We start from the raw sequence: 55,364 nt of genomic DNA on the forward strand, positions 1-55,364 counted from the left end.
CGATCTGGTTGATGTGCTTGGTCGACAGGCCGGTGCGCCGGGCCAGGTCGGCCTGCGGGATGCCAAGGGCGTCGAGCTGCTCCTTGAGGGTTTCGCCGGGTGGTCTGGCGGAGTCGGGGTCGTATGAGACGTACGGGGTGGGCGGCGGAGTCACGAGGGCCTCTCTGAGGTCGGCGAGGCTGAGGGGCGGCAGGGTGATCAGCGGCTGATGGTGATCGCGGTGATTATCAGGGCCCGTACGGAGTGCTCGTCCAGCATGCCGTCACGGTCCAGCGCGGGCGGCGCGTCGCGGGGGTGCACGAGAAGGTCGCCGTGAGCCCCGACGGAGATCAACCGAGCGAAGCGGTCGCCGGGCGGACCGGGGCGCAGACGGGCAGCCGCGAGATGGCGAAGGTCGGCCAGATGGGCGGCGGCGGCCATCTGGCCGAGACGTCTGTGCAGCGTGGCGGCGGCCTCCGGCCCGAAACGGGCCCTGCGCGCCGCGTCGCTGTTACAGACGCGGGCCAGCTCTGTGTCGTCGAAGACGATGTCCACCAGCAGCCCCAGAATCCACTTGCGTATACCTACTGGCTCCATGCTACTCTCTGGATCAAGAAGAGTTTACTTAACCTGTTGGGTGCATTCTTTTTTGGATCTTGTAGTGCGTTCCCGCAGGTCAATGGGATCTGTATCCCGGTAAGGAGGCGTCATATGACGGCCAAGCGCAGTACCTCCAGCAGTTCCGGCGGCAGTAAGCGTGGCCGCAGCGCGATCACGGGCCGCTTCGTGAAGCAGTCCACGGTGCGCCGCAACCCGGCCACGACTGTGAACGAGCAGGCCTCCGCGAAGGCCAAGAAGAAGTAGTTCCGAGCAGGGCAACAGCCCGCTGAAACCGATACCGGCCCGTCCCACGGGCCGGGAAGGAGGTGGCCGTCATGACGACGGACACGCAGCATAAGGACCCCGTACACAAGACGGTGACGGTCACCGTGGATGGTGAGTCGGTCGCGGGTGTGCCCAGGCGCACCACCCCGAACGAGATCCTCCGCCTGGCCGGCATCGACCCGGCCACGCACTACCTGGTCCGTATCAACGGCCGCCACCAGGAGCCGTTTAACGGCAAGGGCGACAAGGAGATCGCCGTGCACGAGCGCGAGACGTTCGTGTCGGTGTCGACCGGTCCGACCCAGACCTCGTGACCACGACCCTGCCGGAAGCCGGGCCTGCGGGCATGCTCGCAGGCCTGGCCGCAGCCGGCTACACCGTCCACCAGCGTGACCAGTTCGCCGTCTTCGACTACACGATCGAGGTCGGTCCGCGCGCCGGAGAGACCGTACGGATCGGCCTGGCGATGGTGCCGGACTGGCCCTTGTCCCCGCCGCCAGGCCCGCATGTCAGCCCGCGCCTGGGCCACCCGAAGGGCGCCGTACATCCCTCCCCGCTCGAAAGAGAGGGGGAGGCATGGGAGTACTGGAGCCGCCCGGCCGTCAACTGGGCGGCCGACCGGACCGTGCGGGGCTACCTGCGACACCTGCGCACCCTGTTCTCGCAACTGGAGCCACCGGCATGATCACCCGCTTGTCGATCGCCATGACCACCGACATCGCGTTGCGCTTCACGGAACATCTGCGCCGCGCGGACGGTCAAGAGGACTGCTGTTTCGTCCTCTGGCGGCCGAGCACCGGCTCCCGCCGGACCACCGCGCTGATCGTCGACCTCGTCCTGCCCGAGAACGGCGAGCGGATCGTGCACGGCACCGTGGACTTCACCAGCGCCTTCTTCCTGCGCGCCGCCGGCATCGCGACCGAACGCGGCTGCGGACTCGGGTTCATTCACGCCCACCCCCGAGGCCGCCGGTGGCAGCGCCTGAACGACATCGACCACACGGCCGAGGAGTCCTTTGCCGCCCAGACCCTGGCCATCACCGGCCTCCCACTGGTCGGTCTGACCTTTGCCGGCGCGGACGCCGGATACGGCGCCCGCGTCTGGCAGCAGCACGCGCCGCGCACCTACGTCCCCACCGAGGCAGAAAACGTCCGCGTCGTCGGCGGCCGCTTCGAGGTGACCTTCAACGACCGCCTCCTCCCCGTACCCAGGGCCACGAACCGGCAGGTGCGTACCGTCTCCGCGTGGGGGCAGGACGCCCAGAACGATCTGGCACGGCTCCATGTCGGAGTCGTCGGTACCGGCTCTGTCGGCATGCTCGTCGTCGAAGCGCTGGCCCGTACCGGCATCCAGCGTCTGAGCCTGTTCGACTTCGACACTGTCGAGGACGTCAATCTCGACCGGCTCCTGCACGCCACTCCCCGCGACGTCCGTCTCCTTCGGGCCAAGGCGGACATCGCCGCACGCGCGGCACGTCGGGCCGCCACCGCCGCCGAACTCCGGGTCACGCCGTACGAGACGAGCGTGGTGGAGCCGGACGGCTTCGCCGCCGCCACGGACTGCGACGTGCTCTTCTCCTGCGTAGACCGGCCCTGGCCCCGCGCCGCCCTCAACCTCCTTTCCTACGCCCACCTCATCCCCGTCGTGGACGGCGGCATCGCGGTCGATACCCGCGGCGGCCACATGAACGGCGCCGAATGGCGCGCCCACGTCGCCGCACCCGGTCGTGCCTGCATGGAATGCCTCGGCCAGTACGACCCCGCCCACGTTGCCGCGGAGCGCGACGGGCTGCTCGACGACCCCGTCTACATCAAGGGTCTGGCGGCCGACCATCCGCTGCGTCGGAAGGAGAACGTCTTCATCTTCTCCGCGAGCGCCGCGGCCGCGCAGCTCAACCAGTTCCTCACCATGACCACCGCACCGGGCGGTATCGCCGATACGGGTGCCCAGCTGTACCACCTGACGACCGGCACCATCGACCGCCGACTGGAGGGCTGCGCCCCCGGGTGCCCCTACGACGGCCATCTCCGCGCGCTCGGCGATCACACACCTGTGCTCGTCACCGGCCGGCACCATGCTGCCGAACAGGCACGCACCGTGCGCCGTCACGCTGTCCGCCGGTGGCCGGTGCGGCTTCAGCGAGCCCTGGACGACCTGTTGGCTTGGTACCGATGAGCATGCGACTTCTCAACGCTCGCCTTGGACTGCGGCATGGGCGGCGCGAGTGGACGTACAGCCGACCACCAGCTCAAGCTGATGCCTTGTGAATTCCGAGACGCCCCGGGCGACTTCGGTTCGTGCGCTTTCAGAGCTGGAGATGATCTCTCCTTCGACCTCACCATTCACAATTCAGCCGTGTCACCAGATCTGGGCCATCGTTTGCGGCCACCGCACCAGAAGGCCAGAGCTGTTCGTCATCGGGTGCTCCTACGGCGATCGACGATGCTGACCGGCCGAGGGCGACCCGGCAGAGGCTCCTTCCTGGGGCAGGGGGTGTCGTCCGCGAACATCGCGGCCAGACTCCGCGAAATGTCCTACGACGGCTTCCGCCGACCGCTGGACCTCCTCGACCTTGCCTGACCGGCGCTCACACAAGATCAAAAGACTTTGCAACAGCCCTGAGCGACGGGTTGTTCGTGCGGATTAGCGTACGTCGGGACAGGGGCCGCCCGATTCAGATCAGTTTCCGTCAGCCCCCTGACCTATTCCGTCAGTTCCGGAACGAACTTTCTGGACCAGGTCACGGCATTTTGTAATATTCTTGAAGAGGCTGGTCAGGTAATTGTTCGAATATGCCTCGTCGATACTCTTTGTGAGGGCCGTCAAGCTCTTTTCGGTCAGCATGGGAACGCGCTTCAGTGCCGATTTCCAGTCGTACTCGGGATCCTCGATCCGCTGCAGATCGAGTTCCCGGAAAACCAGGTGGAGAACCAGTCTATTCCCCTGGAGGCAGATGGAACGCGGGCGCCCGTCGAGTTGACCCTTCAATCGTGTCAGTGTGGCGTCGACTTCTCGCATTACTTCGACGCAGCGCCATACACGATATGGTCCCACGGTTGGATTGAAGAGTGTCCTGTATGGCTTCTCTGCGGACTCCCAGAGACTTCCCATCCTGCTCTTCGCCATCACCGCAAAACTGGGCTCCCTGTTCGCGCATGCCAGAGCTACTGTGGCGTCGACTACCGTGCAGCCATGTTCGGGGCTCGGAACTGGCTCGCCACGTTTGATCGAATAAGTCTTTTTGAGCGAGAGTACGAGCTCCGTGCACAGGCGGCCCTGTTCCGGGTCCAGTGAGACAAAATCTCGGGTCTCCACAGTGTTCTGTGTGTTTGTCGCCCTGGTCACCGCTGTCGCAAAACCCTCTGGGCAGCCTTCAAGACTAATGAAGCGCACCCACACCATGGCCTCGTTCAAGCTGGCTTCGCCCTTATGCGCCGCTTGATGGATGCTGGCCACTGTCTGGGCGCCATTAACGATACTCACACCTGTGAGTGAGAAATCCCCGAAAGTGCGACTGGCGGCACCCCGTGCGGTCTTCTTTACACTCTCACACAGGGCTGTCACGCCATTGTTGAAGTACCAGAAATGTTGCGGATCCTTGAGGATCGTATGAGTGACAGCCTCGTTGACGCTGGTATTACCTAAGGCTTTTCTAATGTTCTGTGAGAAGAGGCGGTCTCCGAAGTGTTCGTACCAATTTGCAACGCTTGCAGCGGTCACCACGCCGTAGTACGCCTCGTATGGCTCGCTTACCGTACCCCAGTTCTCCAGTTGGACGCTGAAGTCGATTCGTGAACCTCCCAATCCTTCGGATATGAAGGAATGGAAGTCGCTCAGCCCCAGGGTCTCCATGGATACGACTTGTTGTGACTCGTTCATTTCATCGAGCAGGTCGTTGAAAACGGCGGAGGAGGGTGCGGCCAATTCGGTTCGTCCGGTGGTTGCCACTACGAGGATGAAGGTCACGTTGACGTCGTCAAGTGCCTCTGTGATCTTGGCCTCTTGGGTGCGGAGCCGTGCGTTGAATCGGTCGAATTTCGTGTCCAGAAGATCTTTGAACCCTGCCGCAAAATTCCGGGAATCGCCCAATCCGAGGCTGCCGTCTCCCGAACCGTCCCACTTCGACTGGACAAGGATTACTCTGCGCTGAAGAGCGTCGATCGCGATGGCATCGATTCCGTTGTCGCCAGTTCCGTCGACCACTGTCGCTGCCGCCTCGGCTGCGGACAGGTCAGTGAACCTCTGTACGGCCAGAGCCGCTAAGGATCGGCTCAGGAAGGACTTTTCGCGGACCGAGTCGCTGGCTTGTGCGTAGTCACTCATGTCGATGTGGTCCGCGAAGCCAGTGTGCAGCGCTTCCTTTATGTGCCTGACCCACAGTCGTTTCATGCAGCCCCCTGCTTACCAGCGCTGGCAGACCTGCTCCACGTACAGAGGCCACCGTAGCCATCGCATAGGGTGACCAGGAAGAGGCGGAACGTGATCCGGCTGCATATGCCCGTAACTCTGTCCTGTGGTTGCCGCTCTGCCCGACTGCGCCCCGGCGGGCACCCCGTGACCAGCGCGGTGGGAAAAGATCACGTGATGCGTGGGAAAAGATCTTGTGCACGTATAGATCGCCACTGATCAGCCCATTCCGTCGGTTCCCCACAACAGAAGCCCCTCAGGTCTCGGACCTGAGGGGCTTCTTCGTGTCCGGTGCAGGCTTCGGTGATCCCCGTCTCGGGTGAGGACAATCACACGCTGTCGTCGTGCGGGTCGTGCGGGTCGTGCGGGTCGTGCGGGTCGGCCGGGTCGGGCGGGCGCGGCGGTCAGGCGGCGAGGCGCTCCGCCAGTTCCTTGGCCGCGCGGTCGGTTCCAACGCGCAAGGTCGGCTGCCTGACCCGGGCGCCCTTCCGATACTTGGGGCATTGGCGATGAGCTGGAGCGAGCCGGCGTCGTCGCACTCTTGCGGCGCTGGGATCTCCCCTAGTCCGAACTCACCGACCAGATCGAGACTGTCGGGAGCGCACGAGACGTACTTGGGAACGCGCTCGATGCCTCTGGTCAGGGCGCCCTCTTTGATACAGAACCTGCCACGGACCTGGAGTCTGTCGCCGCCGAGATCGCTGCCTGGGAGAGCGAGGGCATGCGGTTTGGTGACGATCCTGGACGACAACTATCCGCTCTGTCTGCGACTGGTCCACCAACGTCCGCCGTTCCTGTTCAGGCGTGGTATGTCCATGGGTGACGATCTTCGAGTTGCCGTTGTCGGTACCCGTACCCCCCACTCCAGAGGGCATCGCCCGCACCCGCGCGATCGCGGGAGGGCTGGCCGAGCGGGGCGCCACAGTGGTCAGCGGCCTCGCTGCCGGGATCGATACCGCCGCGCACGGAGCAACTCTCGCCGTCGCCTGCCGGACCGTCGCCGTCATCGGCACCGGCCTGCGGCGCTCCTACCCCGTGCAGAACGCCCGCCTGCAACAGGAGATTGCGGAGCGGGGGCTGTTGCTCTCCCAGTTCCGGCCGGACGCCTCGCCTTCAAAGGCATCCTTCCCCATGCGCAACGCTGTGATGGGCGGCTACAGCCTGGCGGCCGTCGTGGTCGAGGCTGCGTACCGCAGTGGGGCCCGCGTGCAGGCCCGCTTCGCCTTAGAGCAGGTCGACGGGTTTTCCTCATGCGTTTCTGCCGCGGTCCGCGAAGGCTGGCTCCCCACCTTCAGCAGCAGTACTTCCGCATGGGGCTCGCAGCCGTTCTGAGGCGCGGTACCTCCTCAACGCTCCGGGGCGGAAACGTCCTGCTCACCGATGACAGCTGGACCCCGGCAACCATGCCCAGTCCGCGGCTTCGGCTCTGAAAGCCGCCGGAGCGGGGAGCGTGGCCATCCTGGTGCTTGGGCGCCACCCCAACATCAGCTACGGCGACACCGCAGTACATGTCGAGCAGGCGCGACTCCGCCGGTTCGCCCAGGACGCGTGTGTGCTTCGGCCGTGGAGCCACGCCTGAGTCGTGTGGAGGGGCTCTGCCTGCGGCCACCGACACGCAGTTCGCCGAGTTGAACCGACGAAACGAATCACCTGGTCAGCGCACTACCTCTTGATCACTCAAGTCGGTGAACCCTCCAATCGGCCAGAAACATGATCGCGGCGACGGAGTTCTTTCGGCCGGAAGAGGTTCTCCGCCGGAAGGGGATTGTTCATGGTTGCGCTGTATCGACCCAGGCTTTTCACGGCTCTTGCTGCTGCGTGCGCTCTTGTGCTGACGAGTTCCTCGGTGGCGGAGGCCGGTGCTGTCGGGTCGACTCCCGTCCGGACCTTCGAGTACAGCGTTGGCGGCATGGAGGTGAAGGTTCCGACCGGATGCTTGTTCACACACATCATCCGAGGCGGCGGGAAGAAGATCACCTACCAGAACGCGGGTGTCGACTGCGCCTTCGTCGGCGCGCTGAGCAGCGGATTCTGTAACTGGCGGATCGACTTCACGTACGCCGACACCGAGAACAGGACCTATCGGACATCCCGAGGGCGGACGCACGACGAGTGCAAGATCGATCCGATGAGGAACAACTCCCCCCAGACGCTGCCTCGTTATGGAAAGGCGTGTGCGCATCTTTACGTCAATGGGGTGCGGCGTGTGAGTCAGTGTCATCACATCACGAAGTGAGCCGTTCATGACCGATCAACAGCAGGGGCGGGGACCATTGGGGGAGGCGCGACAGCAGTCGGCTGGGGTCGCAGCATTCGCGGCGGGTTTTGTACTGACACTCGCCTTCTTCGCCTTCTTTCCCGGGCTTCCGCACGTCATCGACTGGGGGGCGATCGGCATCGCCATCTTGGTGGGAGCTCTCACTCGATGGATCTGCCGGTCCTGGATGAGGAAGAGGAGCAATGAGGGCAAGTGAGTTCGGGCACAGGGATGCGGGCCGCCAAAAGGATCTCCGAGACCACCGAGAGCAGACGTCTTGTGCGCGCGTGCCACTCCGAGCCTTGCCGGACTTATAGGCCCTGATCGTCATGTTTAGTCGGTGCCCCACACAGAAGCCCCTCAGGTCTCGGACCTGAGGGGCTTCTTCGTGTCCGGGGCACGGCTTCGGTGATCCTCGTCTCGGGTGAGGACAATCACACGCTGTCGTCGTGCGGGTCGTGCGGGTCGGGTCGGGCGCGGCGGTCAGGCCGCGAGGCGCTCCGCCAGTTCCTTGGCCTTCGTGGCCGCGTCGCCGAGGGCTCGCTCGCGGGAGGCCTCGTAGAGCGGGATCAGGTCGGACATCGCCGGGTTCCGCGGGGCCATGGTCAGCTCCGGGACGATGAACTCCACCTCCATGGCGAGGGTGGTGAAGACCGCGCTCAGATAGTTCTGCACGTACTCGGAGCCCTCGCGCGGGGTGCCCGGGCCGTAGGCGCCGCCGCGGCTGGCGATCACGGTGACCGGGGTGCCCTTGACCTTCGCGTCCTCGGTGCCCGCGGTGCGGCCCATGAGGATCACGTTGTCCAGCCAGGCCTTCAGGGTCGAGGGGATCGTGAAGTTGTACATCGGGGCGCCGATCAGCACCGCGTCCGCCTGCTCCAGCTCCTCTATGAGCTTCACGCGCTCGGCGAAGGCCGCCGCCTGCTCGGGCGTGTGCGTGGCCGGGTCGGCGAAGCCGGCGGTGTGGGCGTCGGCGGTGATGTGCGCGACGGGGTTCGCGGAGAGGTCGCGGTGGATCACCGTGCCCTCCGGGTGCTGTTCCTTCCAGGACGTGAGGAAGGCGTCGGCGACGGCGCGGGAGGCGGAGGCGCCGGTGGGGAACACGGAGGAGTCGATGTGAAGGAGCGTGGCCATGGGGATCTCCGGGGGTCGGTGACTCTGTCTCAGTGACTGAGTTTTCGTACTCAACTATGGATAACACAGGTACTTACTTTTTTTCACCCCCATACAAGAGGGCAGTACCCTGAGGGCATGGCGGTCGAGCAGAGTCACGACATGGGTGAGTGCAGGAAGGTCGACGACGGCATCACCCGTGTCTTCCAACTGCTCGGCAAGCGCTGGACCGGGCCGATCGTGGCCGTCCTGATGGGGCAGCCCGTCCACTTCTCCGACCTGCGCCGGGCGATCCCGGGCATCAGCGAACGCATGCTCTCCGACCGGCTCACCGAACTCGGCGCCGCCGGGCTGCTCGTCCGCGAGGTCGACGAGGGACCGCCGCTGCGCGTCGCGTACCGGCTGACGGCGGCGGGCATGGCGCTGGAACCGGCACTTCGGGAACTCGCGGCGTGGGCCAAGACGCATCTGCCGGAGGGGTGGCAGTCGGGCCAGTGCTGACGCCGGCCCGGCGCGAGGCGTCTCGGGCACCGTCGGTTTTCCACAGCCGCCGAGTTGTCCACAGGGTCTGACGCGTTTTCGCCACCGGCTGTACGGTCGTCGCGAGTTGATGTTCGTGCGGGTGTACGGGGGAGGCGGTCGGGATGACCGAGGCAGGTATCGGTATGGGGCGCAGGCTGCCCGGGGTGCGGGGCTTCGCCACATGGCCCGTGGAGGGGTCGCCCAAAGAAGAGGGGAAGGCGCTGCGGGAGAGCGTCCCGCGCAGCGCGCACGCCGCTCTCGACCTGGACGGATCCCGCCCCGACGCGGTGACCGCGGTCGAGGAGTCCGGCCGCGGCCGGATCCCCGGGCTCACTCCGATACGGGTGGGCAGGATGGCCGCCACGCCCTTCGCGTTCCTGCGCGGTTCGGCCGGCCTCATGGCCTACGACCTCGCCCGCACCCCCATGACCCGGATCGGCGCCCAGATCTGCGGCGACGCCCACGCGGCCAACTTCGGCCTGTACGGCGACGCCCGCGGCGGCCTGGTCATCGACCTGAACGACTTCGACGAGACCGTGCGAGGCCCTTGGGAGTGGGACCTCAAGCGCCTTGCCGCCTCGCTGGTGCTCGCGGGCCGGGAGGCCGGTGCGGACGAGGACACCTGCCGTACGGCGGCACACGGCGCGGTGGGTTCCTACCGCCGCACCATGCGACTGCTGGCGAAGCTCCCGGTGCTGGACGCGTGGAACGCCATCGCGGACGAGGAGTTGGTCTCGCACGCCGACGCCCGGGACCTGCTCGGCACCCTGGAGCGGGTCTCCGAGAAGGCGCGGGGCAACACCAGCGGAAAGTTCGCGGCCAGGTCGACCGAGGCGGCAGAGGACGGCGGGCGCCGCTTCGTCGACGCCTCGCCGGTGCTGCGCCGGATCCCGGACGAGGAGGCCGCTGCGGTGGCCGCGGCCCTGGAGGAGTATCTGGACACGCTCTCCGAGGACCGCCTCCCGCTGCTCGCCCGGCACACGGTGCACGACGTCGCCTTCCGCGTCGTCGGCACGGGCAGCGTGGGCACCCGGTCGTACGTCGTGCTGCTCCTGGACCATCGCGGAGAACCGCTAGTCCTCCAGGTGAAGGAGGCCCGGCCCTCGGCCCTGGTGCCGCATCTGCTGACCGCCGGGTTCGACGCGCCGCCCGTCGCGCACGAGGGTCGGCGGGTAGTGCTCGGGCAGAAGCGGATGCAGGTCGTCAGCGACATCCTGCTGGGCTGGACGACGGTCGACGGACTGCCGTTCCAGGTACGGCAGTTCCGCAACCGCAAGGGCAGCGTCGACCCGGCCGCCCTCGCCGCCGACCAGATCGACGACTACGGCCGGATGACCGGCGCCCTCCTGGCCCGCGCCCACGCCCACAGCGCCGACCCGCGCCTGGTCGCCGGCTACTGCGGCAAGAAGGACGAGCTGGACGAGGCGATAGCCACGTTCGCCGTCGCCTACGCCGACCGCACCGAGGCGGACCACGCGGAGTTGGTGGGGGCGGTGCGGTCGGGTCGGATCGCGGCGGAGCTGGGGGTGTAGGCGGTGCGCGGGCGGCGGGGAGGGGTGCGGGGAGATGGGCGCACGGTCCGCCTCCACGCCTCCCCGGGCACCGGCGCAGCCGATGCCCCGTCGCCGGTCGGGCCGTGGCCTACGCTGGTCGGGTGACGACCCCGGAAGCTGAGCAGACCCAGTCCGCGCCCGTTGGTGAACCGGCGCCGGAGCAGACGGGTGCCGAGGTGCCGTCCGCCGGTGGAGCCGCGGCGGGCGACGGTTCCGTGAGCGAGGGCACCGGAGACGGCGCGGCGCCCCGGCCCGAGGAGCGGCTGGAGCGGGCCGTGCGCGCCGCCGAGCAGGCGTTGATCGAGTACGAGATCGCGGTGGACACCTTCCGCATCGAGGTCGAGAACTTCTCCCGGCTGCACCACCAGAAACTCGGCCCGATGTACTCCCGGCTCGACGAGCTGGACGCGCGGATCGCCGAGGCCATGGCCGCCCGCACCGGTGATCCCGAGGACATCCGCAGGGCGGACGAGGCCCGGGCGCGGGTGATGCCGATGCCCGCGGTCGAGGAGCTGTTCCACGGCTGGATGGACGGCGACGGCCTGTTCCCGGAGGCCGCGGCGATGCTCACTGACCAGCCGGTACGGCCCCCGCAGCGGGTGCGCCCCAGCGAGGAGGCCCGCAAGCTCTACCGCGAGCTGGCCCGCAAGGCCCACCCCGACCTGGCGCAGGACGACGACGAGCGCAAGCGCCGTGAGGAGTTCATCACCCGGGTCAACGCCGCCTACAGCCGCGGCGACGCCCCGCTGCTGCGCGAGCTGGGCGAGGAGTGGGCCGCGGGACCGGCCCCGGCGGAGCGCGGCCCGAGCCCCAGCGAGGAGCTGTACGCCCGCCTGGAGTGGCTCGCCCACCGCAAGGAACTCCTCACGCTCGTCGCCCGCGAACTGGAGGAGGGCGCCATCGGCTCCATGCTCCGGATCGCCCCGGACGACCCGGACCGTCTCCTCGACGAGATCGCCGAGCAGTTGCTCGCCCAGGTCGCCGAGCGGGAGGAGGAGCTGGCGACGCTGCTCGGACAGCCGCACGCTTCGGAAGGCCCGTCGGGTAGCGTCGGGCCATGAGTTTCGGAGCTGGTGTGCCCACGGTCGAGGTCGGAGACCTCAAGGACGGCGACTTCCTGCTGGACGTCCGCGAGGACGACGAGTGGCAGGCCGGTCACGCCACGGGGGCGCTGCACATCCCCATCAGTGAATTCGTGGCCCGGTACGGAGAGTTGACCGAGGCCGCGCCGCAGGACGGCCGGGTCCACGTGATCTGCCGCTCCGGCGGGCGCTCGGCCCAGGTCACGATGTATCTGGCCCAGCAGGGCATCGACGCGGTGAACGTGGACGGCGGCATGCAGGTGTGGGCGGCCGTCGGCCGACCCGTCGTCACGGACGAGGGCCAGCCGGGCTTCGTGCTGTAGCCGTAGCCGTCGGGGGGCATTGGGCGCCTAGCCCAGCGGATGGGCCGCCAGCAGGTCCCCGAGCGCTTCCTCGTGCGCCGCCGCCGGGCCGAGCGACAGTTCCAGGTGCTTGGCCCAGGCGTGGTACCGGTGCAGCGGATACTCGGTGTCGGCGCCGAAGCCTCCGTGCAGATGCTGCGCGGTCTGCACGACCCGTCGTACCCCCTCCGCGGCCCAGATCTTCGCCACGGCCAGGTCAGCGGCGGCCGGCAGCGCGCCCGGTGCGCCCGAGGCGATGCGCCAGGCGGCCTGCCACAGGGTGGCCTCCATCGCGCGCAGGTCGACATAGCGGTCGGCGGCCTGCACGGCGACGGCCTGGAAGGTCGCGACGGGGAACCCGAACTGCTCCCGCTTGCTGGTGTATTCGCCGGTCATGCGCAGCACGGCGGTGCCGAGTCCGAGGGCCAGCGCGCAGGTGCCGGCGGTAAGCAGATCGCGCAGCCACTCCCAGGCGCCCTCGGCGTCGATGACGTCGACCCTCGCGACCGGCACGGATTCCAGGCGCAGTTCGCCGAGCCGCTCGCCGGTGGTGGAGATCTGCTCGGCGAGTACGACGCCCTCCCGGTCGGGGGCGACCAGCGCGAGGACGGCCCGGTCGGCGTCCGTGTGTGCCGGTACGACGACCAGATCCGCGTTGTGCGCCCAGGGCACCGCCGTCTGCACCCCGTCCAGCACCCACCGGTCGCCGTCCCGCCGTGCGGTCACGGCGAGTTCGGCCGGGTCGTGGCCGGTACGACCGTGCGCCGCCACGGTCAGCACGAGGTCGCCGCGGCCGGCCCGGGTGAGCAGGGCGGACCTCAACTCCTCGCCGCCGTAGGCCTGTACGGTCGCGGCGGCCGCGCTGCTCTCCAGGAGCGGCACCCTGGCCAGCACCTTCGCCGATTCCCGCAGCACCAGGCACAGGGCGATGGCGTCCAGGCCCGCTCCGCCGTACGCCTCGTCGAGCAGCAGGCTCAGCAGGTCCGCGTCGGCGAGCCTGGCCCACAGTGCCCGGTCGAAGTCGTCGGCGACGGCGCCCGTGGTGTCCGCCGGACTGGGCACCCCGTCCGGTGCGACATCGGCGAACACCCCCGCCGCCGCTTCGGCCGCCGCCCGCTGCTCCTCGCTGAAGGTGAAGTCCACGGTCCCCTGCCCTCCCGCACGCACACCGGCCAACGGCCGGGCGTCCGACTGGATCTGACGGAGCGTCAAGATAGAACAGGTTCTAGAAGAAGGGAACGGTCGCACCTCCTGGGTGTGCGCGATGGGTATCCACTGTCCGGGCGCGGGCTGGCCGACCGATCGTTCGGTCTCGTTGTGTCATGGTGGGATGCGCCGAGGAGAGGTGTCAACGGCTGTGGATAACCTGCGGGCAGCCGCTGTGGACAACGTGTGTGGCCTGTGAGGCGGAGGACTGTGCCCGGGGCGTGCGCCTGAGTACCGTTCCGTGCGACACCGGGGCGTGGTAGGCGTGGAACGTCGCGGGGCCCTTCGGCCGGGCGGGAACGGTGGCCGGAAGACCGACGGGAATCGGAGACGGGGCGGAATGGACGCGAACGACGGAGGCTCGAACACCCCCGAGGGGGACTCGGACGCCCCTGAGCGCGAGCAGACGCCTGCCTCCTCCGCCGAGGGCCCGCGCCCGCCCGCCGCCCCCGAGGGGCCGCACGTGCCCGCCCAGCAGCCCTCGCCCGAGCCGCAGCCGCCGACCTCGTCGTACGACTCCCCGCACCCCGACGCCCGTATCGGAGTCGCCGCGCTGTCCCTGCGCTATCAGGTCGGCGCCGCGCTGGCGGTCGCGGTCGTCGCGGTCGCCGCGCTCGTCCATCTCGGGATGGTGTTCCTGCATGTCGCGCCGTCGAACACGGTGACGAAGCAGCACGGCACGGCGATCGACGAATGGATCTACCCGGAGTTCGAGCAGAACTGGAAGCTGTTCGCGCCGAACCCGTTGCAGCAGAACATCGAGGTCCAGGTCCGCGCGGACGTCCGTACCGCCGACGGCTCGACCCGTACGACCGGCTGGTACGACCTGTCGGCCGAGGACGGCGCGGCCATCGACGGCAATCCGCTGCCGAGCCACACCGAGCAGAACGAACTGCGCCGGGCCTGGGACTTCCTCACCGCCACGCACGACGGCGACAACCGCCCGGTGGGCCTGCGCGGCACGCTCGCGGAGACGTATCTGCGGCGCATCGTCGTGCTGCGCCTGGGCCGGGACCACGCGGCCGGGCAGGGCGGTGTCGTCCAGCGCGTCCAGGTCCGCTCCCGCACCACCAACGTGCCCCCGCCCGAGTGGAGTGACGAGAAGGTGTCGACCACCCCCGATTACCGCCTGCTGCCGTGGTGGCCGGTGCCGGCGGACGAGGCCGCGGGAGGTGTCCGGTGAGCGGATTCGCCCCGTCCGTGTCGCGCGGTATCGCCCGCGTCACCGAGTCGGCCTTCGGCCCCTACCAGAGCGCCGTGATCCGTATCGGCTTCGCCGCGACCTGGCTGCTGTTCCTGCTGCGCGAACTGCCGCACCGCCAGGAGCTGTACGGCCCCGACGGACCGTGGAGCTGGGACCTCGCCCGGCAACTGATCGCGGACAACGGCGCCTTCACGGCCCTGATGTGGTCGGACGGGCAGTTCTGGTTCGAGACGGTGTACGCGCTGGCCGTGCTGGCGAGCGTCCTGCTGCTGCTGGGCTGGCGCACCCGCACCATGTCCGTGCTGTTCATGGTCGGTGTCCTCTCGCTGCAGAACCGCAGCGTCTTCATGGGCGACGGCGGCGACAACGTCCTGCACCTGATGTCCCTGTACCTGGTGTTCACCCGCTGCGGCCAGGTCTGGTCCCTCGACGCGCGCCGCGCCGCACGCGCGCGTGGGGAGCGGATTCCCGACCGCGTGGGGCCCGTGCTGTGGGTCGTGCTCGGCGCCGCGCTCGTCGCGGTGACCGCGGGCGGCCGGTTCGACAGCGCCCTGTTCGTGCCCGTGCTCCTGTGGGGAGTGTGGCTGGCGCAGGCCCTGTGGTGGGCGGTCGGGCGGTACGCGAAGTCGTACGAGCCCCGGGTGCTTCTCGACGTCGTCGCGAACGTGATCCACAACGGCGCCCTGTTCGTGATCGCGAGCGAGGCCTGTCTGATCTACGCGACGGCCGGCTGGTACAAGATCCAGGGTTCCCGCTGGCAGGACGGCACGGCCGTCTACTACCCGCTCCACCTCGACTACTTCTCGCCCTGGCCCGCCCTCGCCGATCTGCTGGCCGGCAACGGCACGATGGTCATGCTGGTGACCTACGGGACCGTGATCGTGCAGGTCGCCTTCCCGTTCACGCTCTTCAACCGGCGCGTCAAGAACGTCCTGCTGGCCCTGATGATGACCGAGCACGCGGTGATCGCCGTGGTCCTGGGGCTGCCGTTCTTCTCCCTGGCGATGATCGCGACGGACGCCGTCTTCCTGCCGACGTCGTTCCTGTGCCGGCTGGGCGGATGGGTGGCACGCGCGCGTGGGCGACTGTTCAAGGGCGGCGGCCCTACGCCCCCGGAACGGTCCCTGGAGGAGCCACGCGGCCCGGAGGACCCCGAGCACACCCGCGTAGGCTTCACGGCATGACCGACCCCGCCGCGGCCGCCTGGCACCGGCTCGCCGACGCCTCCGTGCTGCTCGACGGCTTCCACGCGCTCAAGCACGCGCTGCGCTTCGGGGCCGAGGTCCCGATGGCGGTCACCACGGACCGGCCGGCGGCCCTGGCCCTCGCCGGAGAGCTGGCTCCCGATGTACGGGAGACCCTGGACGCGCTGCTGACCGAGGTCCCGGAGGACGTGTACCGGTCCTTCGTGCCGCGCCCCCACCCCACCGCCGTGGCCGCCCTCGCCGTGCGCCCCGCGCGCGAGGCCAACCTGGAGCGGCTCGGACACACGCCCCGCAGCGCGCCCGTCGTGGTCCTCGACAACCCGCGCAACCTGGGCAACGCCGGGGCCGTGATCCGGCTCGCCGCCGGATTCGGGGTGACCGGGGTCGTCACCACCGGGACGCTCGACCCCTGGCATCCGACGGTCGTGCGCGCCGGGGCGGGGCTGCACTTCGCGACCGCCGTGGAGCGGCTGACCGTGGAAGAGCTGCCCCCTGGGCCGGTGTTCGCCCTCGACCCGGAGGGCGACGACATCCGGGGCCTGAAGCTGCCGGACGACGCGGTGCTCGCCTTCGGCTCCGAGCGCAGCGGACTGTCGGCCGAACTACGCGCGCGTACCGACCACTTGGTGGCGCTGCCGATGCGCCCCCAGGTCTCCAGCTACAACCTCGCGACCAGTGTGGCCATGACGCTGTACCACTGGAGTGCCACCGGGGGCGCACCGCTCGTCCCTTAGGACAGCGTTTACGCGTCCCGCCGGATCTCGACGACCCGGAAGCGGTTGGCCACGAACGCGCCGTCGCACAGTGCCGCGTTGGCCGCCGGGTTGCCGCCCGAGCCGTGGAAGTCGGAGAACGCGGCCGTCTGGTTGACGAACACTCCGCCGGTCAGGTTCAGCGAGAGCTGGGCGGCCTCCTCCAGACAGACCTCCTCGACGGCCCGCTCGACCTCCTCGTCGGTGGTGTACGCGCCGACCGTCATCGCGCCCTTCTCGCGGACCGTGCGCCGCAGCAGCTCCACCGCGTCGGCCGCCGAGTCGACGGCGACGGCGAAGGAGACCGGCCCGAAGCACTCGCTCATGTAGGCGGCTTCGTCATCGGGCTTGGCGCCGTCCAGCTTCACGATGACCGGGGTGCGGACGACCGCGTCCGGGAAGTCCGGGTTGGCGATCTCCCGTGAGGCGAGGGCGACTTCACCGAGCCCGGAGGCCGCCTCCAGGCGGGCCTTCACGTCCGGGTTGACGAGCGCGCCCAGCAGGCCGTTCGCGCGGGCGTCGTCGCCGAGGAGGCCGTCCACGGACCGCGCGAGGTCGGCGACGACCTCGTCGTAGGACCGGGGGCCGTCCTCGGTGCGGATGCCGTCCCGGGGGATCAGCAGGTTCTGCGGGGTGGTGCACATCTGGCCGCTGTACAGCGACAGGGAGAATGCCAGGTTGGACAGCATCCCCTTGTAGTCGTCGGTCGATTCGACGACCACGGTGTTGACGCCGGCCTTCTCCGTGTAGACCTGCGCCTGGCGGGCGTTGGCCTCCAGCCAGTCGCCGAAGCCGGTCGAGCCCGTGTAGTCGATGATCCGGATCTCGGGGCGGGTGGCGAGCGTCTTGGCGATGCCCTCACCGGGGCGCTCGGCGGCCAGCGCCACCAGGTTCGGGTCGAAGCCGGTCTCGGCGAGCACCTCGCGGGCGACCCGCACCGTGAGCGCGAGCGGCAGCACCGCGCGCGGGTGGGGCTTCACCAGGACCGCGTTGCCGGTGGCGAGGGAGGCGAACAGGCCCGGATAGCCGTTCCACGTCGGGAAGGTGTTGCAGCCGATGACCAGGGCGGTGCCGCGCGGTACCGGTGTGAAGCGCTTCTCCATCAGGAGCGGGTCGCGCTTGCCCTGGGGCTTGGTCCACTCCGCGGTGTCGGGGGTGCGGACCTGCTCCACGTACGCGTACGCCACCGCCTCAAGACCGCGGTCCTGGGCGTGCGGGCCGCCCGCCTGGAACGCCATCATGAAGGCCTGGCCGCTGGTGTGCATGACCGCGTGGGCGAACTCGTGCGTCCGGTCGCTGATCCGCTTGAGGATCTCCACACAGACCACGGCACGCACCTCCGCGCCCGCGTCCCGCCAGGCCCGCTGCCCGGCGCGCATGGCCGGCAGCAGGACGTCGAGGTCCGCGTGCGGGTACGTCACGCCCAGCTCGATGCCGTACGGCGACACCTCGCCGCCCACCCAGTCGTCCGTGCCGGGCTGGCCGAGGTCCAGGCGCGTGCCGAGGAGGGCGTCGAAGGCGGCCTTGCCCGCCGCCGCGTCCAGGCTGCCGTGCTCGCCGTAGGCCTTCGGGTGCTCGGGGTGCGGGGACCAGTACGCGCGCGTGCGGATGGCTTCCAGCGCCTGGTCGAGTGTGGGCCGGTGCCGGGCGATCAGCTCGTGCGCGGTCGGTTCGGCGGCCATGCGGGACCAACTCCTCGTCTCAAGAACTCGTCTGCGAGTTCATGACCTGGGCAGAAACATGGGCGGAAACAGGCGGTCAGAGTTAGAGTAACCGAACGATCGGTCGGGACAAGGGGGTCCGCCGCATCTGTGGAAAACCCCGTGCGGGAGGATCGCGCACATGACAGCACTGGACCTCAGCAGCCCCGTGGCCGTCGTCGGCACCGGCACCATGGGCCAGGGCATCGCCCAGGTCGCGCTGGCCGCGGGCCACGTCGTACGGCTCTACGACTCCGTCCCGGGCCGGGCCGAGGACGCCACCGCCGCGATCGGCGCCCGCCTCGACCGGCTGGTCGAGAAGGACCGGCTCGGCGCCGCCGACCGGGACGCCGCACGCGCCCGTCTCCTGCCCGCCGAGGCCCTGGCCGACCTCGCGGACTGCACCCTGGTCGTCGAGGCCGTACTGGAGCGGCTGGACGTCAAACAGCAGCTGATGCGCGACCTGGAGGACGTCGTCGGCGAGGACTGTCTGCTCGCCACCAACACCTCGTCCCTCTCGGTGACCGCCATCGGCGGCGCCCTGCGCAACCCCGGCCGCTTCGTGGGCCTGCACTTCTTCAACCCGGCCCCGCTGCTGCCGCTCGTCGAGGTCGTCTCCGGGTTCGCCACCGACGTCACGTCGGCCACGCGCGCGTACGAGATGTCGCGGTCCTGGGGCAAGACCCCCGTGGCCTGCGCGGACACCCCCGGTTTCATCGTCAACCGCATCGCCCGGCCCTTCTACGCCGAGGCCTTCGCGGTCTACGAGGCACAGGCCGCCGACCCGGCCACCATCGACGCGGTCCTGCGCGAGTCCGGCGGCTTCAGGATGGGCGCCTTCGAACTGACCGACCTCATCGGGCAGGACGTCAACGAGTCGGTCACGCACTCCGTGTGGCAGTCCTTCTTCCAGGACGTGCGCTTCACGCCCTCGCTCGCCCAGCGCCGCCTGGTCGAGTCCGGGCGCCTGGGCCGCAAGACCGGACAGGGCTGGTACGACCACGGGGACGACGCCGAGCAGCCCGAGCCGCACACCGCGGAACCGGCCCAGGCGCCCGCGTACGTCGTCGTGGAGGGCGACCTGGGCCCGGCCGCCGAGCTGGTCGCGCTGATCCGCGAGGCGGGCATCGTCGTACGCGAGGAGGAAGAGGACCACGGCACCCGCATGGTGCTGCCCGGCGGCGGCCAACTGGCGCTCGCCGACGGACAGACCTCCGTCGAGTTCCGCGACGTCGTCTACTTCGACCTCGCCCTCGACTACCGCAGGGCCGGCCGCATCGCGCTGTCCGCCTCCCAGGACACCGCGTCGGGGACCCTCTCCGAGGCGATCGGCCTCTTCCAGGCGCTGGGCAAGGACGTCAGCCTCATCGGTGACGCCCCCGGGATGATCGTCGCCCGCACGGTGGCCCGGATCGTCGACCTGGCGCACGACGCCGTCGCCAAGGGCGTCGCCACCGAGGAGGACATCGACACCGCGATGCGCCTGGGCGTCAACTACCCCCTGGGTCCCTTCGAATGGAGCCGCAAGCTGGGCCGGAGCTGGGCCTACGACCTCCTGGACGACCTGCACCTGCGTGATCCGTCGGGACGCTACGCGCCGTCCCTCGCGCTCTACCGCCACGCGTACGCCACCGAGAAGCGGGAGGGCACCCCATGACCACCGCCAAGCGCGATTCGTACACCCCGGAGACGCTGCTCTCCGTGGCCGTCCAGGTCTTCATCGAGCGCGGCTACGACGGCACCTCCATGGAGCACCTCGCCAAGGCGGCCGGTATCTCCAAGTCGTCGATCTACCACCACGTCACCGGCAAGGAGGAGCTGCTGCGCCGCGCCGTCAGCCGCGCCCTGGACGGTCTCTTCGGGATCCTCGACGAGGAGCACGCACGCGTGGGGCGCGCCGTCGAGCGGCTGGAGTACGTCGTACGGCGCATGGTCGAGGTGCTCACCTCCGAGCTGCCGTACGTGACGCTGCTGCTGCGGGTGCGCGGCAACACCGACACCGAGCGGTGGGCCCTGGAGCGGCGCCGGGACTTCGACCACCGGGTGGCCGATCTGCTGAAGGCCGCGGCGGCGGACGGTGAGGTGCGCGGTGACGTGGAGGTACGGCTCGCGACCCGGCTCGTCTTCGGGATGATCAACTCCATCGTGGAGTGGTACCGGCCCGACAGCCGGGGCATGGGCGAGCGCGAAGTCACCGACGCGGTGGTCCAGTTGGTGTTCTCCGGGCTGCGCGGCCAGAACTGAGCGAGGTCAGCTCTGGGGCTCCAGGTCCTCCTCCTCGAAGACCAGCAGGGTGCGTGAGCTGAGTACCTCGGGGATCGCCTGGAGCCGGGTGAGCACCAGCTCGCGCAGCGCCCTGTTGTCCGGCGTGTGCACCAGCAGCAGGACGTCGAAGTCGCCGCCCACCAGCGCGATGTGCGAGGCGCCCGGGAGCAGCTTGAGCTGCTCGCGGACCGTGCGCCAGGAGTTCTGCACGATCTTCAGGGTGATGTAGGCCGACGTGCCCTGACCCGCCCGCTCGTGGTCGACGCGGGCGCCGAAACCGCGGATGACACCGTCCTCGATGAGGCGGTTGATGCGCGCGTAGGCGTTGGCGCGGGAGACATGCACGCGTTCGGCGACCGACCTTATCGACGCGCGGCCGTCCGCCTGGAGCATCTGGAGGATGTCCTGATCGATGGCGTCGAGCGGACGCGGGGGCGGCAGGGCGCTGCCGGCCTCCGGGCCCTCGGCCATTTGTTCAGGTGCCATGTCCCCCCGCCTCCCTACCATGGACGTACTGCGTTCATTTCAGGTTGTGGAGAACCGTTTGTCCACAGCCTGGAGGTGCCTGTAGCCAAAATGTGCCGACGACCGAACAATCGGTAGGGAGACGCCGCACGTCCGAGGCGCCTCTCCGAGCCACTCCCACGAGGAGGTGCCGTCATGACGGTCATGGAGCAGCGGGGCGCCTACCGGCCCACACCGCCGCCCGCCTGGCAGCCGCGCACTGACCCCGCGCCGCTGCTGCCCGACACCGCGCCGTACCGCGTGCTCGGCACCGACGCGGCCGCCCAGGCGGACCCCGCGCTGCTGCGCCGGCTCTACGCCGAGCTGGTGCGCGGCCGCCGGTACAACGCGCAGGCCACCGCCCTCACCAAGCAGGGCCGGCTCGCCGTGTACCCCTCCAGCACCGGCCAGGAGGCCTGCGAGGTCGCCGCCGCGCTGGTCCTCAAGGAGCAGGACTGGCTCTTCCCCAGCTACCGCGACACGCTCGCCGCCGTCGCCCGCGGCCTCGACCCCGTGCAGGCCCTCACCCTGCTGCGCGGCGACTGGCACACCGGCTACGACCCGCGCGAGCACCGCATCGCCCCGCTGTGCACCCCGCTCGCCACCCAGCTGCCGCACGCCGTGGGCCTCGCCCACGCGGCCCGCCTCAAGGGCGACGACGTGGTCGCGCTCGCCATGGTCGGCGACGGCGGCACCAGCGAGGGCGACTTCCACGAGGCGCTGAATTTCGCCGCGGTCTGGCAGGCCCCGGTCGTCTTCCTCGTCCAGAACAACGGCTTCGCGATCTCCGTCCCGCTCGCCAAGCAGACCGCGGCCCCGTCGCTGGCCCACAAGGCCGTCGGCTACGGCATGCCCGGCCGCCTGGTCGACGGCAACGACGCGGTCGCCGTGCACCAGGTCCTGGCCGACGCCGTACGGCACGCGCGCGAGGGCGGCGGCCCCACGCTCGTCGAGGCGATCACCTACCGCATCGAGGCCCACACCAACGCCGACGACGCGACCCGCTACCGGGGCGACACCGAGGTCGAGACCTGGCGCGCGCACGACCCGATCGCCCTCCTGGAGCACGAGCTGACCGAGCGCGGGCTCATCGACGACGACGGCATCCGGGCCGCGCGCGACGCCGCCGACAGCATGGCCGCCGAGCTGCGCGCACACATGAACCAGGACCCGGTGCTCGACCCCATGGACCTGTTCGCCGATGTGTATGCCGAACCCACACCTCAACTGCGCGAACAGCGCGAACAGTTGGCGGCGGAGCTCGCGGCCGAGCGGGAGGGGACGCACTCATGACCACGGTCGCCCTCAAGCCCGCCACCATGGCGCAGGCCCTCACGCGCGCGCTCCGCGACGCCATGGCCGCCGACCCCACCGTGCACGTCATGGGCGAGGACGTCGGCACCCTCGGCGGAGTCTTCCGGGTCACCGACGGACTCGCCAAGGAGTTCGGCGAGGACCGCTGCACGGACACCCCGCTCGCCGAGGCCGGCATCCTCGGCACGGCCGTCGGCATGGCGATGTACGGCCTGCGCCCGGTCGTGGAGATGCAGTTCGACGCGTTCGCCTACCCGGCCTTCGAGCAACTGATCAGCCACGTCTCCCGCATGCGCAACCGCACCCGCGGCGCCATGCCCCTCCCGATCACCGTCCGCGTCCCCTACGGCGGCGGCATCGGCGGCGTCGAGCACCACAGCGACTCCTCCGAGGCGTACTACATGGCGACCCCGGGCCTCCATGTCGTCACCCCCGCCACGGTCGCCGACTCCTACGGCCTGCTGCGCGCCGCGATCGCCTCCGACGACCCGGTCGTCTTCCTGGAGCCCAAGCGCCTGTACTGGTCGAAGGACTCCTGGAACCCCGACGACCCGTCACCGGTCGAACCGATCGGCCGCGCGGTTGTGCGTCGCCCCGGCCGCAGCGCCACACTCATCACCTACGGCCCGTCCCTGCCCGTCTGCCTCGAAGCCGCAGAGGCGGCCCGGGCCGAGGGCTGGGACCTCGAAGTCGTCGACCTGCGCTCCCTGGTGCCCTTCGACGACGAGACGGTGTGCGCGTCGGTACGGCGCACCGGCCGCGCCCTCGTCGTCCACGAGTCGGGCGGCTACGGCGGCCCGGGCGGCGAGATCGCGGCCCGCGTCACGGAGCGCTGCTTCCACCACCTGGAGGCGCCGGTGCTGCGCGTCGCCGGGTTCGACATCCCGTATCCGCCGCCGATGCTGGAGCGGCACCACCTGCCCGGCGTCGACCGGATCCTGGACGCCGTGGGCCGCCTGCAGTGGGAGGCCGAGAACTGATGGCACAGGTACTGGAGTTCAAGCTCCCCGACCTCGGCGAGGGCCTGACCGAGGCGGAGATCGTGCGCTGGCTGGTCCAGGTCGGCGACGTCGTCGCCATCGACCAGCCCGTCGTCGAGGTCGAGACGGCCAAGGCGATGGTCGAGGTCCCCTGCCCCTACGGCGGCGTGGTCACGGCCCGTTTCGGCGAGGAGGGCACCGAACTGCCCGTCGGCGCCCCCCTGTTGACGGTCGCGGTGGGGGCACCGGCCGCCGACCCGGAGACCGGTACCGAGACCGAGGGCTCGGGGAACGTGCTGGTGGGCTACGGCACCGGGGCGCCTCCGGCGCGGCGGCGGAGAGTGCGGAGGATGGCGGCGGATGTCGTGACCTCGGTGGCGGACGCCCCCGCCGCCGGGACAGGTAGTCGCGGTGACGGTCCCGTACCCGTCATCTCGCCCCTCGTACGACGGCTCGCGCGGGAGAACGGCCTGGAACTGAGGGAGTTGACCGGTTCGGGGCGGGACGGGCTGATCCTGCGGGCGGACGTCGAGAAGGCGCTCCGCGCGGCGGCGGCGCAGGAGGCGACCGCACAGGAAGCGACACTTCTCCCTCCGGCGACGCTCCCCACCGCCACGACCACCACCACCTCTACCGACGGAGTCACCCGCACCCCCCTCCGCGGCATCCGCGGTGCAGTCGCCGACAAACTCTCCCGCAGTCGCCGCGAGATCCCCGACGCGACCTGCTGGGTGGACGCCGACGCCACGGAGCTGATGCGTGCCCGCGCGGCCATGAACGCCGTAGCGGGGCCGAAGATCTCCGTACTGGCCCTCCTCGCCCGGATCTGCACGGCCGCGCTCAACCGGTACCCAGACCTCAACTCCAGCGTGGACATGGACGCTCGGGAGGTCATCCGGTTCGACCGGGTCCATCTCGGCTTCGCCGCGCAGACCGAACGCGGGCTCGTCGTGCCCGTCGTACGGGACGCCCACACGCGGGACGCGGAGGCGCTGAACGCGGAGTTCGCCCGGCTCACCGAGGCGGCCCGGGCCGGGACGCTGACGCCCGGAGACCTCACCGGCGGGACCTTCACCCTGAACAACTACGGGGTGTTCGGCGTCGACGGTTCCACGCCGATCATCAACCACCCCGAGGCCGCCATGCTCGGCGTCGGCCGGATCGTCCCCAAGCCGTGGGTGCACGAGGGCGAGTTGGCGGTGCGCCAGGTCGTCCAGCTCTCCCTCACCTTCGACCACCGGGTGTGCGACGGCGGCACTGCGGGCGGTTTCCTGCGGTATGTGGCGGACTGCGTGGAACAGCCGGCGATGCTGTTGCGCAACCTGTGATCACGGCGGCCCGCACACGTTCCCTGTGATCAGGGCGGGACGCATACTCGGAGGGTGACCGCGCACGAGCCCCCCGACCCCGCACCCGCTGTCGCGTACGACGCCGTCGTGCTCGCCGGTGGTGCCGCCCGGCGGCTCGGCGGTGCCGACAAGCCCGGACTGCGGGTGGGTGGCCGGGCCCTGCTCGACCGGGTGCTCACCGCCTGCGCCGACGCCGGGACCACGGTCGTGGTCGCCGACCCCCGCCCCACTTCCCGACCGGTGCGCTGGGCGCGCGAGGACCCGCCCGGCGCGGGCCCGGTCGCCGCGCTCGACGCCGGTCTGCGCCACACCGCGGCCGACGCCGTCGTGGTCCTCTCCGCCGACCTGCCGTTCCTCGAAGCGGCCACCGTGCAGCGGCTGTTGACCGCCCTGCGGACCGGCGACGCCGAAGGCGTACTGCTCACCGACGCCGACGGACGCGACCAGCCGCTCGTGGCCGCCTACCGCGCGCCGGCCCTCCGCCGAGAACTCACGGAACTCACCTCGGCTGCATCTATCAGCGGCTCCGCCGCGGGCGGCGGCCTCACCGGGCTGCCCCTGCGCCGGCTGACCGCCGCGCTCGACCTCACCCGCGTCCCCGACCCCGTCGCGTCCTTCGACTGCGACACCTGGGACGACCTCGCCACCGCCAGGGCACGCATCAGGGAGCATGGGCACGTGTTGGATGAATGGATTTCCGCAGTCAAGGACGAACTGGGCATCGACCTGGACGTCGACACCGGCATCCTGCTCGACCTCGCCCGCGACGCCGCGCACGGAGTGGCCAGGCCCGCCGCCCCGCTGACCACCTTCCTGGTCGGCTACGCGGCGGCGCAGGGCAGGGGCGGCTCCGAAGCCGTCGCCGAGGCGGCCCGCAAGGCCGCCGCCCTCGCGCTGCGCTGGGCGGACGAGGACACGCCCGAGGCCAAGCCGGAAGCCCCGTCCGACGCCCCGGGTCCGGACGCAGCCGGATGACCGCGCGCGGCACGCACACCGGCGAGCACGCCCAGGACGTCGAGGACCTCGATGTCGAGGAGGTACTCGCCCTCGTGAACGAAGGCAGCACCGGCGGCCCCGCCGAGCCCCCGCAGGGCGCCCCCCAAGCCCCCGGCGCACCCCGCGCACCGGAGTCCCGGCACCGGGCCACCCCCTGGCCCGAGGCCCGCGCCGTCGCCGCACGTGCCGCACGGTCCGGTGGCCGCCGCGCCCCCGTCTCGGTGGCCCTCGACGCCGCCCTCGGCCTGGTCCTGGCCGCGCCCCTCGTCGCCCTGAGCGACCTGCCCTCGTTCGACACCTCCGCGATGGACGGCTGGGCGGTCGCCGGCCCCGGCCCCTGGGCCGTACGCGAGGAGGGTGTGCTCGCCGGGCACGCCCAGTCGGAGCCGCTCAGCGACGGCGAGGCGGTACGGATCGCGACCGGTGCCCGGGTCCCCGCCGACACCACCGCCGTCATCCGCAGCGAACACGGCCGCACCGACGAGAAGGGCCGCCTCCACGCGGCCCGGGACGTCGGTCACGGCCAGGACATCCGCCCGCGCGGCCAGGAGTGCCGCAGCGGCGACCATCTGCTGCCCGGCGGCACCCTGGTGACCCCGGCGGTGCTCGGCCTCGCCGCAGCGGCGGGGTACGACACCCTCACCGCCGTACCCCGCCCCCGGGTCGAAGTCCTCGTCCTGGGCGACGAGTTGCTCACCGAGGGGCTGCCCCGCGACGGGTTCATCCGGGACGCGCTCGGCCCGATGCTGCCCTCCTGGCTGCGTGCGCTCGGCGCTGAGGTCACCGCCGTCCGCCGGCTCCGTGACGACGCGAAGGCGCTGCGCAAGGCCATCACGGGCAGCACCGCCGACCTCATCGTCACCACCGGCGGCACCGCCTCCGGCCCGGTCGACCATGTCCACCCCACCCTGCGCGGCATCGGCGCCGATCTCCTCGTGGACGGCGTCAAGGTGCGCCCCGGCCACCCCATGCTGCTGGCCCGCATCAAGGACGACCAGTACCTCGTCGGCCTGCCCGGTAATCCCCTCGCCGCGGTCTCCGGCCTGCTCACTCTCGCCGAACCGCTGCTGCGGACCCTGTCGGCACACCCCGCCCCCGAGCCGTACGCGCTGCCCCTCCAGGACGCGGTGCACGGGCACCCGTACGACACCCGGCTCGTCCCCGCCGTTCTGCGCGGCGACTGTGCCGTCCCGCTGCACTACAACGGTCCGGCCATGCTGCGAGGTATCGCGGCGGCCGACGCACTCGCGGTCGTACCACCGGGTGGAGCCCGGCAGGGAGAGCCGACCGAACTGATCGACCTGCCGTGGGCGGCGGCCGGGATCGGGGTGTGTTTCACGTGAAACAACCGGGCCATGATGCGATCGCCCGCCAGGCGGACGAACATCTTGTGACCCATCGGGTGGAACTCCCGAAGAAGGTGGTTGAGCACCCCTTCCGGCAGGTGGCCAAGCGGCTGTCCATCGCCCTGTTCCTGCTGATCGCGACCGCGTTGATCGTCTATGCCGACCACGAGGGCTACAACGACAACTCGGACGGCTCGGTCGACTTCCTCGACGCCCTCTACTACGCCACGGTCACCCTCTCGACCACCGGCTACGGCGACATCACCCCGGTCAGTGACAGCGCCCGGCTCACCAACATCCTCGTCGTCACACCGCTGCGTGTGCTGTTCCTGATCGTCCTGGTCGGCACCACCCTTGAGGTCCTCACCGAACGCACGCGGGAGGAATGGCGCCTGAATCGCTGGAGGTCCACGTTGCGGGATCACACCGTCGTCATCGGCTTCGGTACGAAGGGGCGGTCCGCGATCCAGACCGTGTGCGCGACCGGGCTGAAGAAGGAACAGGTCGTCGTGGTCGACCCCAGTGCGAAGGCGATCGAGGCGGCGAGCAGCGAGGGGTACGTCGGAGTCGTCGGGGACGCCACCCGCAGCGAGGTCCTGAAGCGGGCCGAGGTGCACAAGGCGCGGCAGATCATCATCGCGACGCAGCGCGACGACACGGCCGTCCTGGTGACCCTCACGGCCCGGCAGCTCAACCGTGCCGCGAAGATCGTGGCCGCGGTGCGCGAGGAGGAGAACGCGCCGCTGCTCAAGCAGTCCGGCGCCGACGCCGTCATCACCAGCGCCAGTGCGGCCGGCCGGCTGCTGGGCCTGTCCGTGCTCAGCCCCGCCGCCGGCATGGTCATGGAGGACCTCATCCAGCAGGGCAGCGGGCTCGACATGACCGAGCGGCCGGTCATAAAGGCCGAGGTGGGCAGAACACCGCGCGAGACGGACGACCTGGTGGTGAGCGTCGTCCGCGGGCACCGAGTGCTCGGCTACGACGACCCGGCCATCGGGACGCTACAGCTCACGGACCGGCTCATCACCATCGTGCGGGTCTCCCCGGGCTCGCAGGTCGCGCCGGACACCCGGCCGTTGCCGGAGTGACCCACCTTCGGCGGGCGGCCGTATGACGAGGAGTAGCGTCGGGCCCATGCGAGCGATCACGATTTCCGAACCTGGTGGGCCCGAGGCGCTGGTGTGGGACGAGGTCCCCGATCCGGTGCCCGGTGAGGGCGAAGTGCTGGTCCAGGTGGTGGCCAGCGCCGTCAACCGTGCCGACATCATGCAGCGTCAGGGCTTCTACGACCCGCCGCCCGGCGCGTCCGTCTACCCCGGCCTCGAATGCTCCGGCCGGATCGTCGAGGTCGGCCCCGGTGTGTCCGGATGGTCGGTCGGTGACGAGGTGTGCGCGCTGCTCGCGGGCGGCGGCTATGCCGAGAAGGTCGCCGTGCCGGCCGGACAACTGCTGCCGGTGCCCCAGGGGATCGACCTCAAGCAGGCCGCCGCGCTGCCCGAGGTGGTCTGCACGGTCTGGTCGAACGTCTTCATGGTCGCCCACCTCCGCCCCGCCGAGACCCTGCTCGTGCACGGCGGCTCCAGCGGCATCGGCACCATGGCGATCCAGCTCGCCAAGGCCGTCGGCGCCAAGGTCGCCGTCACGGCCGGCACCAAGGAGAAGCTGGACTTCTGCGCCGAGTTGGGCGCCGACATCCTGGTCAACTACCGCGAGCAGGACTTCGTCGCCGAGCTCGCGCGGGCCACCGGCGACTCCGGCGCCGACGTCATCCTCGACAACATGGGCGCCAAGTACCTGGACCGCAACGTCCAGAGCCTCGCCGTCAACGGCCGGCTCGCGATCATCGGGATGCAGGGCGGAATCAAGGCGGAGTTGAACATCGCCGCCCTCCTCGGCAAGCGGGCCGCGATCAGCGCGACCTCACTACGGGCCCGTCCCCTCGCCGAGAAGGCGGCCATCGTCGCGGCCGTACGCGAGCACGTGTGGCCACTGATCGAGGCCGGCCACGTCCGCCCGGTCGTCGACCGGGAACTGCCGATGAGCGAGGCGGCGAACGCCCACCAGGTGGTCGAGGACAGCGGCCACATCGGAAAGGTGCTGCTGGTCGCGCCGTAGGGCTGATGTCGGCTGGGGCCTCCGGCGGTTCAGGCGGCGGACGCGGGGCCTGGTGCGTGCATCCGCGGTGTTGCCGTCGGTCGTCGGCTCGCCCCGTCGCGGCGCCTGCGGCGGCAGCCGCTGTCAACGGCTCTGCCAGCTGCTTCCCCCGCGACCTGCTCCGCCGGGCAGGCCCTCGCCCCCACTACCCCCGCCGCACCCGCAGGCCGATGAAGGCGAGGCCCAGGCCGAGGCCGATGAGGATCAGGCCGCTGCCCAGCGGCAGGATTCGTAGTACGGGCTCGGTGGGGTCCTCGGCGTGGGTGACTGACTGGTGCACGGGCTGGAGGGCGGGCGGGGAGGATACGACCCCCGGCTCGTGCCCCGCTTCCTGCCCCGCCTGCTGGGGTGACGCGGAGTCGGCGGGCGTCGGACCGGCCGAACGGCCGCCGTCGTCGCCCTCGTCCGCCTCCAGCCCGGCCGTGTCCTCGCCGTCCCCTCCGCTCTCGTTCTCGTCCGTGGTCGGCTGCGCGCTCCGCCCCGGCCGTTCCCGTCCCTCGCCCGCCCTGCTTCCGGCCCGGGAGGGCTCGGCGGAGCCATGAACGTGAGCGGAGTCAGGGCCGGAAGCAGGCCTCAAGGCAGAGGCGGACGGGGACACAGCGGCAGAGCCGGAAGCGGGTGCCGTGACCAGGACGCGGCCACCCCCAGAACCTCCGGTCCCGCCGGTGGTCCCGGCAGCCTCCACCCCCAGGCCGTACGCCGAAGGCCCCCCGTAGGGATTCACCACCGCCCCCGTGCCCAGCACGAGCAGCAGTCCCGTTGTGCGTAGCCATGGAGTCACGTCCGTGACCCCCTCCCGAGCAGAGGCGGCAAGATCGACGGAACCAGCGTCACACCGGGCGGGGTCCGCGGCATTCCGGGTTCGGGCAAACGGTGGATCACGCAAGGAGGGGGGCACCACGGTGGGGAGGTGTGCGGGTGCGAGAGAATGGCGGCATGGAGATGCCGAGGAACGAAAGGTCACCGGAGAAGCCTCAGATCCTGGTCGTGGGCCAGGACGGAATGGCGCTCGGTGGCACCGGGGACGAGGACTCCCGCGAGATCCCGGTGACGGAGATGGTGGAACAGCCCGCCAAGGTCATGCGGATCGGCAGCATGATCAAGCAGCTCCTGGAGGAGGTGCGGGCGGCTCCTCTCGACGAGGCGAGCCGGGTGCGGCTGAAGGAGATCCACGCCAGCTCGGTGAAGGAGCTGGAGGACGGTCTGGCGCCGGAGCTGGTCGAGGAGCTGGAGCGGCTCTCGCTGCCCTTCACGGACACCGCGATCCCCAGTGATGCGGAACTGCGCATCGCGCAGGCCCAGTTGGTGGGCTGGCTGGAGGGACTCTTCCACGGGATCCAGACCACGCTGTTCGCCCAGCAGATGGCCGCGCGGGCCCAGTTGGAGCAGATGCGCCGGGCCCTGCCGCCGGGCGTCGGTGACGGCGGCGAGGAGGGTCAGCCGGGCGCCGGACGTGTGGGCGGCCCGTACCTGTAGACACCCCTAGATGCCCAGAGGGCCCGGCAGCGGTCGCTGCCGGGCCCTTCCACATCACGGGGTCAGGACGGGTTGCCCGTCGACACACCCAACTGGATCTCGGGCATCTTCTTGGGGTCCACGTCCGTGCCGGCCGCCGGGAACTGGTCCATGACCGTGCCCTGGCCGTAGGTGTTCTCGTCCTCGCTCTTGGTCTTCACCTTCCAGCCCGCGGCCTGGAGGCAGGACTTGACCGAGTCGATGTACTTGAACTGGAAGTCCGGGATCTGGATCTGGCTGGGGTCGTTGTACGACTCCTCCGGCTCCGTGCACGCGGTCGTCTCGATCGTCTTCGTCTTGTCGCCGGCGCGGTGGCCCTCGACCGCGGTGGCCGAGGTGCTCGCACTGGCGCTGCCGCCGCCGCCCTTCGCGTCGTCGCCGCTGCCGTTGTTCAGCGACAGGGCGACGAGCAGCGCGCCGACCGCGACCACCGCGACGACGGCCGAGCCGATGATCACCGGCTTGCTGCTCCTGCCGCCGCCTCCCGCGGGCTGCGGAGCGAGGTTGTACGGCGGCGGGGTCGAGATGCCCTGCTGCCCGAACCCGACCGAGGGCGGCGTCTGGTAGCCCGCCTGCTGCGGATAGCCGTACGCCGGCGAGGGCGCCGGAGTACCGCCGTAGGGACCCGGCTGGTACGGCGTCTGGACGGGGCCGGTAGGCGCCGGAGCCGACTGGTCGACCGGCGGGAACACCGCCGAGCCGACGCCGGAGCCGCTCTGCGCGGGGGTGCCCGGGACGATGCTGGGGGCCGCCGCGTGCAACGAGGAGGCCACCCGCAGACACTCGTCGCGCATGGACTCGGCGTTCGGGAAGCGCTCGTTCGGGTTCTTCTTCAGTGCGCGGGCGACCAGCGCGTCCACGGCCGGCGGCAGGGAACGGTTGATCGAGGAGGGCGCGACCGGCTCCTCCTGCACATGCGCGTACGCGATGGCCAGCGGCGAGTCCGCGTCGAACGGCAGCCGCCCGGTGACCAGTTGGAACAGCATGATGCCGACCGAGTACAGGTCGCTGCGGGCATCCACGCCCCGGCCGAGCGCCTGCTCCGGCGAGAGGTACTGCGGGGTGCCGACGACCATGCCGGTCTGGGTCATCGAGGTGACCCCGGACTGCATGGCACGCGCGATGCCGAAGTCCATGACCTTGACGACACCGCGCTTGGTCATCATCACGTTGCCCGGCTTGATGTCCCTGTGCACCAGGCCCATCTCGTGGCTGATGTCCAGCGCGGCCAGCACGTCCGCGGTGATCTTCAGCGCCTTGTCGGCAGGCATCGCGCCGAGCTGCCGTACGTCCTCGTCGAGTACGGAGCCGAGCGGGCGGCCCTCGACGTACTCCATGACGATGTACGGCATCGTCGAGCCGTCGAGCGCGTCCTCGCCGGTGTCGAAGACCGAGACGATGTTGGTGTGCGTGAGCTTGGCCACGGCCTGGGCCTCGCGGCGGAAGCGCTCGCGGAAGGCCTGTTCCCGGCCGAGTTCGGTGTGGAGTGTCTTGATCGCGACCTGGCGGTCGAGCACGGCGTCGTACGCGAGGTGCACGGAGGCCATGCCGCCCTCGCCGAGCAGGTCGCGGAGCTGGTAGCGGCCGCCCGCGAGCGCGCGGCCCGCATACCGGCCCTGTGCGCCGTCCTGACTCATGTCCCGTGTCCCCCATCGGCGCCGGTTCGGTGATCGAATGTGCTATTCCCGGCCAAGTCTGCCGGAGGGCACTGACACGTCAAGCGCGGTGCCCGTTCCGTGACCGTACGCGAAAGAAGAGTCGTGGAAGCGTTACAGGTGCTGTACCGGCGGTACACAGAATTTGCACGACGGCCCGTGATACCGATTTGATGGCCGGTCCGTCTCCGGACGATTCCGGCACTGATCCCGGACCGGAGGCTTGCGCTGAGCCTGTAGCGTGGCCGACGGAGACCGTAACAACACCGCGCGCACCGCGGGCAGAAACGACGGCGAGGACTGATGGCACAGCAGCACGCTCAGGGCCCGTCCGACCCCGAGGCGGCTGGCGGCGGAATGTCGGACGCACCGGAGCTGTGGGGCAACGGCGGACTGGTCGGCGACGGCCGGTACCGGCTGACCCGCAGACTGGGTCGCGGCGGTATGGCCGAGGTGTTCGCGGCCGAGGACGTACGGCTCGGGCGCACGGTCGCGGTCAAGCTGCTCCGCTCCGACCTGGCCGAGGACCCGACCTCCAAGGCGCGCTTCACGCGCGAGGCCCAGTCGGTGGCCGGCCTCAACCACCATGCGATCGTCGCCGTGTACGACTCCGGCGAGGACTACGTGGGCGGCCAGTCCGTGCCGTACATCGTGATGGAGATCGTCGAGGGGCGGACCATCCGCGACCTCCTGCTCAACGCGGAGGCGCCGGGCCCCGAGCAGGCCCTGATCATCGTCTCCGGGGTGCTCGAGGCGCTCGCCTACTCGCACCAGCACGGCATCGTGCACCGCGACATCAAGCCCGCCAACGTGATCATCACGCACAACGGCGCCGTGAAGGTCATGGACTTCGGCATCGCCCGCGCCCTGCACGGCGCGTCCACGACGATGACGCAGACCGGCATGGTCATGGGCACCCCGCAGTACCTCTCCCCGGAGCAGGCGCTCGGCAAGGCCGTCGACCACCGCTCCGACCTGTACGCCACGGGCTGCCTCCTCTACGAACTCCTCGCGCTGCGGCCCCCGTTCACCGGTGAGACGCCGCTGTCGGTGGTCTACCAGCACGTCCAGGACATCCCGGTCCCGCCGTCCGCGACATCGAACGGCGTCTGCCCGCCGGAGCTGGACGGCCTCGTCATGCGCTCCCTCGCCAAGGACCCCGACGACCGTTTCCAGACCGCCGAGGAGATGCGCGGGCTGGTCCAGTACGGCCTGCAGATGCTCTACGACCAGGGTGGCCACACCGGTACCTGGAACACCGGCCCGGTGACCGTGGCGAACGGTCAGCAGACCCCGCCGGGCGGCTTCGCCGGCACGACGGTGATGCCGCAGGACGCCTCCGGTACCACCCAGATCCCGCAGCCGATCCTGCCGGGCGGTTACGGCAACGGCGACGACGGCGGCTTCGAGGGGCACGGCAACCACGGCAGCGGCCGGGGCAAGCTGTGGATCCTCGCGGTGCTCGCGGTGATCGCCATCGCGGCGGGCGTGGCGCTGGCGCTGAACAACACCGGCAACGGCAGCGGCGGTTCGGGCACCACGCAGTCGCCGACCACCTCGCAGTCCGCCACGGACGACCAGTCCAGCGAGACCCCGAGCGACGAGGCGAGCGCCTCGCCCTCGGAGACGGACTCGGACGACAGCGGCACGAGCTCCGGTTCGGACTACACGCCGTCGTACACGCCCTCGTACACCCCGTCGGAGACGGCCTCCGAGAAGCCGTCGAGCACCCCGTCCGCGACGGTCTCCGATGAGCCGTCGGACACCCCGTCCGAGACGACCTCGGCGGACCCGACGGACTCGGGCGGCACGGGTGACGACGGCGGCGCGGGTACCGTCGCCGGCGCCCTGGGCGGCTGATCGGGCCTCGGCACCACAACAGCATTCACGCGCGCGTGCGCCCCTTATCGGGGGTCCACGCGCGCGTGCTGTTTACCGGTGCCCCTATGGGGCGTACTCCGTGAAGGCCTCGCACACGGCGTCGTACTCCCGTGTCCACCACACGGCGAGCGCGGAGGCCGCGGGGAACTGGGGGTCCGCGCGGGTGTCGCCGCGTTCGTAGTGCCAGCGCAGCATCCAGAAGTCGTTCAGCCGCTCCCACCACACCCGGTGCACGGCGGCGGCGAGTTCGGAGGGGGAGGCGCGCGCCGCACGCCGGTACGCGTGCGCGTACGCCCGCACCTTCGACAGGTCCAGGGCGCCGTCCGGCCGTACGAAGAAGATCGCGGCGGCGCGTACGGCCTCCTCCGCGCGGGGCTGGACGCCGAGCCGGTCCCAGTCGACGATCGCGGCGGGGGCGTCGCCCTTGTAGAGCAGGTTGAAGGGGTGGAAGTCCCCGTGCACCCACCCCACGGAACCCCCGCGCGGCGGCCGTCGGTCCGCGTGCCGCTCCAGCAGTTCCCGGCGCTCCAGCAGCCGGCGCCTGGCCAGTCGGTCGAAGGCGTCGGCGGGCCGGTGGCGGCGGACGTGCCCGAGCAGGTCGTCGATGAGGGTGAAGGTGTCGGCGGGGTCGGCGCCAGGCCCGCACTCCTCCCGGCGCCCCGGCATCACCCGCTCCAGACTCGCGTGGACGACGCCCAGGAGCGCCCCCAGCCGCCCGCACTGGACGGTGGTCAGCTCGCCGCCGTGGCGGTGGCTGCCGTCGATCCAGGGATGCAGGGCGTAGGCGTGACCGCCGACGACGGCGACCGTGCGGCCGTCGCGGCCCGGCAGCGGCGGGGCCACGGGGACGCCGAGGTCGGCCAGGCGCCGGGTCGCGGTGTGCTGGCGGGCGATCGCCGCCGGGTCGGCCGTCTCGGGGTCGAAGTGGTGCTTGAGGAAGTAGCGGCCCCGGGTCGTGCGGAGCCGGTAGCCGCGGTTCAGGAGGCCCTGTTCGACGGGTTCGCAGGCAACGGCGGACCCGGCGGCGTACTGGCGGAGGAGGGCGCCCAGAGGGGGCGCGTGGGGCATGGGGGGTGGTACACGGAAGCGCGGCACGCGGCCGATGCTAGGGCACGATACAGGCCCGTGAGCTGCGGTTTGTCACAGAAAGTCACCGCTCGGTCGCCAGTGGTCGCTTTCGGTCACAGGGTGGGTCCGAAGTGCCGTTCCGGGCCGCCGTCCGTGGAGTGCACGGTGCTGAGGCGCGGTTCGATGCGCAGATACACCACCTCGCCCCGGGTCGGACCGAAACGTTCGACCTGGTCCGCCGTCGGCTCGTGCGGCTCGCATGTGCCGATCACCTGTACGGACCACAGGCTGTCGTCCGGACCGGCCGAGTCCAGGTTGTCGGCGCCGTACGCGACGACACGGTCCACGCACGCGTGGTGATGGCCGTGGCTCCGGGGCATCCGCAGCAGCAGCCGCTCGTCCGTCACGATGTGACGGGCGGGCGCCAGGAAGGGCAGCGCCCCCAGGGTGGTCGCCACCCGGCCGTGGTCGGCACGGGCGAGCAGCTCGACGGCGAGCTCTGCGTCGGAGGACATGCCATCACTGTCGTCCGGACCGCTGCCCCTGGGGAGGGGTCTTTGGTCCCTAATGGCGCTGCTGCTCGACCTGTCTCCGCGCCACATAGGCCGCCGCCTGCGCACGCCGCTCCATGCCGAGTTTGGACAGCAGACTCGACACATAGTTCTTGATCGTCTTCTCCGCGAGATGCAGCCGCTCGCCGATCGCCCTGTTGGTGAGACCCTCCCCGATCAGGTCGAGAATCCTGCGCTCCTGGTCGGTGAGCCGGTCCAGCCGGTCGTCCTGCTGGGCGCCGCCGGTGCGCAGCCGCTCCAGGACCCGGGCGGTCGCCACCGGGTCGAGCAGCGACTTCCCGGCCGCGACGTCCCGTACGGCGGTCAGCAGCTCGGTGCCCCGGATGGCCTTCAGGACGTACCCGGAGGCACCCGCCATGATCGCGTCGAAGAGCGCCTCGTCGTCCGCGAACGAGGTCAGCATCAGGCACTTCACGGACTCGTCCCGGGCCCGGATCTCGCGGCACACCTCGACTCCGCTGCCGTCCGGGAGGCGTACGTCGAGGATCGCGACATCGGGGCGGGTGGCCGGGATCCGTGTCAGCGCGTCGGCCGCCGTGCCGGCCTCGCCGACCACCTCGATGTCGTCCTCGACCGTGAGCATTTCGTGAACACCCCGGCGGACCACTTCATGGTCATCGACCAGAAATACGCTGATTTTTCCTTCTTCGGGCACTCGGCAAGTCTCACACACGGGCTCTTCCCGTGCCCGAGGTGAGCGGGATAACGTGCCGTTGTTCCGGCCCCCTGCAAGGCTGTGACCAGGAGTTGTTCCCGACTTTCGCGATTTACTTGGAAATCCAAGCAAAATCGCAGGTCAGGAGGGGTTTCACAGAATTGTGGAGCACTGGGTAACGTGCCTTTTGCAGGGCGCTCGCCGGGGCACCTGTCACGCCTGTTCCCGACGAACCGCACCCACCCTGTGCGTCCGTGGGGCGCAGGTGAGCCGCACTGGCACCCGGCGAACCCGGGGAGCCGGACCGACGGAGGAGCACACGTGACCGTGGAGAGCACTGCCCCGCGCAAGCCGCGACGCAGCGCCGGAAGCAAGGCCAAGGGCGCCGACCCGGACCTCGTCCAACTTCTGACGCCCGAGGGCAAGCGAGTCAAGAACGCCAGGACCGCCCCGTACGACAAGTACGTCGCCGACATCACCCCCGATGAGCTCCGCGGCCTGTACCGCGACATGGTGCTCACCCGCCGCTTCGACGCCGAGGCCACCGCCCTGCAGCGCCAGGGCGAGCTGGGCCTGTGGGCGTCGCTGCTCGGCCAGGAGGCCGCCCAGATCGGCTCCGGGCGGGCCACCCGCGAGGACGACTACGTCTTCCCGACCTACCGCGAGCACGGCGTCGCCTGGTGCCGCGGGGTCGACCCGACCAACCTGCTCGGCATGTTCCGGGGCGTCAACCACGGCGGCTGGGACCCGAACACGAACAACTTCCACCTGTACACGATCGTCATCGGCTCGCAGACCCTGCACGCCACGGGCTACGCGATGGGCGTGACCATGGACGGCGCCGACAGCGCCGTCGTCGCGTACTTCGGCGACGGCGCCTCCAGCCAGGGCGACGTCGCGGAATCGTTCACCTTCTCGGCGGTGTACAACGCCCCGGTCGTGTTCTTCTGCCAGAACAACCAGTGGGCGATCTCCGAGCCCACCGAGAAGCAGACCCGCGTCCCGCTCTACCAGCGCGCACAGGGCTACGGCTTCCCGGGCGTCCGCGTCGACGGCAACGATGTGCTGGCCTGCCTCGCGGTCACCAAGTGGGCGCTGGAGCGGGCCCGCAACGGCGAGGGCCCGACGCTGGTCGAGGCGTACACGTACCGCATGGGCGCGCACACCACCTCCGACGATCCGACCAAGTACCGCGCCGACGAGGAGCGCGAGTCCTGGGAGGCGAAGGACCCGATCCTGCGCCTGCGCGCGTATCTCGAAGCTTCAAACCACGCGGACGAGGGATTTTTCGCGGAACTCGAGACCGAGAGCGAGGCGTTGGGCAGGCGAGTGCGCGAAGCGGTCCGTGCCATGCCGGACCCGGACCGGTTCGCCATCTTCGAGCACGTGTACGCGGACGGGCACGCGCTCGTCGACGAGGAGAGGGCACAGTTCGCCGCCTACCAGGCGTCGTTCGCGGACGAAGAAGGGGGTAAGTGACATGGCGGAGACCGTGACGTCCAAGAACCTGCCGCTGGCCAAGGCGATCAACGAATCGCTGCGCACCGCCCTGGAGTCCGACCCCAAGGTCCTCATCATGGGCGAGGACGTCGGCAAGCTCGGCGGTGTCTTCCGTGTGACGGACGGCCTCCAGAAGGACTTCGGCGAAAGCAGGGTGGTCGACACCCCGCTCGCCGAGTCGGGCATCGTCGGCGCCGCCATCGGCCTCGCCCTCCGTGGCTACCGCCCGGTGGTGGAGATCCAGTTCGACGGCTTCGTCTTCCCGGCCTACGACCAGATCGTCACCCAGCTCGCCAAGATGCACGCCCGCTCCCTGGGCAAGGTCAAGCTCCCGGTCGTCGTGCGCATCCCCTACGGCGGCGGCATCGGCGCGGTCGAACACCACTCGGAGTCCCCCGAGGCCCTGTTCGCGCACGTGCCGGGCCTCAAGATCGTCAGCCCGTCGAACTCGTCGGACGCCTACTGGATGATGCAGCAGGCCATCCAGAGCGACGACCCGGTGATCTTCTTCGAGCCGAAGCGGCGCTACTGGGACAAGAGCGACGTCAACACAGAGGCCATCCCCGGCCCCCTGCACAAGGCCCGCGTGGTCCGCGAGGGCACCGACCTGACCCTCGCCGCCTACGGCCCGATGGTGAAGCTCTGCCAGGAGGTCGCCGACGCGGCCGCCGAGGAGGGCAGGTCCCTGGAGATCCTGGACCTGCGCTCGGTGTCCCCGCTGGACTTCGACGCGATCCAGACCTCGGTCGAGAAGACCCGCCGCCTGGTCGTGGTCCATGAGGCGCCGGTGTTCTTCGGCTCCGGCGGCGAGATCGCGGCCCGCATCACGGAGCGCTGCTTCTACCACCTGGAGGCCCCGGTGCTCAGGGTCGGCGGCTATCACGCCCCGTATCCGCCGGCCCGCCTGGAGGAGGAGTACCTGCCGAGCCTGGACCGGGTGCTCGACGCCGTCGACCGCGCTCTGGCGTACTGAGGAGAGGGGCGTGACGACGATGACTGAAGCTGAAGCGTCCGTACGCGAGTTCAAGATGCCGGACGTCGGCGAGGGACTGACCGAGGCCGAGATCCTCAAGTGGTACGTCCAGCCCGGCGACACCGTCACCGACGGCCAGGTCGTGTGCGAGGTCGAGACGGCCAAGGCGGCCGTCGAACTGCCCATCCCCTACGACGGCGTGGTCCGCGAACTCCGCTTCCCCGAGGGGACGACGGTGGCCGTGGGCACGTCCATCATCGCGGTGGCCGTCGCGGGTGCCGCGGCCGAGCCGGAGCCGGTGACCGAGCCCGCGGAGGAGGCGAAGCCGGCCGCACGCACCCCGGTGCTGGTGGGCTACGGCGTCGCCGCCTCCTCGACCAAGCGCCGCCCGCGCAAGGGCGCGGAGATCCCGGCCCAGGAACCGGCGCCGGCCCCCGCTCAGGAGTACCGGGCCGCCGTCCAGGCCGAGTTGAACGGCCAGGGGGCGGCGGCCACCGTCGAGGGATCCCGTCCGCTGGCCAAGCCGCCGGTGCGCAAGCTGGCCAAGGACCTGGGCGTCGACCTGGCGACGGTGACCCCGTCGGGCCCGGACGGCGTCATCACCCGCGAGGACGTCCACGCGGCGGTGGAACCCGCCCCGGCGCCCGTGGCCGCCCCCCAGGTCCAGGTGACTCCGCCCGCCGCGACGCCGACGTACGACGCGGCCCGCGAGACCCGCGTCCCGGTCAAGGGCGTCCGCAAGGCGACGGCCGCGGCGATGGTCGGCTCGGCGTTCACGGCACCGCATGTCACGGAGTTCGTGACGGTGGACGTGACCCGCACGATGAAGCTGGTCGAGGAACTGAAGCAGGACAAGGACATGGCGGGCCTGCGGGTCAACCCCCTCCTGCTGATCGCCAAGGCCCTGCTGGTCGCCATCAAGCGCAACCCGGACATCAACGCGTCCTGGGACGAGGCCGCCCAGGAGATCGTCCTCAAGCACTACGTCAACCTCGGCATCGCGGCGGCGACCCCGCGCGGCCTCATCGTGCCGAACATCAAGGACGCCCACGCGAAGACACTGCCCCAACTGGCCGAGTCACTGGGCGAGTTGGTGTCGACGGCCAGGGACGGCAAGACATCCCCGGCGGCGATGCAGGGCGGCACGATCACCATCACCAACGTCGGCGTCTTCGGCATCGACACCGGCACACCGATCCTCAACCCCGGAGAGTCCGCGATCCTCGCGATGGGCGCGATCAAGCTCCAACCGTGGGTCCACAAGGGCAAGGTGAAGCCCCGCCAGGTCACCACACTGGCGCTGTCCTTCGATCACCGGCTGGTGGACGGGGAGTTGGGCTCGAAGGTGCTGGCGGATGTGGCGGCGATTTTGGAGCAGCCGAAGCGGCTGATCACCTGGGGCTGACGGACGGAGGGGCCTGCCGCTGGCATGCGGCAGGCCCCTCCGTGTAGCTGATCATGTATGGCTGAGCGTCAGCCGATCTTCGCGAACCCGTAGTTCAGCAGCTTCGTCGCGTCCGTCGCGCGCTGGGTGACGGAGGTGGACGCGAGGACCGTGCCGATGACGGTCTTGCCGTTGCGGGTGGCGGCGAAGACGAGGCAGTACTTGGCCTCGGGGCCGGAGCCGGTCTTCACGCCGATCGTGCCGCTGTAGCTGCTGAGCAGGGTGTTCGTGTTGGTCCAGGCAGCCATCGTGCGGGTGCTGCCGGTCTTGGTGATCGTCTTGGCGGTGTACTTCTTCGTCTTGACGACCGTCTTGAACGTGGCGTTCTTCATCACGTTGCTGGCGAGCTTGGTGAGGTCGCGCGGCGTCGAGTAGTTGTTGCCGTTGCCGATGCCGTCGAACGAGTCGAACTTCGTGTTCGTCAGGCCGAGCGTCTTCGCCGTCGAGTTCATCTTCGCGATGAACGACTTCACGCGCGCGGCCCGGGTCGAGCCCGTGCCGAACTTGTCGGCGAGCGCGTAGGCCGCGTCGCAGCCGGACGGCAGCATCAGGCCGTAGAGGAGCTGGCGGACGGTGACCTTGTCGCCGACGATCAGGTGGGCCGAGGAGGCGGTGTTGGCGACGATGTAGTCGCTGTACGCCTTCTGGATGGTCACCTTGGCGTCGAGGTTGAGGTTGGACTGCGAGAGCACGACCTTGGCGGTCATGATCTTCGTGGTGGAGCCGGTCGACCGCTTGGTGTCCGCGGCCTTCGTGTAGAGCGCCTTGCCGGTGGCGTTGTTCATCACAAAGCCGCCCTTGGCCACGATCGTCGGCGTCGTGACAGCCTGCGCGGGTGCCGCGGTCAGGGCGCCGGTCGCGAGCACGGCGCCTGCGGTCACGGTGACCGCGGCGGCTCTGCGGAAGCGGCTGCCCTTGATGCCGGTAATGGCAGTAATCAACTGAGGTACCCCGAATACGTTGAATGCCCCTGAGGAGCGGCCCAGTTGGAGGGGGAAGAAAGTAGGGCCGCAGGTGTGTGACACGTAAGTAGCACAGAAGGTTGTGCGGTTACTCGGGAGGGTTCCACATCCTGGACGGGCCATCCTCATGCGTACGTGTTGTATCTATGCTGTGCGTATGTCGTCCCTGTCCCCGGCCCCGTCTGCGGCCCTCACCGTCAAGCAACCACCCGCCGCCGACCGCGTCTACGCCCACGTCAAACAGGGCGTCCTGGACCGACGTTACGAGGGCGGCACCCTCCTCACCGAGGGCGAGCTGGCCGAGGCCGTCGGGGTCTCCCGGACACCGGTGCGCGAGGCGCTGCTGCGCCTGGAGGCCGAGGGGCTGATCAGGCTCTACCCGAAGAAGGGCGCCCTGGTCCTGCCCGTCTCCTCGCAGGAGGTCGCGGACGTGGTGGAGACCCGGATGCTGGTGGAACAGCACGCGGTCCGCAAGGCCGTACCGGCGTCACCGGCGCTCGTCGCGCGCCTCGCGGAACTCCTCGACCGGCAGAAGGAACAGGCCGCCGCCGGAGACCTCGCCGGCGCCGCCGTCACCGACCGCTGCTTCCACGCCGAGATAGTCCGCAGCGGGGGCAACGAGATCCTCTCCCGGCTCTACGACCAACTCCGCGACCGGCAGCTGCGGATGGGCGTCGCCATCATGCACGCGCACCCCGACCGCGTCGCCAAGACGCTCACCGAGCACGAGGAGATCCTCGACGCGCTGCGCACCGGGGACGCCGAGGCGGCCGTGGGAATCGTGCACCGGCACGTCGACTGGTTCTCCCACCTGGCCCGGGGTGAGGTCCGATGAGCGGCAGCGGTTCGAGCTCCGCGACATCGCTTCCAGGTGATCCGCCGGGCGGCCGCCGCGCCGTCGCCGTGTGGGGCATCGGTGTCTCCGTCTACTTCGTCGCGGTCATCTTCCGTACGTCCCTGGGTGTCGCCGGCCTCGACGCCGCCGACCGTTTCCACGTGGGCGCCTCCGCCCTGTCGACGTTCTCGATCCTCCAACTCCTCGTCTACGCGGGCATGCAGATACCCGTCGGCCTGCTCGTCGACAGCCTCGGCACCAAGAAGGTGCTGACCATCGGCGTGCTGCTGTTCACCGCCGGCCAGCTCGGCTTCGCCTTCTCCCCCTCCTACGGCACCGCCCTGGCCTCCCGCGCCCTGCTCGGCTGCGGCGACGCGATGACGTTCATCAGCGTGCTGCGGCTCGGCACCCGCTGGTTCCCGGCCCGGCGCGGCCCGATGGTCGCGCAGCTCGCCGGTCTCGCGGGCATGGCCGGAAACCTCGTCTCCACCCTGGTGATCGCCCGGCTGCTGCACGGCATCGGCTGGACGGCCGCCTTCGCGGGCAGCGCGCTCGCCGGCGTCGTCGTACTCGTCCTGCTGCTGATCTTCCTGAAGGACCACCCGGAGGGCCACGAACCTGAGCCCTTCCCGCACCGGGGCGCGGCCTATGTCCGCCGCCAGATCGCCGCCTCCTGGCGCGAACCGGGCACCCGCCTCGGCCTGTGGGTGCACTTCACCACCCAGTTCCCGGCGATGGTGTTCCTGCTCCTGTGGGGCCTGCCCTTCCTGGTCCAGGCCCAGGGCCTGTCCCGCGCCACCGCCGGCGAACTCCTCACTCTCGTCGTGCTCTCCAACATGGTCGTCGGTCTGGTCTACGGCCAGATCGTCGCCCGGCACCACGCGGCGCGGCTGCCGCTGGCGCTGGGCACGGTCGGGGCGACGGCGCTGGTGTGGGCAGCCGCGCTCTTCTACCCCGGCGAGCACGCGCCGATGTGGCTGCTGATCGTGCTGTGCGCCGTGCTCGGTTCCTGCGGGCCCGCCTCGATGCTCGGCTTCGACTTCGCCCGCCCGGCCAACCCGCCGGAGCGTCAGGGAACCGCCTCCGGAATCACCAACATGGGTGGTTTCACGGCCTCGATGACGACCCTGTTCGCGGTCGGTGTGCTGCTCGACGCGACCGACGACAACTACTCGATCGCGTTCTCGGTGGTCTTCCTGCTCCAGGCCATCGGCGTCAGCCAGATCCTGCGGCTACGGCGCCGGGCGGCCCGCCGCGAGCGCGAGCGGCTGGTGGCGAGCCGGGTGGAGACGGTGCACGTGCCGGTGTGACGGCACCCCGCCGACCTGGCCCGCCACCCCGCCCGGTGACCGTCCGCCCTACTTCGTGACCGTGAAGTTCCGCAGTATCGACGCGGCCAGCTCCGGATCGCCGTCCGCCTTGACGCGGTCCGTCACCGAGTCGAGGGGGACCCGCCCGCAGGCCAGCCGGACGTATGTCTCCCAGTCGAGGATCAGGGTGGCGGCGGGGCCGAGCGCGGGGGCCGTCTCCAGGGTGCCGCGGCCCTGGATGTCGACGCGGATCGTACGGAGGAACTCGATCGGACCGTGCACGTCGAAGACGACCGCGGAACTGCGCGGTGCGCCGGCGTCCTCGGCCACGATCCGGGGGAGTTCGCCGAGGAGCACGTCACGGGCGATGTGCGCGCCGGGTGAATCCAGGTTGCCGGGGCGGCCGAGGGCGGCGCGCAGGTCCTGCTCGTGCACCCATACGTTGAACGCGTGGTTGCGCATGGACTCTTCGAGCGTGACCTCGGTGCTGACATGGCCGCGCACCTTCGTGCCGGGGTCGCGCGACTCGTTGCGCAGTTGCCGGTTGCGGCGGATGACCGTGTACTCCAGCTCCGACGTCATCTCCGGCGCCGTGTGGTGGCGGCGGACGTCGACCTGCATCTCCATGTACCGCTGGTGCTCGTTGGTGACGTGGTAGAGGTCGCGCGGGAGCGTGTGGATGGGGCGCGGGTCGCCGAGCATCTCGTTGTCCAGCCCGATGACGTGCGAGACCACGTCACGCACCGACCAGCCCGGACACGGCGTTCGCCGGTTCCACTCTCCCTCCGCGAGCGGGGTGACCAGCTCGGATATCGCTTCGATGGAGTGGGTCCAGGCGTCGGCGTAGGGCTGGAGAGTGGGATGCAGACTCACGGAACGGGACCCCTCGGCGGTCGGTACAGGTGTGTTGGTGGCGGGAGGTGGCTGTCGGCGGGTGTCTTGGAACGCTAAGTTACGCTGCTGTGAGGCACCCCGGCAGTGCTTTCGTGTGACGATCGTAGGCCCGTGTGAACGGCTCGAATGCCAGGACGGTGGTAGTGTGCGCGCCTCTCTCCTCCAGATCGCCGTAGAAGAGGGCGAATCGGTCGAATCCCGCCGGGTGCGGATGGGTTCGCTCGTCCGCGAACAGGCCGGTGCCGATCTGGTCGTCCTGCCGGAGCTGTGGACCACGGGCGCGTTCGCCTACGAGCGGTTCGCCGACGAGGCCGAACCCCTCGAAGGCCCGACCTACGAGGCGATGGCCAAGGCGGCGAGCGACGCGGGCGTATGGCTGCACGCGGGCTCGATCCCGGAACGGGACCCTGACGGCCCCCTGTACAACACGTCTCTCGTCTTCTCCCCCTCCGGTGAACTGGCCGCCGCCTACCGCAAGATCCACCGCTTCGGCTTCGACAAGGGCGAGGCCGTACTGATGGGCGCGGGCGCCGAGTTGGTCACGGTCCGCCTTCCCGAAACCACCATCGGGCTCGCCACCTGCTACGACCTCCGCTTCCCCGAACTCTTCCGCGGCCTCGTCGACGCCGGCGCCGAGACCCTCGTCCTCCCGGCGGGCTGGCCCGAGCGCCGCCGCTCCCACTGGACCCTCCTCGCCCAGGCCCGTGCCGTGGAGAACCAGTCCTTCGTACTCGCCTGTGGAACGGCCGGTACGCACGCCGGAGTTCCCCAGGCCGGTCACTCGATCGTGGTAGATCCCTGGGGCGAGATCCTCGCGGAGGCGGGCGCCGGGGAGGAGATCCTGACGGTGGACTTCGACCCCGGGAAGGTGGCGGCGACACGGGACCAGTTCCCGGCGCTGAAGGACCGGGTGCTGGGGCTGGAACGTCCCGAGCGCCTCCGGTGACCGGCAGAACCGGCCGCATCCTGGCCGTACTTGAGCGCGCCTTCCTGGCCCTGGACCGCGGCATGGGCGGAGCGCACCCCCCGACGGCACCCCAGGCGTTCGCCGCCCGGCACCCGTTGGGCTGCGCCACGGCCGCCGGCCTGCTCGTCGCGATACCCGCCGGCCTGGCCTTCGACGCCTTCCGGACGATCCTCGTCGGCACGTGCGCGTGGCTGCTCGCCTGGGCGTGCCTGCGTCTCGAACGCCGCCGCCAGGCCCACTACACCCGCATCGGCTACGACACCGTGCCACGCGGTTCCTGGTCGACGGCTCGTCCCCGGACCGTACTCGCCACCATGCTCGTCGCATGGGTTCCCGTGACGGTGTACATCTGGCTTGTGGGCCGGACGCAGGACGACCCCTACGGCTGGACGGCCAGCGCGGTATTCGGCGTGCTGGCCGTCGTAGGCGGCTACATCGGGGACCGTTCGAAGGAGCGCCGCCGGTCTCGCGCCCGAGCAGAACGGGAACCGGCCCCTTCCCGTGCCCCTGAAGGGCGTTAGTCCTCCCGCTCCTTCTCCGCGAGGTGGATCACGCACACCGCCACCGCGATCAGCAGCGCCGCGTCCGCGTCGTCCCGGACGATGTCGACGCCGTAGGTCTCCCGGATGTGCAGCCAGCGCCGGGAGATCTGGGCGAGCAGTTCGCCGTCGTAGTCAATGCCGAACTCGCGGTCGAGGATCTTGCCGCTGACGTCGAGTTCGGTGCCGTCCACCAGGGACACCCGGTAGTGGTTGCGCAGCAGCGAGAACCGCTTGTGCTTGATGGTCGCGAGGGGTTCGCCGTCCCGTTCGATGACCATCGTGTCGCGCAGGGCGAGCATCTTCTTGTGGATGTCGATGAGCACGCGCCCGTGCGTGTCCTTCAACTCGAAGGTGTCCCTGATGCGCATGGCCTTGCCGTCGACCAGGAACACCTTGTTGCCGTTCTGGTCCTCGATCCAGTAATCCTCACCGAAGCCGAGGATCCGATCGCGTACGAGGAATCTCATGCTGTTACGGCTTCCCCGGCAGCCGGTCCGAAACGCCGCCGATAGGCCGACGGGCTCAACCCGGTCTCCCGCCGCAGCCGCACGCGAAGGTTCGCGCCGGTCCCCAGTCCGCAGTGGGCCGCCACCACATCCAGCCGCTCCTCCCCACGCTCGATCAGCCGGCACGCCAAGGCCACCCGCTCCCCGGTCAGCCAGGCGAGCGGAGTCGTCCCGAGCTGCGCCCTGAAGCGCCGGTGCAGGGTCGCGGGGGAGACGGCGGCACGGCCGGCCAACTCACCCACCGTCAACGGCCCCCCCAACCTCTCCCGCGCCCACGCGAGCAGCGGCGCCAGCGACTCGTCCGGCACGTCCGGCAACGGCCGCTCCACGAACTGCCGCTGCCCACCGTCCCGATGGGACGCGAAGACCAGCCTCCGGGACACGGCATTGGCGATCTCGGCGCCGTAGTCCCGCCGGATGACATGCAGCCCCAGGTCGAGCGCCGCCGCGCTCCCGGAGGCGGTGAGGAGATCCCCGTCGTCGACGAACAGGACATCCGGTTCGAGCCGCACGCGCGGGTGCAGGGCGCGGAAGGTGTCGGCCCACATCCAGTGCGTGGTGGCCCGCCGCCCGTCGAGCAGCCCGGCCTCGGCGAGCGCGAAGGTACCGGTGCACAGACTCATCACCCGTGCTCCACGCGCGTGCGCGCGCCGGATCGCGTCGAGTACGGCGGCCCCGCGGCGTACGACGTTGTCGGGCCGCCCCGGTACGACGAGGGTGTCCACCGTGTCCACGGCGTCGAGCCCGTGCGTACCGCTGACCGTGAAGAACCCGTGATTCATCCGCACCTCACGCGCGGGCGTGCACACCAGGACCTCGTAGAGCGGCTCGGGCAGGCCGAGTTCGGGCCGGGGGAGTCCGAACAGTTCGGTGGCGACGCCGACTTCGAAGGGGTTCGTGCCTTCGTCGACGATGACGGCGACGCGGTGGGGTTGTGTCGGGGGCTGAGAGGATCCTTTCGGCATGTGCGATTCCTAGCACTCGTGAGGCGTCGGGGGAACGCGCACGATGACCGGCATGGAACCGATCTCTCTCACCGAGGCCCTGGCGTCCTTCACCGATCGGTGGAGCCCCCGCATCGTCACGACCGTCAACGACTACGACGTCCGCGTGGCGAAGGTCGCGGGCGAGCACGTCTGGCACACCCACGACAACACCGACGAGTTCTTCCTGGTCCTGGAGGGCGAGTTGCATATCGCGCTGCGGGGTGAACGCACGGTCGTCCTGCCCAAGGGCTCGGTCTTCACGGTCCCGCGCGGCACGGAACACCGGCCGTATGCCCCGGTCCCGACGGAGATCCTGCTCCTGGAGCCGACGGGTACGTCAACGGTCGGCGACCGGCATGGGGAGATCCCGGGGCATGTGGACGCGACGACGGGTCATGCGCTGGGGTGAGTTTTCACTGCCGTGAGGAGGGCGTTCAGGGCTGTGGGGGTGGGGGAGAGAATCGCCGCGACTGCGGGTCGTGGTCTACGACGGTGACGAGAACCCGCCGGCGATAAGGGAATTGGCGACGGACACGGCGGAGCGGGCCGGTGGCCGGGGCCTCTACCTGGTGGACACCGTCACGGAGGGCCGCTGGGGCCACGGCCCGGACATCCCGTACGGCGGCCAACGGCATCCGGAGGGGAAAGGGGTGTGGTTCGACCTGCCCGTACAACACCCCACCGCACCCTGACCGGTGATGATGAAGTCATGACCGCCAGCTCACGCGCCCTGTCGTTCGATGCGGCCGCGGCTCAGTACGCGGCAAGTCGGCCCTCCTACCCAGCCGAACTCTTCGATTCCATCGAGGAGTTCGCGGCCTGTCGCCTCGCGGGTGTCCGGGTCGCAGACGTGGGTGCGGGCACCGGAATCGCCACCGCCCTGCTGCGGGAGCGGGGCGCCGAGGTGATCGCTGTCGAGCCCGGCGAGGCCATGGCCGGCGAGTTCCGCCGGGCGCTCCCGGGCCTGCCGATCGTGCGGGGCGACGGTAACGCTCTGCCGCTCGCCGCCGCTTCCCACGACCTCATCACCTATGCGCAGTCCTGGCAGTGGACCGACCCCGCCCGGTCCGTCCCGGAGGCGTTGCGCGTCCTGCGAGCGGACGGCGCGCTGGCGATCTGGTGGAACACCACGGCCTTCGACGTGCCGTGGATCCGCGATCAGCACGAGCGCATCGCGCGCCACTGCGGGGTGGAGCCCAGGTCCGCGGTGCGCCCCACGGACAGCGAGGCCATCCGGCTGGCGGGCCTGACCGGTCTGCGAGTGACGCGCCGCCAAGTGCGCTGGAGCCGCACGGTCTCTCTGGACGTGCACCTCGCCAACATCGGCAGCCGCTCGGCGTCCCTCGTCCTTGACGAGGCCGACCGTCGGGCCTTTCTCGTCGACGAGCGCGAGCGGCTGAGCCAGGCTTTCTCCGGTGAGGAGGTGGAAGAGACCTACGTGGTCGATCTCCTGGTGGCGCTCCGCCCCTGACGCCGGGCCGGACTGTCAGTGGCGAGTGGCACCCTTGATCCCATGACCGACGCATCCCCCGCCCCCCGCACCCGCGCCCGAGTCCGCGCCCCCCAGCTCACCGGCAAGGGTGGCTGGCTGAACACGGGTGAGAAGCAGTACACCCTCGCCGACCTGCGGGGACGCATCGTCATCCTGGATTTCTGGACCTTCTGCTGCATCAACTGCCTGCACGTCCTCGACGAGCTGCGCGAGCTGGAGGAGAAGCACCGGGACACCGTCGTGATCATCGGCGTGCACTCGCCGAAGTTCGTGCACGAGGCCGAGCACCAGGCGGTCGTCGACGCGGTCGAGCGGTACGGCGTCGAGCATCCGGTGCTCGACGACCCGGAGCTGGCGACCTGGAAGCAGTACGCCGTCCGCGCCTGGCCGACGCTCGTCGTGATCGACCCGGAGGGGTACGTCGTCGCGCAGCACGCCGGTGAGGGGCATGCGCACGCCATCGAGCGGCTGGTGACCGAGTTGGAGGCCGAGCATGCCGCCAAGGGCACGCTCCGGCGCGGCGACGGGCCGTACGTGCCGCCCGAGCCCGAGCCCACCGTCCTCCGCTTCCCCGGCAAGGCGATCGCCCTCCCCGGCGGGACCTTCCTGGTCAGCGACACCACCCGGCATCAACTCGTCGAGCTGGCGGGGGACGGGGAGAGTGTCGTGCGGCGGATCGGGTCCGGGGCACGCGGCCTCGGCGACGGCACGGCCGACTCCGCCGCCTTCAACGAGCCGCAGGGACTGACCCTTGCCGAGGACGGGTCCGTCCTGGTCGCCGACACCGTGAACCACGTCCTCCGTCGCCTCGACCTCGCCACCGGTGCCGTCACCACCCTCGCCGGCACGGGCCGCCAGTGGATGCAGGGCGAGGCGACATCGGGGCCCGCCCGCGAGGTCAGCCTCTCGTCCCCCTGGGATGTGGCCCAGTGGCAGGGGAAGGTGTGGATCGCCATGGCCGGTGTCCATCAGCTGTGGGTCTACGACCCTGCCGACGACACCGTCTCCGTCACCGCCGGCACCACCAACGAAGGGCTCGTCGACGGGCCCGGCCCCGAGGCCTGGTTCGCCCAGCCCTCCGGGCTCGCAGCCACCGCCGACCGGCTCTGGCTGGCCGACTCCGAGACGTCCGCCCTGAGGTGGGTGGATCTCGATGGGGGCGTCCACACCGCCGTAGGGACGGGGCTTTTTGACTTTGGGCATCGCGATGGTGCTGCCGAACAGGCCCTGCTCCAGCACCCGTTGGGCGTCACCGCGCTCCCTGACGGCTCGGTCGCCGTCAGCGACACGTACAACCACGCCCTGCGTCGCTACGACCCCTCGACCGGCCAAGTCACCACGCTGGCCACGGACTTGCGGGAGCCGAGCGACGCCGTGCTCGTCGGGGACGAGATCGTCGTCGTCGAGTCGGCCCGGCATCGGCTGACCCGGCTGCGGTTGCCGGAGGAGGCGGTGCGGGTCGAGTCCGTGGCCCATCGGACGCAGCGCGCGGCCACCGAAGTAGCCCCGGGCGAGCTGCGGTTGGAGGTTGTCTTCCAGGCGCCGGCCGGGCAGAAGCTCGACGCACGGTACGGGCCCTCGACGCGGTTGCTGGTCTCCGCCACCCCGCCCGAGCTGCTGGTCGCGGGCGAAGGCGCGGGTACGGACCTGAACCGCACCCTCGCCCTCAACCCGGCTGTCGCCGAAGGCGTGTTGCACGTATCGGCCATGGCCGCGTCCTGCGATGCCGACCCTGCCAACGAATACCCCGCCTGCCATGTCCACCAGCAGGACTGGGGTGTTCCGGTCCGTCTCACCGAGGGCGGGGCGGACCGTCTTCCCCTCGTGCTGGCCGGGATGGACGACCAGGACGCCTGAGGCCGGCCGGCAGGTGTCAGCGGCGGCGCGGGCGCGGGGCCAGCTTGTAGAGGGCCATGCCCGCCGCCACCAGCGTGGTCGCCGCCACCATCATCGCCATGCTGTTCAGCCACAGGCCCGTCGCGGCCAGCGTGGCGCCCCCGGCGCCGGTGGTACCGGCCCCGACAACTCTTCCGTACATGGATGTCTCTCTTTCTTCGTTCTTCAAGCGTGGGTTCGTGAGGGGTGGGCTAGGTGGCCACCCACTTCTCCTCGCTGCGGCGGACCAGGCCCCACAGCGAGGTGAAGTAGACGGCGTGCTGGAACAGGTCGTAGAGCATCTCCGGGATCATCAGCGCGGCCACCAGGACCGCCACGGGTCCGGCGCGGCGTACGGAGACGGTCTTCTCGACCACGAAGATCAGGCCGATGGCGGTCCAGAGCGGGGAGAGGCCCGGGAAGCCGTACATCGTGGTGTACGTGACCATGAAGGTCAGGTAGACAAGGAAGGACAGCGCGCCGAAGCCCATCAGGAACTGCTGGAGGAAGTAGCGGGCGGTGACCTTGGTCCAGCCGTAGTCGCGGAGGTTCTCCAGGGCGCCGCGCTGCCAACGCAGGCGCTGGTGCCAGAGTTTGGGGAGGCTGGTCATGACCTCGGTGGTGACCGCGCAGCCTGCCGGGGACAGGGCGCGGTAGCCGAGGGTCTTGACCGCCTTGGTCATCTCGTCGTCCTCGGTGAGGGAGGCGAGGCTGTAGTAGCCGGTGCCGCCGCCGATCCGCCCCGAGTGGCGGGCGCCCTGGACCTCGCGCAGAACGCGGGCGCGGAACATGGTGCCGGTGCCGGTGAGGACCTGGGCCTTGCCGCCGGTGCGGTCCAACTCCCAGGCGTAGCGCTGGAACTCCATCCGCTGGAGCAGGCCGAGGAGTCCGCCGCCCGGTTCGCCGTAGAAGACTCCGCCGACGGCGCCGACCTTGCGGTTGAAGGTGGCCGTCGCGGTCTCGCTGAACCAGGGGTTGAGCACGGTGTCCGCGTCCTGGACGAGCAGCAGGTCGCGTTCGTCGAGGTGGGGCAGGACCCAGTCGATGGCCTGGTTGAGGGCGCCGGCCTTCTTGTGGGTGTTGCCGTGCGTGGCGAAGACCTCGGCGCCGTGCGAGGCGGCCACGGCGGCGGTGTCGTCGGTGCAGTTGTCGGTGACGACGACGATCAGGTCGGGTTTGCGGGTCTGCCGCCACAGGCCCTCGATGGCCGCGCCTATGCGGTCCGCTTCGTTGTGGGCCGGTATGAGCACCACCAGCCGTGGTTCGAGCACGGCAGCACCCCCCCCGTGGTGATCGTGAGACGGGCCCGGGGCTGCCTCTCCCCGGACCCTTAACTGCACGAATTCTTCACGAGGTTCACACAACCGCACAATGCGCCCCGAGTCACGGATTGCTCACGGTTGTCTGTGGATGTCGTGTGCGGGCGATTACGCCCGAGTGTCCAGGGTGCACCACCTGGTTACGCGGCTCACGCCCCGTAGCCGCCCCGGTACCCGCTACGCGTCTCGTCGTCCTCGACGACCGTCGTCTGTCCCGGTATCAGCACCCGCCGACGCCTGGCCATGCTGCTGAACGTCACGACGCCGATCAGCCCGACGATCATGAGGATCACGCCGACCAGGTCGAGATTTACCCCCTGCATGTGCCAGTCGGTCGCGAAGGTCAGAATCGCGCCGACGGCGATGAGGATGATGCATCCGCCCAGGCCCATGAGTGTCGCCTCCCTGTCCGGTCCGGTCGGCCCGGTCGGCCTCCGGGTACCCGGGAAGACAACACCCATGCGCCTGTGGTCAGTTGGCTAGCCCTCCAGGAACGCCGTCAGCGAGTTGGCCAGCAGGAACGGGTCCTGGTCGCCGCAGAGTTCGCGGGCGCTGTGCATGGAGAGGATCGCCACGCCGATGTCGACGGTCTTGATGCCGTGCCGGGCCGCGGTGATCGGGCCGATCGTCGTGCCGCAGGGCATGGAGTTGTTGGAGACGAAGGTCTGGAAGGGCACCCCGGCCTTCTCGCAGGCGGCGGCGAACACCGCGCGGCCCGAACCGTCCGTGGCGTAGCGGTTGTTGACGTTGACCTTGAGGATCGGTCCGCCGTTGACCCGCGGGTGGTGCGTCGGGTCGTGCCGCTCCGCGTAGTTGGGGTGCACCGCGTGGCCCGTGTCGGAGGAGAGGCAGACCGTGCCGGCGAAGGCGCGGGCCCGGTCCTCGTAGGAGCCGCCGCGCGCGAACACCGACCGCTCCAGCACCCCGCCGAGCAGCGGCCCGTCCGCGCCGGTGTCCGACTGCGAGCCGTTCTCCTCGTGGTCGAAGCCGGCGAGCACGGGGATGTACGGCAGGTTCTCGCGGGCGGCGACGGAGGTGAGCGCGGCCGCTCCGGCGTGCAGGGACAGCAGGTTGTCCATGCGCGGACCGGCGAGCAGCTCCTGGTCGCGGCCCAGGTAGGCGGGCGGCTCCACGGAGTGCGTCATCAGGTCCCAGCCGGTGACCTCGCCCGGCGCGAGCCCCGACTCCTCCTCCAGGAAGGCGATGAGGTCGCCGTCGCGGACGTCGTCGTCCATGCCCCAGATCGGCTGGAGGTGGCGCTGCTTGTCCAGCTTGAGACCCTCCGCCGACACGGAACGGTCCAGGTGGATGGCGAGTTGGGGCACCCTGAGCAGCGGCCGGTCCACGTTCACCAGGCGCGTCGAGCCGTCCCGCAGGCTCAGCCGGCCGGCGAGGCCGAGGTCGCGGTCGAGCCAGGAGTTGAGGAGCGGGCCGCCGTAGATCTCGACGGCGACCTGGCGCCAGCCGTGCGCCCCGGTGTCGGGACGCGGCTTGACCCGCAGGTTCGGGGAGTCGGTGTGCGCGCCGATGATGCGGAAGGAGGTGTGGGGGGCCGCACCTTCGGGGACGAACCAGGCCACGATCGCGCCGCCGCGCAGCACGTACTTGCCGCCACTCGTCCCGTCCCAGGCGTCCGTCTCGGCGACCTGCCTGAATCCGGCCTTCTCCAGCCGCTCGGCGGTGTTCGCCACGGCGTGGTACGGCGTGGGGCTCGCCGCGAGGAAGGACATCAGGTCGTCGGTGTGGCCGCGGTCGAAGCGGGAGGGTTCGCTCATGGGGTTCACCTTAACGACGTACGAGGGCCCGCTCCCGGCGATGGGAGCGGGCCCTCGTAAGGGCGATGTGGGGTTTCGCGAAGCTGTTCCGGTGCTGTTCCGGTCTGTCCCGGAACGTGTTTTCCTGCTGGCTAGAAGGCCGCTTCGTCCAGTTCCATCAGGTCCAGCTCGACACCCTCGGCGACCTTGCGGGCCAGGGTGACACCCGGCAGGACGTTGGCCGCGAAGAACTTCGCAGCCGCGATCTTGCCCGTGTAGAAGGCGCGGTCCTTGGCGGAGGCCGTCTCCAGCTTCTCGGTGGCGATGGCGGCGCCCTTGAGGAGCAGGTAGCCGACGACCACGTCACCGGAGGCGAGCAGCAGGCGGGTGGTGTTGAGGCCCACCTTGTAGATGTTCTTGACGTCCTGCTCGGTGGCCGCGAGGTCGGTGAGCATCAGACCGACGATGGCCTCCAGCTCGACGGCCGCCTTGGCGAGGTGCTCGCGGGCACCGGCCAGCTCCTCGCCACCCGTGCCCAGCGCGAGGAACTTCTTGATGTCCTCGGCGAGGGAGTTGAGGGCCGCGCCCTGGTTGCGGACGATCTTCCGGAAGAAGAAGTCCTGGCCCTGGATCGCGGTGGTGCCCTCGTACAGGGTGTCGATCTTGGCGTCCCGGATGTACTGCTCGATCGGGTACTCCTGGAGGAACCCGGAGCCGCCGAAGGTCTGCAGCGACTGGGCGAGCTGCTCGTAGCCCTTCTCAGAGCCGTAGCCCTTGACGATCGGCAGGAGCAGGTCGTTGAGCGCGTGCTCGGTGGACGCGTCCTCGCCCTCGGCCTCCTTGACGGCGATCGCGTCCTGGATCGACGCGGTGTAGAGGACCAGGGCGCGCATGCCCTCGGCGTACGCCTTCTGTGTGATCAGCGAGCGGCGCACGTCCGGGTGGTGGGTGATGGTCACCTTGGGCGCGGTCTTGTCGCCGAAGGCGGCGAGGTCGGGACCCTGGACGCGCTCCTTGGCGTACTCGAGGGCGTTGAGGTAGCCGGTCGACAGCGTCGAGATGGCCTTCGTGCCGACCATCATGCGGGCGAACTCGATGATCCGGAACATCTGCCGGATGCCGTCGTGCTTGTCGCCGATCAGCCAGCCCTTGGCGGGGTGGCGGTCGCCGAAGGTCATCTCGCAGGTGTTGGAGGCCTTGAGGCCCATCTTGTGCTCGACGTTGGTCGCGTACACGCCGTTGCGCTCGCCCAGCTCGCCGGTCTCGACGTCGAAGAGGAACTTCGGCACGAGGAAGAGGGAGAGCCCCTTGGTGCCCGGCCCGTGACCCTCGGGGCGGGCCAGCACGTAGTGAAGGATGTTCTCCTCCATGTCGTGCTCACCGGAGGTGATGAACCGCTTCACGCCCTCGATGTGCCAGGAGCCGTCCTCCTGCTGGACGGCCTTGGTACGACCGGCACCCACATCCGACCCCGCGTCGGGCTCGGTGAGCACCATGGTCGAACCCCAGGTCCGCTCCACCGCGAGCTGCGCGATCTTCTTCTGT

Annotated in this window: 56 protein-coding genes (2 of these 56 only partly in view); 35 read left to right on the forward strand and 21 right to left on the reverse strand. The window is 70.1% G+C overall.

Annotated features, from left to right (window positions below; genetic code table 11):
- Together AB0M63_RS11800 and AB0M63_RS11805 are read right to left on the reverse strand one after the other, a co-directional pair.
- Positions 1–154 carry the start of an ImmA/IrrE family metallo-endopeptidase gene (locus tag AB0M63_RS11800; protein ID WP_366019249.1) on the reverse strand. It extends 983 nt beyond the left edge of the window, so 154 of the gene's 1,137 nt are visible here — the first part of the coding sequence; its start codon is at positions 152–154; its stop codon lies beyond the left edge, outside the window.
- A gap of 44 nt (positions 155–198) precedes the next feature.
- The gene (locus AB0M63_RS11805; protein WP_366019250.1) at positions 199–576 is read right to left on the reverse strand and encodes a hypothetical protein; all 378 of its coding nucleotides are present in this window, start codon (positions 574–576) and stop codon (positions 199–201) included.
- 114 nt (positions 577–690) lie between these two features.
- Between AB0M63_RS11805 and AB0M63_RS11810 the strand changes: the two genes are divergently transcribed.
- The 4 genes from AB0M63_RS11810 (at position 691) to AB0M63_RS11825 (ending at position 3,039) form a co-directional block, all read left to right on the forward strand.
- Positions 691–843 carry a hypothetical protein gene (locus AB0M63_RS11810; protein ID WP_329245505.1) on the forward strand — a complete coding sequence of 51 codons (153 nt, stop codon included), beginning with the start codon at positions 691–693 and terminating at the stop codon, positions 841–843.
- Positions 844–914: 71 nt separating this feature from the next.
- A complete protein-coding gene (locus AB0M63_RS11815; protein WP_366019251.1) occupies positions 915–1,178 on the forward strand; it encodes a hypothetical protein in 264 nt (87 codons plus the stop codon).
- The gene (locus tag AB0M63_RS11820) at positions 1,175–1,549 is read left to right on the forward strand and encodes a hypothetical protein (protein ID WP_366019252.1); all 375 of its coding nucleotides are present in this window, start codon (positions 1,175–1,177) and stop codon (positions 1,547–1,549) included. The genes AB0M63_RS11815 and AB0M63_RS11820 overlap by 4 nt, the downstream gene beginning before the upstream one ends.
- The gene (locus AB0M63_RS11825; protein ID WP_366019253.1) at positions 1,546–3,039 is read left to right on the forward strand and encodes a ThiF family adenylyltransferase; all 1,494 of its coding nucleotides are present in this window, start codon (positions 1,546–1,548) and stop codon (positions 3,037–3,039) included. Before AB0M63_RS11820 ends, AB0M63_RS11825 begins: the two co-directional genes overlap by 4 nt.
- 504 nt (positions 3,040–3,543) lie before the next feature.
- On the opposite strand, the gene AB0M63_RS11830 is transcribed toward AB0M63_RS11825, so the two are convergent.
- Entirely contained in the window at positions 3,544–5,253 is a 1,710-nt protein-coding gene (locus AB0M63_RS11830) for an AIPR family protein (RefSeq protein WP_366019254.1), read from the reverse strand.
- 837 nt (positions 5,254–6,090) lie between these two features.
- Between AB0M63_RS11830 and AB0M63_RS11835 the strand changes: the two genes are divergently transcribed.
- The gene (locus tag AB0M63_RS11835) at positions 6,091–6,603 is read left to right on the forward strand and encodes a DNA-processing protein DprA (RefSeq protein WP_366019255.1); all 513 of its coding nucleotides are present in this window, start codon (positions 6,091–6,093) and stop codon (positions 6,601–6,603) included.
- 439 nt (positions 6,604–7,042) lie between these two features.
- Complete coding sequence (locus tag AB0M63_RS11840) at positions 7,043–7,507, forward strand: hypothetical protein (RefSeq protein WP_366019256.1); 465 nt, start codon at positions 7,043–7,045, stop codon at positions 7,505–7,507.
- Between the two features lie 504 nt (positions 7,508–8,011).
- Here AB0M63_RS11840 and AB0M63_RS11845 read toward each other — a convergent pair.
- Positions 8,012–8,662: an NAD(P)H-dependent oxidoreductase gene (locus AB0M63_RS11845; RefSeq protein WP_355919836.1), complete on the reverse strand. Its 651-nt coding sequence runs from the start codon at positions 8,660–8,662 to the stop codon at positions 8,012–8,014.
- Positions 8,663–8,779: 117 nt separating this feature from the next.
- On the opposite strand from AB0M63_RS11845, the gene AB0M63_RS11850 reads away from it, so the two are divergent.
- The 4 genes from AB0M63_RS11850 (at position 8,780) to AB0M63_RS11865 (ending at position 12,121) form a co-directional block, all read left to right on the forward strand.
- Entirely contained in the window at positions 8,780–9,142 is a 363-nt protein-coding gene (locus AB0M63_RS11850) for a helix-turn-helix domain-containing protein (RefSeq protein WP_355919833.1), read from the forward strand.
- Between the two features lie 143 nt (positions 9,143–9,285).
- Positions 9,286–10,695 carry a DUF2252 domain-containing protein gene (locus tag AB0M63_RS11855; RefSeq protein ID WP_355919829.1) on the forward strand — a complete coding sequence of 470 codons (1,410 nt, stop codon included), beginning with the start codon at positions 9,286–9,288 and terminating at the stop codon, positions 10,693–10,695.
- A gap of 236 nt (positions 10,696–10,931) precedes the next feature.
- Positions 10,932–11,777, forward strand: a complete 846-nt coding sequence (locus AB0M63_RS11860; protein WP_355920008.1) for a J domain-containing protein — start codon at positions 10,932–10,934, stop codon at positions 11,775–11,777.
- Between the two features lie 14 nt (positions 11,778–11,791).
- Positions 11,792–12,121 (forward strand): rhodanese-like domain-containing protein, encoded by a 330-nt coding sequence (locus AB0M63_RS11865; RefSeq protein WP_355920005.1) that lies wholly within the window; start codon positions 11,792–11,794, stop codon positions 12,119–12,121.
- Between the two features lie 27 nt (positions 12,122–12,148).
- Here AB0M63_RS11865 and AB0M63_RS11870 read toward each other — a convergent pair whose 3' ends face one another.
- Positions 12,149–13,282 carry an acyl-CoA dehydrogenase family protein gene (locus tag AB0M63_RS11870; RefSeq protein WP_366019478.1) on the reverse strand — a complete coding sequence of 378 codons (1,134 nt, stop codon included), beginning with the start codon at positions 13,280–13,282 and terminating at the stop codon, positions 12,149–12,151.
- A 403-nt stretch (positions 13,283–13,685) separates the two neighbouring features.
- Between AB0M63_RS11870 and AB0M63_RS11875 the strand changes: the two genes are divergently transcribed.
- Genes AB0M63_RS11875 through AB0M63_RS11885 form a run of 3 tightly spaced genes read left to right on the forward strand, consistent with a single transcriptional unit; the run spans position 13,686 to position 16,488 of the window.
- Complete coding sequence (locus AB0M63_RS11875; protein ID WP_366019257.1) at positions 13,686–14,528, forward strand: DUF5819 family protein; 843 nt, start codon at positions 13,686–13,688, stop codon at positions 14,526–14,528.
- Positions 14,525–15,733, forward strand: coding sequence for an HTTM domain-containing protein (locus AB0M63_RS11880; protein ID WP_366019258.1), 1,209 nt, complete (start codon positions 14,525–14,527; stop codon positions 15,731–15,733). Before AB0M63_RS11875 ends, AB0M63_RS11880 begins: the two co-directional genes overlap by 4 nt.
- Positions 15,730–16,488, forward strand: coding sequence for a TrmH family RNA methyltransferase (locus AB0M63_RS11885; protein WP_366019259.1), 759 nt, complete (start codon positions 15,730–15,732; stop codon positions 16,486–16,488). The genes AB0M63_RS11880 and AB0M63_RS11885 overlap by 4 nt, the downstream gene beginning before the upstream one ends.
- An 8-nt stretch (positions 16,489–16,496) precedes the next feature.
- Here the strand turns inward: AB0M63_RS11885 and paaN are convergent, their stop codons facing one another.
- Entirely contained in the window at positions 16,497–18,188 is a 1,692-nt protein-coding gene (gene paaN / locus AB0M63_RS11890; RefSeq protein ID WP_355919817.1) for a phenylacetic acid degradation protein PaaN, read from the reverse strand.
- Positions 18,189–18,348: 160 nt separating this feature from the next.
- Between paaN and AB0M63_RS11895 the strand changes: the two genes are divergently transcribed.
- Together AB0M63_RS11895 and AB0M63_RS11900 are read left to right on the forward strand one after the other, a co-directional pair.
- The gene (locus tag AB0M63_RS11895; protein WP_355919814.1) at positions 18,349–19,863 is read left to right on the forward strand and encodes a 3-hydroxyacyl-CoA dehydrogenase; all 1,515 of its coding nucleotides are present in this window, start codon (positions 18,349–18,351) and stop codon (positions 19,861–19,863) included.
- Complete coding sequence (locus AB0M63_RS11900) at positions 19,860–20,450, forward strand: TetR/AcrR family transcriptional regulator (RefSeq protein ID WP_366019260.1); 591 nt, start codon at positions 19,860–19,862, stop codon at positions 20,448–20,450. Before AB0M63_RS11895 ends, AB0M63_RS11900 begins: the two co-directional genes overlap by 4 nt.
- A gap of 6 nt (positions 20,451–20,456) precedes the next feature.
- On the opposite strand, the gene AB0M63_RS11905 is transcribed toward AB0M63_RS11900, so the two are convergent.
- The gene (locus tag AB0M63_RS11905; RefSeq protein ID WP_355919999.1) at positions 20,457–20,942 is read right to left on the reverse strand and encodes an Lrp/AsnC family transcriptional regulator; all 486 of its coding nucleotides are present in this window, start codon (positions 20,940–20,942) and stop codon (positions 20,457–20,459) included.
- A 189-nt stretch (positions 20,943–21,131) separates the two neighbouring features.
- On the opposite strand from AB0M63_RS11905, the gene pdhA (AB0M63_RS11910) reads away from it, so the two are divergent.
- Genes pdhA (AB0M63_RS11910) through AB0M63_RS11940 form a run of 7 tightly spaced genes read left to right on the forward strand, consistent with a single transcriptional unit; the run spans position 21,132 to position 29,075 of the window.
- Complete coding sequence (gene pdhA / locus AB0M63_RS11910) at positions 21,132–22,268, forward strand: pyruvate dehydrogenase (acetyl-transferring) E1 component subunit alpha (RefSeq protein ID WP_366019261.1); 1,137 nt, start codon at positions 21,132–21,134, stop codon at positions 22,266–22,268.
- The gene (locus AB0M63_RS11915; protein WP_355919805.1) at positions 22,265–23,269 is read left to right on the forward strand and encodes an alpha-ketoacid dehydrogenase subunit beta; all 1,005 of its coding nucleotides are present in this window, start codon (positions 22,265–22,267) and stop codon (positions 23,267–23,269) included. Before pdhA (AB0M63_RS11910) ends, AB0M63_RS11915 begins: the two co-directional genes overlap by 4 nt.
- A complete protein-coding gene (locus tag AB0M63_RS11920) occupies positions 23,269–24,597 on the forward strand; it encodes a dihydrolipoamide acetyltransferase family protein (protein WP_366019262.1) in 1,329 nt (442 codons plus the stop codon). Before AB0M63_RS11915 ends, AB0M63_RS11920 begins: the two co-directional genes overlap by 1 nt.
- Positions 24,598–24,651: 54 nt before the next feature.
- Positions 24,652–25,593, forward strand: a complete 942-nt coding sequence (locus AB0M63_RS11925; RefSeq protein ID WP_366019263.1) for an NTP transferase domain-containing protein — start codon at positions 24,652–24,654, stop codon at positions 25,591–25,593.
- Positions 25,590–26,957: a molybdopterin molybdotransferase MoeA gene (locus AB0M63_RS11930; RefSeq protein ID WP_366019264.1), complete on the forward strand. Its 1,368-nt coding sequence runs from the start codon at positions 25,590–25,592 to the stop codon at positions 26,955–26,957. The genes AB0M63_RS11925 and AB0M63_RS11930 overlap by 4 nt, the downstream gene beginning before the upstream one ends.
- Positions 26,954–28,048, forward strand: coding sequence for an NAD-binding protein (locus tag AB0M63_RS11935; RefSeq protein WP_366019265.1), 1,095 nt, complete (start codon positions 26,954–26,956; stop codon positions 28,046–28,048). The genes AB0M63_RS11930 and AB0M63_RS11935 overlap by 4 nt, the downstream gene beginning before the upstream one ends.
- A 46-nt stretch (positions 28,049–28,094) precedes the next feature.
- Positions 28,095–29,075: an NAD(P)H-quinone oxidoreductase gene (locus tag AB0M63_RS11940; RefSeq protein ID WP_366019266.1), complete on the forward strand. Its 981-nt coding sequence runs from the start codon at positions 28,095–28,097 to the stop codon at positions 29,073–29,075.
- Positions 29,076–29,259: 184 nt separating this feature from the next.
- On the opposite strand, the gene AB0M63_RS11945 is transcribed toward AB0M63_RS11940, so the two are convergent.
- On the reverse strand, positions 29,260–29,691 hold the full coding sequence (locus AB0M63_RS11945) for a hypothetical protein (RefSeq protein ID WP_366019267.1): 432 nt from the start codon (positions 29,689–29,691) through the stop codon (positions 29,260–29,262).
- 359 nt (positions 29,692–30,050) lie between these two features.
- On the opposite strand from AB0M63_RS11945, the gene AB0M63_RS11950 reads away from it, so the two are divergent.
- On the forward strand, positions 30,051–30,590 hold the full coding sequence (locus tag AB0M63_RS11950) for a bacterial proteasome activator family protein (RefSeq protein ID WP_355919784.1): 540 nt from the start codon (positions 30,051–30,053) through the stop codon (positions 30,588–30,590).
- A 62-nt stretch (positions 30,591–30,652) separates the two neighbouring features.
- Here AB0M63_RS11950 and AB0M63_RS11955 read toward each other — a convergent pair whose 3' ends face one another.
- Complete coding sequence (locus AB0M63_RS11955) at positions 30,653–32,266, reverse strand: protein kinase (RefSeq protein ID WP_355921921.1); 1,614 nt, start codon at positions 32,264–32,266, stop codon at positions 30,653–30,655.
- Between the two features lie 321 nt (positions 32,267–32,587).
- On the opposite strand from AB0M63_RS11955, the gene AB0M63_RS11960 reads away from it, so the two are divergent.
- A complete protein-coding gene (locus AB0M63_RS11960) occupies positions 32,588–34,144 on the forward strand; it encodes a protein kinase (protein WP_355921924.1) in 1,557 nt (518 codons plus the stop codon).
- Positions 34,145–34,228: 84 nt separating this feature from the next.
- Here AB0M63_RS11960 and AB0M63_RS11965 read toward each other — a convergent pair whose 3' ends face one another.
- The 3 genes from AB0M63_RS11965 to AB0M63_RS11975 all read right to left on the reverse strand — a co-directional run bounded on the left by AB0M63_RS11965 (position 34,229) and on the right by AB0M63_RS11975 (position 36,460).
- On the reverse strand, positions 34,229–35,233 hold the full coding sequence (locus AB0M63_RS11965) for a phosphotransferase (protein WP_366019479.1): 1,005 nt from the start codon (positions 35,231–35,233) through the stop codon (positions 34,229–34,231).
- A gap of 113 nt (positions 35,234–35,346) precedes the next feature.
- Positions 35,347–35,748, reverse strand: coding sequence for a pyridoxamine 5'-phosphate oxidase family protein (locus AB0M63_RS11970; RefSeq protein WP_366019268.1), 402 nt, complete (start codon positions 35,746–35,748; stop codon positions 35,347–35,349).
- A gap of 49 nt (positions 35,749–35,797) precedes the next feature.
- Positions 35,798–36,460 (reverse strand): response regulator transcription factor, encoded by a 663-nt coding sequence (locus tag AB0M63_RS11975; protein ID WP_366019269.1) that lies wholly within the window; start codon positions 36,458–36,460, stop codon positions 35,798–35,800.
- Positions 36,461–36,781: 321 nt separating this feature from the next.
- On the opposite strand from AB0M63_RS11975, the gene pdhA (AB0M63_RS11980) reads away from it, so the two are divergent.
- The 3 genes from pdhA (AB0M63_RS11980) to AB0M63_RS11990 are packed head-to-tail and all read left to right on the forward strand — an operon-like array spanning position 36,782 to position 40,338.
- On the forward strand, positions 36,782–37,939 hold the full coding sequence (gene pdhA, locus AB0M63_RS11980) for a pyruvate dehydrogenase (acetyl-transferring) E1 component subunit alpha (RefSeq protein WP_366019270.1): 1,158 nt from the start codon (positions 36,782–36,784) through the stop codon (positions 37,937–37,939).
- 1 nt (position 37,940) lies between these two features.
- Positions 37,941–38,933 (forward strand): alpha-ketoacid dehydrogenase subunit beta, encoded by a 993-nt coding sequence (locus AB0M63_RS11985; protein WP_366019271.1) that lies wholly within the window; start codon positions 37,941–37,943, stop codon positions 38,931–38,933.
- Between the two features lie 10 nt (positions 38,934–38,943).
- On the forward strand, positions 38,944–40,338 hold the full coding sequence (locus AB0M63_RS11990; protein ID WP_366019272.1) for a dihydrolipoamide acetyltransferase family protein: 1,395 nt from the start codon (positions 38,944–38,946) through the stop codon (positions 40,336–40,338).
- Between the two features lie 68 nt (positions 40,339–40,406).
- Here AB0M63_RS11990 and AB0M63_RS11995 read toward each other — a convergent pair whose 3' ends face one another.
- Positions 40,407–41,318, reverse strand: coding sequence for a serine hydrolase (locus AB0M63_RS11995; RefSeq protein WP_355921952.1), 912 nt, complete (start codon positions 41,316–41,318; stop codon positions 40,407–40,409).
- Positions 41,319–41,496: 178 nt separating this feature from the next.
- Between AB0M63_RS11995 and AB0M63_RS12000 the strand changes: the two genes are divergently transcribed.
- Both AB0M63_RS12000 and AB0M63_RS12005 read left to right on the forward strand, forming a co-directional pair.
- Complete coding sequence (locus tag AB0M63_RS12000) at positions 41,497–42,174, forward strand: GntR family transcriptional regulator (protein ID WP_355921955.1); 678 nt, start codon at positions 41,497–41,499, stop codon at positions 42,172–42,174.
- Positions 42,171–43,484, forward strand: coding sequence for an MFS transporter (locus AB0M63_RS12005; RefSeq protein ID WP_355921958.1), 1,314 nt, complete (start codon positions 42,171–42,173; stop codon positions 43,482–43,484). Before AB0M63_RS12000 ends, AB0M63_RS12005 begins: the two co-directional genes overlap by 4 nt.
- A 48-nt stretch (positions 43,485–43,532) precedes the next feature.
- On the opposite strand, the gene AB0M63_RS12010 is transcribed toward AB0M63_RS12005, so the two are convergent.
- Positions 43,533–44,357 carry a maleylpyruvate isomerase family mycothiol-dependent enzyme gene (locus tag AB0M63_RS12010; protein WP_355921961.1) on the reverse strand — a complete coding sequence of 275 codons (825 nt, stop codon included), beginning with the start codon at positions 44,355–44,357 and terminating at the stop codon, positions 43,533–43,535.
- A gap of 166 nt (positions 44,358–44,523) precedes the next feature.
- Between AB0M63_RS12010 and AB0M63_RS12015 the strand changes: the two genes are divergently transcribed.
- Positions 44,524–45,324 carry a carbon-nitrogen family hydrolase gene (locus AB0M63_RS12015; RefSeq protein ID WP_366019273.1) on the forward strand — a complete coding sequence of 267 codons (801 nt, stop codon included), beginning with the start codon at positions 44,524–44,526 and terminating at the stop codon, positions 45,322–45,324.
- Positions 45,321–45,866, forward strand: coding sequence for a hypothetical protein (locus tag AB0M63_RS12020; protein ID WP_366019274.1), 546 nt, complete (start codon positions 45,321–45,323; stop codon positions 45,864–45,866). The genes AB0M63_RS12015 and AB0M63_RS12020 overlap by 4 nt, the downstream gene beginning before the upstream one ends.
- Here AB0M63_RS12020 and AB0M63_RS12025 read toward each other — a convergent pair.
- Both AB0M63_RS12025 and AB0M63_RS12030 read right to left on the reverse strand, forming a co-directional pair.
- Positions 45,863–46,354 (reverse strand): LURP-one-related family protein, encoded by a 492-nt coding sequence (locus AB0M63_RS12025; protein WP_355921969.1) that lies wholly within the window; start codon positions 46,352–46,354, stop codon positions 45,863–45,865. The two genes, AB0M63_RS12020 and AB0M63_RS12025, sit on opposite strands and share 4 nt — an antisense overlap.
- Positions 46,351–47,358, reverse strand: coding sequence for a helix-turn-helix domain-containing protein (locus AB0M63_RS12030; protein WP_366019275.1), 1,008 nt, complete (start codon positions 47,356–47,358; stop codon positions 46,351–46,353). The genes AB0M63_RS12025 and AB0M63_RS12030 overlap by 4 nt, the downstream gene beginning before the upstream one ends.
- Positions 47,359–47,401: 43 nt before the next feature.
- Between AB0M63_RS12030 and AB0M63_RS12035 the strand changes: the two genes are divergently transcribed.
- The 4 genes from AB0M63_RS12035 (at position 47,402) to AB0M63_RS12050 (ending at position 50,728) form a co-directional block, all read left to right on the forward strand.
- Positions 47,402–47,788, forward strand: a complete 387-nt coding sequence (locus AB0M63_RS12035; RefSeq protein WP_366019276.1) for a cupin domain-containing protein — start codon at positions 47,402–47,404, stop codon at positions 47,786–47,788.
- A gap of 70 nt (positions 47,789–47,858) precedes the next feature.
- A complete protein-coding gene (locus AB0M63_RS12040) occupies positions 47,859–48,071 on the forward strand; it encodes a hypothetical protein (protein ID WP_366019277.1) in 213 nt (70 codons plus the stop codon).
- Positions 48,072–48,088: 17 nt separating this feature from the next.
- Entirely contained in the window at positions 48,089–48,850 is a 762-nt protein-coding gene (locus AB0M63_RS12045) for a methyltransferase domain-containing protein (RefSeq protein WP_366019278.1), read from the forward strand.
- 42 nt (positions 48,851–48,892) lie between these two features.
- Positions 48,893–50,728, forward strand: a complete 1,836-nt coding sequence (locus tag AB0M63_RS12050; RefSeq protein WP_366019279.1) for a thioredoxin-like domain-containing protein — start codon at positions 48,893–48,895, stop codon at positions 50,726–50,728.
- A 16-nt stretch (positions 50,729–50,744) separates the two neighbouring features.
- Here the strand turns inward: AB0M63_RS12050 and AB0M63_RS12055 are convergent, their stop codons facing one another.
- The 5 genes from AB0M63_RS12055 to AB0M63_RS12075 form a co-directional block, all read right to left on the reverse strand.
- Positions 50,745–50,909: a hypothetical protein gene (locus tag AB0M63_RS12055; RefSeq protein WP_355921980.1), complete on the reverse strand. Its 165-nt coding sequence runs from the start codon at positions 50,907–50,909 to the stop codon at positions 50,745–50,747.
- 49 nt (positions 50,910–50,958) lie between these two features.
- Positions 50,959–52,017 carry a glycosyltransferase family 2 protein gene (locus tag AB0M63_RS12060; protein WP_355921983.1) on the reverse strand — a complete coding sequence of 353 codons (1,059 nt, stop codon included), beginning with the start codon at positions 52,015–52,017 and terminating at the stop codon, positions 50,959–50,961.
- A gap of 197 nt (positions 52,018–52,214) precedes the next feature.
- A complete protein-coding gene (locus AB0M63_RS12065) occupies positions 52,215–52,457 on the reverse strand; it encodes a DUF6458 family protein (RefSeq protein WP_355921986.1) in 243 nt (80 codons plus the stop codon).
- 87 nt (positions 52,458–52,544) lie between these two features.
- Positions 52,545–53,840, reverse strand: a complete 1,296-nt coding sequence (locus AB0M63_RS12070; RefSeq protein WP_355921989.1) for a M18 family aminopeptidase — start codon at positions 53,838–53,840, stop codon at positions 52,545–52,547.
- A 131-nt stretch (positions 53,841–53,971) separates the two neighbouring features.
- On the reverse strand, positions 53,972–55,364 hold the 3' portion of the coding sequence (locus tag AB0M63_RS12075; protein ID WP_355921992.1) for an acyl-CoA dehydrogenase. 434 nt of this gene lie beyond the right edge of the window; 1,393 of the gene's 1,827 nt are visible here — the last part of the coding sequence; its start codon lies off the right edge, out of view; it ends in the stop codon at positions 53,972–53,974.

Source organism: Streptomyces sp. NPDC051576, from assembly GCF_040681835.1.
Taxonomy (GTDB): Bacteria; Actinomycetota; Actinomycetes; order Streptomycetales; family Streptomycetaceae; genus Streptomyces.

Excerpts from the sequence above, each read along its gene's own strand:
- AB0M63_RS11805 (WP_366019250.1), bottom strand. The coding sequence starts at position 576 with ATGGAGCCAGTAGGTATACGCAAGTGGATTCTGGGGCTGCTGGTGGAC.
- AB0M63_RS11810 (WP_329245505.1), top strand. The coding sequence starts at position 691 with ATGACGGCCAAGCGCAGTACCTCCAGCAGTTCCGGCGGCAGTAAGCGT.
- AB0M63_RS11815 (WP_366019251.1), top strand. The coding sequence starts at position 915 with ATGACGACGGACACGCAGCATAAGGACCCCGTACACAAGACGGTGACG.
- AB0M63_RS11825 (WP_366019253.1), top strand. The coding sequence starts at position 1,546 with ATGATCACCCGCTTGTCGATCGCCATGACCACCGACATCGCGTTGCGC.
- AB0M63_RS11830 (WP_366019254.1), bottom strand. The coding sequence starts at position 5,253 with ATGAAACGACTGTGGGTCAGGCACATAAAGGAAGCGCTGCACACTGGC.
- AB0M63_RS11840 (WP_366019256.1), top strand. The coding sequence starts at position 7,043 with ATGGTTGCGCTGTATCGACCCAGGCTTTTCACGGCTCTTGCTGCTGCG.
- AB0M63_RS11845 (WP_355919836.1), bottom strand. The coding sequence starts at position 8,662 with ATGGCCACGCTCCTTCACATCGACTCCTCCGTGTTCCCCACCGGCGCC.
- AB0M63_RS11850 (WP_355919833.1), top strand. The coding sequence starts at position 8,780 with ATGGCGGTCGAGCAGAGTCACGACATGGGTGAGTGCAGGAAGGTCGAC.
- AB0M63_RS11855 (WP_355919829.1), top strand. The coding sequence starts at position 9,286 with ATGACCGAGGCAGGTATCGGTATGGGGCGCAGGCTGCCCGGGGTGCGG.
- AB0M63_RS11875 (WP_366019257.1), top strand. The coding sequence starts at position 13,686 with ATGGACGCGAACGACGGAGGCTCGAACACCCCCGAGGGGGACTCGGAC.
- AB0M63_RS11885 (WP_366019259.1), top strand. The coding sequence starts at position 15,730 with ATGACCGACCCCGCCGCGGCCGCCTGGCACCGGCTCGCCGACGCCTCC.
- paaN (WP_355919817.1), bottom strand. The coding sequence starts at position 18,188 with ATGGCCGCCGAACCGACCGCGCACGAGCTGATCGCCCGGCACCGGCCC.
- AB0M63_RS11895 (WP_355919814.1), top strand. The coding sequence starts at position 18,349 with ATGACAGCACTGGACCTCAGCAGCCCCGTGGCCGTCGTCGGCACCGGC.
- AB0M63_RS11900 (WP_366019260.1), top strand. The coding sequence starts at position 19,860 with ATGACCACCGCCAAGCGCGATTCGTACACCCCGGAGACGCTGCTCTCC.
- AB0M63_RS11905 (WP_355919999.1), bottom strand. The coding sequence starts at position 20,942 with ATGGCCGAGGGCCCGGAGGCCGGCAGCGCCCTGCCGCCCCCGCGTCCG.
- pdhA (WP_366019261.1), top strand. The coding sequence starts at position 21,132 with ATGACGGTCATGGAGCAGCGGGGCGCCTACCGGCCCACACCGCCGCCC.
- AB0M63_RS11915 (WP_355919805.1), top strand. The coding sequence starts at position 22,265 with ATGACCACGGTCGCCCTCAAGCCCGCCACCATGGCGCAGGCCCTCACG.
- AB0M63_RS11920 (WP_366019262.1), top strand. The coding sequence starts at position 23,269 with ATGGCACAGGTACTGGAGTTCAAGCTCCCCGACCTCGGCGAGGGCCTG.
- AB0M63_RS11930 (WP_366019264.1), top strand. The coding sequence starts at position 25,590 with ATGACCGCGCGCGGCACGCACACCGGCGAGCACGCCCAGGACGTCGAG.
- AB0M63_RS11940 (WP_366019266.1), top strand. The coding sequence starts at position 28,095 with ATGCGAGCGATCACGATTTCCGAACCTGGTGGGCCCGAGGCGCTGGTG.
- AB0M63_RS11950 (WP_355919784.1), top strand. The coding sequence starts at position 30,051 with ATGGAGATGCCGAGGAACGAAAGGTCACCGGAGAAGCCTCAGATCCTG.
- AB0M63_RS11955 (WP_355921921.1), bottom strand. The coding sequence starts at position 32,266 with ATGAGTCAGGACGGCGCACAGGGCCGGTATGCGGGCCGCGCGCTCGCG.
- AB0M63_RS11960 (WP_355921924.1), top strand. The coding sequence starts at position 32,588 with ATGGCACAGCAGCACGCTCAGGGCCCGTCCGACCCCGAGGCGGCTGGC.
- AB0M63_RS11965 (WP_366019479.1), bottom strand. The coding sequence starts at position 35,233 with ATGCCCCACGCGCCCCCTCTGGGCGCCCTCCTCCGCCAGTACGCCGCC.
- AB0M63_RS11970 (WP_366019268.1), bottom strand. The coding sequence starts at position 35,748 with ATGTCCTCCGACGCAGAGCTCGCCGTCGAGCTGCTCGCCCGTGCCGAC.
- AB0M63_RS11985 (WP_366019271.1), top strand. The coding sequence starts at position 37,941 with ATGGCGGAGACCGTGACGTCCAAGAACCTGCCGCTGGCCAAGGCGATC.
- AB0M63_RS12000 (WP_355921955.1), top strand. The coding sequence starts at position 41,497 with ATGTCGTCCCTGTCCCCGGCCCCGTCTGCGGCCCTCACCGTCAAGCAA.
- AB0M63_RS12005 (WP_355921958.1), top strand. The coding sequence starts at position 42,171 with ATGAGCGGCAGCGGTTCGAGCTCCGCGACATCGCTTCCAGGTGATCCG.
- AB0M63_RS12025 (WP_355921969.1), bottom strand. The coding sequence starts at position 46,354 with ATGAGATTCCTCGTACGCGATCGGATCCTCGGCTTCGGTGAGGATTAC.
- AB0M63_RS12030 (WP_366019275.1), bottom strand. The coding sequence starts at position 47,358 with ATGCCGAAAGGATCCTCTCAGCCCCCGACACAACCCCACCGCGTCGCC.
- AB0M63_RS12035 (WP_366019276.1), top strand. The coding sequence starts at position 47,402 with ATGACCGGCATGGAACCGATCTCTCTCACCGAGGCCCTGGCGTCCTTC.
- AB0M63_RS12045 (WP_366019278.1), top strand. The coding sequence starts at position 48,089 with ATGACCGCCAGCTCACGCGCCCTGTCGTTCGATGCGGCCGCGGCTCAG.
- AB0M63_RS12050 (WP_366019279.1), top strand. The coding sequence starts at position 48,893 with ATGACCGACGCATCCCCCGCCCCCCGCACCCGCGCCCGAGTCCGCGCC.
- AB0M63_RS12055 (WP_355921980.1), bottom strand. The coding sequence starts at position 50,909 with ATGTACGGAAGAGTTGTCGGGGCCGGTACCACCGGCGCCGGGGGCGCC.
- AB0M63_RS12065 (WP_355921986.1), bottom strand. The coding sequence starts at position 52,457 with ATGGGCCTGGGCGGATGCATCATCCTCATCGCCGTCGGCGCGATTCTG.
- AB0M63_RS12070 (WP_355921989.1), bottom strand. The coding sequence starts at position 53,840 with ATGAGCGAACCCTCCCGCTTCGACCGCGGCCACACCGACGACCTGATG.